Origin of the sequence: Hominimerdicola alba 8 (assembly GCF_000178155.2) — a bacterium.
Taxonomy (GTDB): Bacteria; Bacillota; Clostridia; order Oscillospirales; family Ruminococcaceae; genus Hominimerdicola; species Hominimerdicola alba_C.
Window position 1 is genome coordinate 173,015 of sequence record NZ_ADKM02000130.1, and the last position, 52,147, is coordinate 225,161.

The 52,147-nt window shown below is 49.4% G+C and carries 39 protein-coding genes (1 of these 39 only partly in view); 25 read left to right on the top strand and 14 right to left on the bottom strand.

Annotation, left to right across the window (positions count from 1 at the left end; translation table 11 throughout):
* The 7 genes from CUS_RS16960 to manA form a co-directional block, all read right to left on the bottom strand.
* Window positions 1-594: the beginning of a dihydroorotase gene (locus CUS_RS16960; RefSeq protein WP_002852894.1), read on the bottom strand. The gene continues 681 nt to the left of window position 1, outside the view; 594 of the gene's 1,275 nt are visible here — the first part of the coding sequence; it begins with the start codon at window positions 592-594; its stop codon lies beyond the left edge, outside the window.
* Window positions 594-1,157 carry a hypothetical protein gene (locus tag CUS_RS16965; RefSeq protein ID WP_002853037.1) on the bottom strand — a complete coding sequence of 188 codons (564 nt, stop codon included), beginning with the start codon at window positions 1,155-1,157 and terminating at the stop codon, window positions 594-596. Before CUS_RS16965 ends, CUS_RS16960 begins: the two co-directional genes overlap by 1 nt.
* Window positions 1,158-1,193: 36 nt before the next feature.
* Window positions 1,194-2,858: a dihydroxy-acid dehydratase gene (ilvD, locus tag CUS_RS16970; protein ID WP_002852718.1), complete on the bottom strand. Its 1,665-nt coding sequence runs from the start codon at window positions 2,856-2,858 to the stop codon at window positions 1,194-1,196.
* A gap of 49 nt (window positions 2,859-2,907) precedes the next feature.
* On the bottom strand, window positions 2,908-3,600 hold the full coding sequence (locus tag CUS_RS16975) for a hypothetical protein (RefSeq protein WP_002852940.1): 693 nt from the start codon (window positions 3,598-3,600) through the stop codon (window positions 2,908-2,910).
* 20 nt (window positions 3,601-3,620) lie between these two features.
* Window positions 3,621-4,097: a hypothetical protein gene (locus CUS_RS16980; RefSeq protein WP_002853114.1), complete on the bottom strand. Its 477-nt coding sequence runs from the start codon at window positions 4,095-4,097 to the stop codon at window positions 3,621-3,623.
* Between the two features lie 219 nt (window positions 4,098-4,316).
* Window positions 4,317-5,270 carry an ROK family protein gene (locus CUS_RS16985; RefSeq protein WP_002853054.1) on the bottom strand — a complete coding sequence of 318 codons (954 nt, stop codon included), beginning with the start codon at window positions 5,268-5,270 and terminating at the stop codon, window positions 4,317-4,319.
* Between the two features lie 135 nt (window positions 5,271-5,405).
* Window positions 5,406-6,368 (bottom strand): mannose-6-phosphate isomerase, class I, encoded by a 963-nt coding sequence (gene manA, locus CUS_RS16990; protein WP_037277826.1) that lies wholly within the window; start codon window positions 6,366-6,368, stop codon window positions 5,406-5,408.
* A gap of 478 nt (window positions 6,369-6,846) precedes the next feature.
* Between manA and CUS_RS16995 the strand changes: the two genes are divergently transcribed.
* The 12 genes from CUS_RS16995 (at window position 6,847) to CUS_RS17050 (ending at window position 16,412) form a co-directional block, all read left to right on the top strand.
* On the top strand, window positions 6,847-7,167 hold the full coding sequence (locus tag CUS_RS16995; RefSeq protein WP_002852724.1) for a hypothetical protein: 321 nt from the start codon (window positions 6,847-6,849) through the stop codon (window positions 7,165-7,167).
* A 24-nt stretch (window positions 7,168-7,191) separates the two neighbouring features.
* Window positions 7,192-7,794 carry a hypothetical protein gene (locus tag CUS_RS17000; RefSeq protein WP_002853097.1) on the top strand — a complete coding sequence of 201 codons (603 nt, stop codon included), beginning with the start codon at window positions 7,192-7,194 and terminating at the stop codon, window positions 7,792-7,794.
* Between the two features lie 188 nt (window positions 7,795-7,982).
* Complete coding sequence (locus CUS_RS17005) at window positions 7,983-8,162, top strand: hypothetical protein (protein ID WP_037277828.1); 180 nt, start codon at window positions 7,983-7,985, stop codon at window positions 8,160-8,162.
* Between the two features lie 110 nt (window positions 8,163-8,272).
* Window positions 8,273-9,076, top strand: a complete 804-nt coding sequence (locus tag CUS_RS17010) for a flavin reductase (RefSeq protein ID WP_002853024.1) — start codon at window positions 8,273-8,275, stop codon at window positions 9,074-9,076.
* Window positions 9,077-9,243: 167 nt separating this feature from the next.
* Window positions 9,244-9,507, top strand: coding sequence for a PF20097 family protein (locus tag CUS_RS17015; protein ID WP_002852879.1), 264 nt, complete (start codon window positions 9,244-9,246; stop codon window positions 9,505-9,507).
* Complete coding sequence (locus CUS_RS17020) at window positions 9,500-9,922, top strand: hypothetical protein (RefSeq protein WP_002853109.1); 423 nt, start codon at window positions 9,500-9,502, stop codon at window positions 9,920-9,922. Before CUS_RS17015 ends, CUS_RS17020 begins: the two co-directional genes overlap by 8 nt.
* A 2-nt stretch (window positions 9,923-9,924) precedes the next feature.
* Window positions 9,925-10,293: a DUF4177 domain-containing protein gene (locus CUS_RS17025; RefSeq protein ID WP_002852753.1), complete on the top strand. Its 369-nt coding sequence runs from the start codon at window positions 9,925-9,927 to the stop codon at window positions 10,291-10,293.
* Window positions 10,290-10,853, top strand: coding sequence for a transposase (locus CUS_RS17030; RefSeq protein WP_002853025.1), 564 nt, complete (start codon window positions 10,290-10,292; stop codon window positions 10,851-10,853). The genes CUS_RS17025 and CUS_RS17030 overlap by 4 nt, the downstream gene beginning before the upstream one ends.
* Window positions 10,854-10,858: 5 nt before the next feature.
* Window positions 10,859-12,382, top strand: coding sequence for a xylulokinase (gene xylB, locus CUS_RS17035; protein ID WP_002852918.1), 1,524 nt, complete (start codon window positions 10,859-10,861; stop codon window positions 12,380-12,382).
* A 358-nt stretch (window positions 12,383-12,740) separates the two neighbouring features.
* The gene (locus CUS_RS17040; protein ID WP_037277829.1) at window positions 12,741-13,328 is read left to right on the top strand and encodes an HAD family hydrolase; all 588 of its coding nucleotides are present in this window, start codon (window positions 12,741-12,743) and stop codon (window positions 13,326-13,328) included.
* 152 nt (window positions 13,329-13,480) lie between these two features.
* Window positions 13,481-14,989 (top strand): carboxylesterase/lipase family protein, encoded by a 1,509-nt coding sequence (locus CUS_RS17045; protein ID WP_002852739.1) that lies wholly within the window; start codon window positions 13,481-13,483, stop codon window positions 14,987-14,989.
* 22 nt (window positions 14,990-15,011) lie between these two features.
* On the top strand, window positions 15,012-16,412 hold the full coding sequence (locus CUS_RS17050) for a family 43 glycosylhydrolase (protein WP_002853110.1): 1,401 nt from the start codon (window positions 15,012-15,014) through the stop codon (window positions 16,410-16,412).
* An 82-nt stretch (window positions 16,413-16,494) separates the two neighbouring features.
* Here the strand turns inward: CUS_RS17050 and CUS_RS17055 are convergent, their stop codons facing one another.
* Window positions 16,495-18,216 (bottom strand): phospho-sugar mutase, encoded by a 1,722-nt coding sequence (locus CUS_RS17055; RefSeq protein WP_002853059.1) that lies wholly within the window; start codon window positions 18,214-18,216, stop codon window positions 16,495-16,497.
* Between the two features lie 311 nt (window positions 18,217-18,527).
* Here CUS_RS17055 and CUS_RS17060 point away from each other — a divergent pair, with 311 nt between their 5' ends.
* The 9 genes from CUS_RS17060 (at window position 18,528) to CUS_RS17100 (ending at window position 36,517) form a co-directional block, all read left to right on the top strand.
* Window positions 18,528-19,544, top strand: coding sequence for an alpha/beta fold hydrolase (locus CUS_RS17060; RefSeq protein ID WP_002852937.1), 1,017 nt, complete (start codon window positions 18,528-18,530; stop codon window positions 19,542-19,544).
* Window positions 19,529-21,058 carry a YifB family Mg chelatase-like AAA ATPase gene (locus CUS_RS17065; RefSeq protein WP_002852799.1) on the top strand — a complete coding sequence of 510 codons (1,530 nt, stop codon included), beginning with the start codon at window positions 19,529-19,531 and terminating at the stop codon, window positions 21,056-21,058. Before CUS_RS17060 ends, CUS_RS17065 begins: the two co-directional genes overlap by 16 nt.
* 334 nt (window positions 21,059-21,392) lie before the next feature.
* Complete coding sequence (gene rpoB / locus CUS_RS17070; RefSeq protein ID WP_002852722.1) at window positions 21,393-25,304, top strand: DNA-directed RNA polymerase subunit beta; 3,912 nt, start codon at window positions 21,393-21,395, stop codon at window positions 25,302-25,304.
* Between the two features lie 139 nt (window positions 25,305-25,443).
* On the top strand, window positions 25,444-29,028 hold the full coding sequence (gene rpoC, locus CUS_RS17075; protein ID WP_002852700.1) for a DNA-directed RNA polymerase subunit beta': 3,585 nt from the start codon (window positions 25,444-25,446) through the stop codon (window positions 29,026-29,028).
* Window positions 29,029-29,264: 236 nt separating this feature from the next.
* Window positions 29,265-29,690 (top strand): 30S ribosomal protein S12, encoded by a 426-nt coding sequence (rpsL, locus tag CUS_RS17080; protein ID WP_002852924.1) that lies wholly within the window; start codon window positions 29,265-29,267, stop codon window positions 29,688-29,690.
* Between the two features lie 206 nt (window positions 29,691-29,896).
* On the top strand, window positions 29,897-30,367 hold the full coding sequence (gene rpsG / locus CUS_RS17085) for a 30S ribosomal protein S7 (RefSeq protein WP_002853108.1): 471 nt from the start codon (window positions 29,897-29,899) through the stop codon (window positions 30,365-30,367).
* 21 nt (window positions 30,368-30,388) lie between these two features.
* Window positions 30,389-32,467, top strand: coding sequence for an elongation factor G (gene fusA / locus CUS_RS17090; protein ID WP_002853082.1), 2,079 nt, complete (start codon window positions 30,389-30,391; stop codon window positions 32,465-32,467).
* A 146-nt stretch (window positions 32,468-32,613) separates the two neighbouring features.
* Window positions 32,614-33,813, top strand: a complete 1,200-nt coding sequence (gene tuf / locus CUS_RS17095; protein ID WP_002852774.1) for an elongation factor Tu — start codon at window positions 32,614-32,616, stop codon at window positions 33,811-33,813.
* A gap of 193 nt (window positions 33,814-34,006) precedes the next feature.
* Window positions 34,007-36,517, top strand: coding sequence for a translation factor GTPase family protein (locus CUS_RS17100; protein ID WP_002852973.1), 2,511 nt, complete (start codon window positions 34,007-34,009; stop codon window positions 36,515-36,517).
* Window positions 36,518-36,855: 338 nt separating this feature from the next.
* On the opposite strand, the gene CUS_RS17105 is transcribed toward CUS_RS17100, so the two are convergent.
* The 4 genes from CUS_RS17105 to CUS_RS17120 all read right to left on the bottom strand — a co-directional run bounded on the left by CUS_RS17105 (window position 36,856) and on the right by CUS_RS17120 (window position 43,027).
* Complete coding sequence (locus CUS_RS17105) at window positions 36,856-39,462, bottom strand: glycosyl hydrolase family 28-related protein (RefSeq protein WP_002853068.1); 2,607 nt, start codon at window positions 39,460-39,462, stop codon at window positions 36,856-36,858.
* Between the two features lie 204 nt (window positions 39,463-39,666).
* Window positions 39,667-40,386: an NAD-dependent protein deacylase gene (locus CUS_RS17110; RefSeq protein WP_002852837.1), complete on the bottom strand. Its 720-nt coding sequence runs from the start codon at window positions 40,384-40,386 to the stop codon at window positions 39,667-39,669.
* 29 nt (window positions 40,387-40,415) lie between these two features.
* Window positions 40,416-41,672, bottom strand: a complete 1,257-nt coding sequence (locus CUS_RS17115; RefSeq protein WP_002852857.1) for a glycosyltransferase 87 family protein — start codon at window positions 41,670-41,672, stop codon at window positions 40,416-40,418.
* A 524-nt stretch (window positions 41,673-42,196) separates the two neighbouring features.
* Window positions 42,197-43,027, bottom strand: coding sequence for a helix-turn-helix domain-containing protein (locus tag CUS_RS17120; RefSeq protein ID WP_002852920.1), 831 nt, complete (start codon window positions 43,025-43,027; stop codon window positions 42,197-42,199).
* 771 nt (window positions 43,028-43,798) lie between these two features.
* On the opposite strand from CUS_RS17120, the gene CUS_RS17125 reads away from it, so the two are divergent.
* Window positions 43,799-44,773: an aldolase catalytic domain-containing protein gene (locus CUS_RS17125; protein WP_037277833.1), complete on the top strand. Its 975-nt coding sequence runs from the start codon at window positions 43,799-43,801 to the stop codon at window positions 44,771-44,773.
* 799 nt (window positions 44,774-45,572) lie between these two features.
* Here the strand turns inward: CUS_RS17125 and CUS_RS17130 are convergent.
* Complete coding sequence (locus tag CUS_RS17130) at window positions 45,573-46,196, bottom strand: ECF transporter S component (RefSeq protein WP_002853078.1); 624 nt, start codon at window positions 46,194-46,196, stop codon at window positions 45,573-45,575.
* A gap of 941 nt (window positions 46,197-47,137) precedes the next feature.
* On the opposite strand from CUS_RS17130, the gene CUS_RS17135 reads away from it, so the two are divergent.
* The 3 genes from CUS_RS17135 to CUS_RS17150 all read left to right on the top strand — a co-directional run bounded on the left by CUS_RS17135 (window position 47,138) and on the right by CUS_RS17150 (window position 51,841).
* Window positions 47,138-48,466 carry a family 43 glycosylhydrolase gene (locus tag CUS_RS17135; RefSeq protein ID WP_037277836.1) on the top strand — a complete coding sequence of 443 codons (1,329 nt, stop codon included), beginning with the start codon at window positions 47,138-47,140 and terminating at the stop codon, window positions 48,464-48,466.
* Between the two features lie 538 nt (window positions 48,467-49,004).
* Window positions 49,005-50,423, top strand: a complete 1,419-nt coding sequence (locus tag CUS_RS17145; protein WP_002852908.1) for an ABC transporter substrate-binding protein — start codon at window positions 49,005-49,007, stop codon at window positions 50,421-50,423.
* Between the two features lie 149 nt (window positions 50,424-50,572).
* Entirely contained in the window at window positions 50,573-51,841 is a 1,269-nt protein-coding gene (locus CUS_RS17150; protein ID WP_002853042.1) for a glycoside hydrolase family 5 protein, read from the top strand.
* On the opposite strand, the gene CUS_RS20245 is transcribed toward CUS_RS17150, so the two are convergent.
* A partial coding sequence (locus CUS_RS20245) for a hypothetical protein (RefSeq protein WP_207635701.1) occupies window positions 51,827-52,147 on the bottom strand: 321 nt, incomplete at its 5' end. The genes CUS_RS17150 and CUS_RS20245 overlap by 15 nt on opposite strands.

The window sequence follows — 52,147 nt, forward strand, 5'->3', positions numbered from 1 at the left end:
GGAAACTTCGCCCTTGTTGATTATACCGCCGTTGATTATCTTAAGGTCTTCACAGTGCGATGTGATGATAAGCCCGTTGACGTTTGAAAGTTCCAGCGCCCGACGCATCAGCTCTGCATTCTCGACAGGTCTGCCGTCATCTGAAATAGCGGTGATGCCTGCCTTTTTCAGCGCTTCATAGTCGCACAGTTCTTCGCCCTTCATGCCCTTTGTGACAGTTGCGTAGGGTATAACATCTATGCCTGTCTTTTTCGCCTTGTCAAAGACATACTCCACCAGTTCGGGCGAGTCGATGGGCGGTTTGGTATTGGGCATGCAGGCAACCCCTGTGAAACCGCCTGCCTTAGCCGCATTCGCGCCCGTGATGATGTCCTCTTTGTAGGTCAGTCCCGGGTCACGGAAATGTACGTGCATATCGAACAGACCGGGCACTGCACAAAGCCTGCCCTTGCCGTCGATGACTCTTGTTTTTTCCTCAGGTTCAATATCTGCGCTGATGGCGGTTATCACACCGCCATCGACTGCTATATCCGTAATGCTGTCCAGCCCGCACTGAGGGTCGCAGGCGCGGACATTTTTTATAAGTATCTCCATTATCTCCTGTTGTTCATTCTCTGTTCTGCCTTTTCGTCACCGTTGAATTCCTTAACGGTTCTGGTCCATTTACAGTAGTAAACATCTTCGTCATCATTTGACATGATGAACTTGCAGGAACCCTCTGCGTTCATGATCTCCTCACGTTCAGTGCTGGACAGGAAAGTCCAGCCCTTGTCACTGTAAGGCTCATCTACCTCCAGATCCCTGTAGGTTATCTCTGCGAACAGCTTGAGTTTTTCGCCCATGTCGTAGGACTCATCTCTCTCCTTGTTGGGCATGATAAGCAGTTTGATCTTGCCTGCGTCCTCATTTACCTTGAAATAGCCCTCTGCATAGACATGGTCTTCATCACTCAGCTGTACCATCTTGAACTGACCGCTCTGGTCAAAGTAGAACTTCATGTCCTCATCTTCATCTGTCCAGTAGCCTAGTATCAGCTTTCTTGAATCACTGCCTTTTTCCTGACTGGGCTTGCTGAACACATATGTGCATACGAATATTCCGCACACCACGAAGATGACGAACAATACGCCCAGAAAACCTGAGATAAACTTCTTCATGTCAAATTCCTCCGTTTCATTTTATAAGATATGTTTTTACTTTATTTCCAGCACCGCACCTCTGTTGGCAGAAGTTACCAGTGAAGCGTAGCGTGCAAGATAGCCTGTCTTGATCTTAGGCTCTCTGGGAGTCCACTTGCTTCTTCTCTCAGCAAGGACTTCGTCTGAAACCTTAAGTTCGATGCTGTGAGCATTGATGTCGATGGCGATGATGTCGCCCTCTTCTACCAGTGCGATATTGCCGCCCAGCGCAGCTTCGGGGGATACGTGACCGATAGCCGCACCTCTTGTGGCGCCGCTGAAACGTCCGTCGGTTATCAGTGCAACTGTCGAGCCAAGACCCATGCCCTGTATAGCAGAAGTCGGGTTGAGCATCTCTCTCATGCCGGGACCGCCCTTAGGACCTTCATACCTGATGACAACGACATCACCGGGAACTATCTTGCCGCCGCGAATAGCAGTGATAGCCTCTTCCTCGCTGTCGAACACCCTTGCAGGACCTTCGTGCTTGAGCATTTCGGGAGCAACTGCCGATCTCTTTACAACGCAGGTATCAGGTGCCAGATTGCCCTTAAGTACAGCGATACCGCCGTTAGGCATGAACGGGTCATCGATAGGTCTGATTATTGAAGTATCCTTATTTACGATGCCTGCGATATTCTCAGCAACAGTCTTGCCTGTGCAGGTCATGCAGTCGGTGTAGATCAGATCCTTCTTAGCAAGTTCGTTCAGCACTGCATAAACGCCGCCTGCCTCGTTGAGATCTTCCATGTAGGTGTGACCCGCAGGTGCCAGATGGCAGAGGTTCGGTGTCTTCTCGGAGATCTCATTTACCAGTTCGAGGTTCAGGTCGATGCCGCACTCGTGAGCGATAGCGGGCAGGTGGAGCATCGAGTTAGTCGAGCAGCCCAGTGCCATATCAGCCGCGATAGCGTTTTTGAAAGCCTTTTCGGTCATGATATCGCGTGGACGGATATTCTTTTTCAGCAGTTCCATTACCTGCATACCCGCCTGCTTAGCCAGCTTAAGTCTTGCAGAGTAAACAGCAGGTATGGTGCCGTTGCCCCTCAGACCCATGCCCAGCACTTCGGTCAGGCAGTTCATGGAGTTTGCAGTGTACATGCCCGAACAGGAGCCGCATGACGGACATGCCTTGTCCTCAAATTCCTGTACATCGTCCAGTGTGAAAGTGCCTGCGTTGTAAGAGCCTACAGCCTCGAACATGCTTGAAAGGGAAGTCTTCTTTCCCTTTACGTGACCTGCCAGCATCGGACCGCCCGAAACGAAAACGGTAGGTACATTTACTCTTGCCGCAGCCATCAGCAGACCGGGTACGTTCTTGTCGCAGTTGGGCACCATTACCAGCGCATCGAAGTGGTGCGCCAGCGCCATGCACTCGGTAGAGTCAGCTATCAGATCCCTTGTCACCAGCGAATACTTCATGCCCTGATGACCCATAGCGATACCGTCGCATACAGCGATAGCGGGGAATACCACAGGTGTGCCGCCTGCCATCGCAACGCCCATCTTTACAGCATCAACGATCTTGTCGATGTTCATGTGTCCGGGTACTATCTCGTTATAAGATGAAACGATACCTACCAGTGGTCTTTCCATCTCTTCCTTAGTCATGCCCAGTGCATTGAACAATGACCTCTGAGGGGCTTTATCAACACCCTCGCAAAAATAGTTGTTTGACATAATGATTACCTTCTTTATAAATATTTTATCACCAATGGTGAAATCTTTTTTACTTTATCTTTTTTATAGGACTGCCCGCCTGCCACAGCAGCACACCGCCCATGAAGAAAAGCGGCAGGCTGTACAGCCAGTAGTATTTCCTTTTGGTCATATCCTTGCATTTTATCACGTAAGGCGGTATGGTGTCGCTGTTTATCTCACCTGTCACATAGTACTGATAACAGAGGTATGAATAATCCTTCTGCCAGTTGTCAAGACATTTTTCCATGAGCTTTTTCTCTGTCTTGCTGCATTTTGTGACTATGCCCTCGAACTCTGCGTTCACGCTCTCGCCGCTGTTGGTGGGTGAATTGCCTGTCATCACCTGATAGTAAAAATCAGGATATAGGAACTGATCCAGCAGCAGGCAGACAAATTCTTCCTTTTCGGTACCCAGCGGTATCAGCACGTAAGATGCGTATGCCTCATCGGAAGTTTCCTCCGATACAGTGGTGCAGATATCCAGCGGTTCGTTTATGGTGGTGTTGTCTGTAGCGTCGGGGTTCGGCATGAAGCCGCGTACAACGTCCGATATAGTGCCTTTGACATACATGCCGCTCTTGATATCCTCCGCTTTCAGCTTTGATATATCGTGCGGATGTGTGCTTTTATACATCATCACCAGTCCTGCCGCCAGCACAGCTATGCCTGCGGCGAGTGCAGCTGCACCTACCTTGTGCAGCAAATTCAGCTTCAGCTTCAATTCAATATCATCCCATTCTGTCAGACTTGCCCGCCGTTGTCATCATCTTCGTGAACGGCGTCTTCGGGTTCGACCTCGACTATCTCTTCGGTGGGTTTGCCCTTCTGTTCGGCTTTGCGCTTTGCGATGATATCTTCGCCGCTGAGAACGCTCTTCACCGTGTCGACAGTGCGCGAGGCATCTTCTTTGAGCCTGCCGCTGCCGACATATTCTTTTGCATTTCTCACAGCCTCGCTCGCCTTTTCCTGTATATTTCCGTTTGCGACAAAGTCCTTGGTCTTCTGCACTGCCTTGCCCGCGCCCTCAGTCAGCTTTCCGCTGCCAACGAATTCTCTCGCAGACCTCACAGTCCTGTCAGCATCGTCTTTCAGTCTGCCGCTCTGCACATATTCCCTCACAGGTGCGACCGTTTTGTCGATGCCCTCTTTCAGCTTGCCGCTCTCAACGTATTCTCTGGCGTTTTCTGCGGTAGCTTTTATCTTGTCTTTCAAGCTCATTTTTTCAGCCTCGCTTTCTGTATATCCTTTTGTTTTTGGTGACCTTCCCCCGCGCACCCGTCAGCATGCGTGCGTTAAAGTCAGCTTTATCTTTATTACGGTCATCACGCCGATACATCGTACCGAAAAGCCTTCAGTTTGCAGTCATCTTTTTCCCGCCGCAGGCAGGGTAAAGAAAACATCTCTGTGACCGTTCCTTATCATGCCTTTATATTATGCTTATTTGTTGAGACCCAGGAATGCCGCACCGATTATGCCGGCATCGTTGCCCAGCTTTGCTATGACTATCTCGGTGTTCTTCTCGGAATTTCTTGTGTAGACTTCCTTAGCTACCTGCTCTTTGAGCGGCAGCAGCAGAGGGTCGCCCTCGTTGCATACACCGCCGCCGATGCACAGTATATCGGGCTGGAAGATGTTTATGGTGTTCGCGATACCGCAAGCCAGATACTTTATGTAGTCATCAACGACCTGCTTAGCAGTGGCATCGCCCTTTCTCATGGCGTTGAAAGCAGTCCTTGCGGAAACCTTGCCATGTTCGTCAGCCTCAGCGTGCAGTGCGCTGGCGGGGTCTTTCTCCATAGCTTCCTTAGTCATTCTGATAAGACCCGTTGCGGAAGAATAGACCTCAAAGCAGCCTCTTCTGCCGCAGGTACACTGAGGACCGTCAACATTTATAACTGTGTGACCTATCTCAGCACCCGCAAAGTTGAAGCCCGAATATATCTTCTTGTTGATGATTATGCCGCCGCCGACACCTGTACCCAGTGTGATGCACACAGCATCGTTGGCACCCTTAGCCGCACCTGCAACGAACTCACCGTAAGCCGCAGCGTTAGCATCGTTCTCAACATAGCATGGCTTGTCGATGTGTGTCTTCATCAGTTCAACAACAGGGAAGTTCAGAAATCCCAGATTGTTTGAATACTCGATAACTCCTGTTTCAGAGTTTGCAGTACCGGGTGTGCCGATGCCCACAGCTTCGATGTCATCAAGTGTCAGTCCTGCCTCCTTGACAGCTTCCAGCGCTACTTTTGCCATATCAGCGCATATCTCCTCGCCTGGACGTGGCAGGTCGGTCTTGCAGGTAGCCTTTGCTACTATCTCAAAATCCTCGCTGACAACACCCGCCTTGATGTTAGTGCCGCCGAGATCGATACCAATGTAATACTTCATTTTCCTTTTCTCCTTATACCTTATAAATAGATTTTACCCGCGCCCGATGTACAGCCCTGCCGCATCAGCAGGCGCAGGAAATTATACAGTAAATGACATGTGACCCTGACTATAGCGCCCCATGCTTTTTATATATCAGACTTCGTCTATCCTTGTCAGCACGAAACGGCACTTGCCCTCAACGGTAAATCTGCCTGTTCCTGCCGAAATGAATATGCTGTCGCCCTTTTTAGCCGTAACTTCGCCGTCAGCCTTTACCACAGGCTCACCCTCCAGCACCAGCAGGCTCACGAACGAACTTTCATCTGCCGTGAATTCAGCCTTTTCAGCCACATCAACGCGGTAGGTGGTGAAGTATTCGCACTTCGCCATCAGCTTCTTTTCAGCGCCGTCCTCGCTGACAACAGGTGTATCGGGATACTGCTCGGCAGGTGCCAGCTTTGTGACATCTTTCGCCTTGTCAACGTGCAGTTCTCTAGGCTTGCCGTCCTTGCCGACTCTGCCGTAGTCGTAAATGCGGTAGGTGGTGTTGGAATTCTGCTGTATCTCAGCGATAAGTATGCCCTTGCCGATTGCGTGCAGTGTTCCCGACTTTATAAAGAACACATCGCCCTTGTGTACAGGCACATTGTTTGTGACCTCCAGCAGAGTGTTGTCAGCGATCCTCTGCGCGAACTCTTCCTTGCTTATCTCGTGCTTGAAACCGTAGAGCAGTTCAGCACCCTCGTCACAGTCCACCACATACCACATCTCGGTCTTGCCGTACTCGCCCTCGACCCGCATCGCGTAGTCGTTGTCGGGGTGTACCTGCACCGAAAGGTTGTCCTTTGCATCTATCAGCTTTATCAGTATCGGGAAATTCTCAAACCTCTCACAGTTTTTGCCCAGTACTTTTCTGCCTGCCTTTTCGATATACTGTTCAAGGGTCAGCCCCGCGAACTCGCCATCAGCCACAACGCTTGCGCCGTCCTTGTGGCAGGAAAGCTCCCAGCTTTCCGCGACCTTGTCATAGTCGCAGTCCTTGCCGTATTCATCTCTCAGTCGTGTGCCGCCCCAAAGGTAATCCTTGAAAGCGGGCTTAAGTTTAAAAATAGCCATTCTATTTACCCCTTTTCCATTCCTTGCGAAACTATAGCAATCCGCCTTAAAATCCAGACAAAATCCAGTCACAAAACCCATAAATCCCAGCTTTTGCGACTGGATTTTGTGAATTTAAAAAGTTGGATTGCTATAATCGCACTCTTTATAATAATAGCATAATTTCGGTATTTAGTCAATATTTTTTCGCTATTTTCTGCGGCTGAAATTTAATGAACGTTCTGCACAAAAAGTCAGCCGCGATGTTGTGTACAGTATCTATACTGTTTGAAATGGCAGAAACATCAGCGCCGGAAACACTTCCCGCGCCATTTTTTGTTAAAGTGCTGTACTGTCTGCTGTGAATTTTGTGTATATTGATGGTTGCTATCATTTGTGAAAAAGTGTATAATTAGAATGACTAAATGTGAAATTTTTGTGCAGTCTTTCGGGCGGAAGAATTTTAGTAATATATTTTACACAAACTCGGGGGAATAATATGAAGCTGACATATAAAAAAATGATATGCACTTTTCTGGCGATGCAGGCATCTGCCTGTATGACGGCGGCACCCGTCGGGGCAGAAGTCTGTCCTGCGGCGCAGGAAAGCGTCTGTGTGCTGACAGCTGACAAGCCCGTCATTCAGGGCGAACTTGTAATGCTTGCGGCAGAAGAGTCTGAAAAAGACAAAAAGAGCGAACATAAGTCAACGCTGAAAGAGCAGACAAAAAGCAAGTGGCAGATATTCGCATGTCTGGGCGGGGGCGTGCTGGTGGTCATCGCGGTGATAAGTCTGCTGGCGGACAAGAAAAAGAAATAGCTGATAATGCAGGAGGTGAACACCATGAAAAAAGCAGTATTTATGGCGGCTCTGGCAGTTTTTCTCGCGGGCTGTGCCGCTGAGGGTGACAATAACGTTTCAAAATATGAAAGCAGTTCGGCATCGGCAGAAACAAAAGCCGAAGACCGCATAGATAACAGGTTCTATGTTGAAGACAGCGGCGACGGATATGTGACATATGTTTCGGGTGACGGCAGGCTGAAAGAGCGGCTCGATTACCGCTGGGACGGTGAAGATGTGAAGTACCGCTATTCGCTGACCAACTGTACCGACGAAAGACTTGAGATAGATAACGAGCACTGCACTATGTCGCTCAGTTTCAACAACAGCGAAAAGTGTTTCCCGATATACATCAACCCCGACCTTGCGCATGATGGGTTCGATGCGGGCGAAACGCGGGAACAGCGTTCTGAAAAAGAAATGGGCTGCCCTCTGCATATCGCTGATGCGGACGAAGTCAATGTCTGGAACGAAAGCGGAGGGAATACGCTTTGGCTTTCGGCGCAGGGCAATGTTATCATCGTTGACGGCGATGAGCAGACAAAATATTCCTTCCCCGAATTTGGTTCGGATGACTGCTTCAAGTTCAGCATCGATGTACAGTAGACCCAAGTAAATGCTTTCGGGAAAAGTTCAGAATTATGTACCAAATTGTTACAGAAAAGTTAAAGTTGCGGCGGGCTACTTGCAATTGTGACGAAATTGTAGTATAATACATTTGTAAGGTTTTAACAGATTACCAAGCCATCGGCAACTCATTTTTGGAGAACATTCTCGGAAAGAAGCGTATAACTATGGAAAAGACTTTTTTCATCAGGCGGTCAGCTTCAGGTGACGGTGTTCCTGCGCCTGTGTATGACAGGTTTCAGCGCATTGAAAAACTCAACCTGCTGGTCGAAAGCGGCTGGGCGATAAAGGATTTCAAATGCGATGCTGACGAGGAATACTTCATTCTTGAGAAGGCAGATAACTGAGATCAAGGGGGAAAGCCCGAAAAGGCTCTTCCCCCTTTTTGTATAGGCGTATCTTGCGGCGGAACAGTCGGCAGGTGCGCGAAAAAAATTACGAGCAGGAGGCATAAAATATGGATATGACGGTCATGAACAAGATAAGCTACGGATTATATGTGCTGACGGCGAGGTGCGGAAACCAGTACAACGGCTGTATCATCAACACGCTGTCACAGGTGACAAGTTCACCGAACCGCGTTTCGGTGACGGTCAACAAGGGCAATTTCACCGAGTATATGATAAGGTCAAGCGGAAGATTCAATGTTTCGATGCTTGATGAAACTGCGGACTTCTCAGTGTTTACACACTTCGGTTTCGTCAGCGGCAGGTGGGAGAACAAGTTTTATGACTATCCCCTGACTTTTGCCGATAACGGTCTGCCGATAGCCGAAAAAGGCGCGTGCGCTTACATCTGCTGTGAAGTGGTGCAGACTATCGACCTCGGAACACACACCATGTTCATAGCTGATGTTATGGACGGTGCGGTCATGTCCGACAACGCCCCGATGACTTATGCGTACTACCACGCAAATGTCAAACCGAAGCCTGCGGCTAAGGCTGAGAGCAAGACTGTCGGTGAAAGATGGGTATGCAATATATGCGGCTATATCTACGAGGGCGCACTGCCCGCAGATTTCGTCTGTCCGCTGTGCAAACACGGCGCGGCTGATTTCTCGCCCATAGACGAGAACGGAAATGTCATAGCGCAAAAGCCCTCAGCCGAAGAAAAAGCTGAAAATTCGGGCGATGCAAAGTGGGTGTGCAAGGTTTGCGGCTATGAATACGAGGGCGACCTCCCCGAAGATTTTGTATGTCCCGTCTGCGGGGTGGGCACTGATGAGTTTGAAAAACTCAGCTATAGCGATCCAACTATTTAAATTCACAAAATCCGGTCGCAAAAGCTCGGATTTATGGATTTTGTGACCGGATTTTGTCTGAATTTTAAGGCGGATCGCTATGGTGCGGCGCAATAATCGGTCAGCTAAAAGCAAATCGGCGCTTGACTTTTGCCGCGCCGATGGGTAAAATAGAAAGGAAGAGTGAAATGGATTGTCCAAAATGCGGTGACGGTATGACCGCAGGTGTTCTGATGGGCGGGCGTGACGGCATTTATTGGTTTTCAAAGGAATACCGAAAAAAACACGCCTTCGCGCCTGTGACGAAAAAGGCGAAAGAAGAGGCGGGCATGTTCGCCATAAGGTCGGGTGACGGCATCTTCACCCCGAATGAAGATTTTTATGTCTGCAAAAAGTGCGGCTTGATGACGGCTGAACTTCCCAATATAAAGGAGGCGGCTGAAAGTGAGTAAATGTACGGAATGCGGCGGCGAAGTCTTTGTTAAGGCTCTCCTCAGCGGTGAGGAGGGGGCGCTCATATACAAATACTACCCCGAAAATGATACGGTCGAGCATTATGCGCGGTACGACCTCAGCTGCCGCGAATGTGCGGGCTGTTCTCAGAAAGACCGACCTGTGCTCATCGCAAGAGAGGGCGGCGGCGACCCGAAAACGCTGGCAGACACGCTGGCGGGCGAGGGCATAGCTTTCGGCAGATGCCCCGAATGCGGCGGCAGGCTGATAAAGGATATGGCAGGCATGGGCAGTGCGGGAAATCTTCTGAAAAAGTTTGCCGCACAGGGTTTTCCCTACAGCTTTGCGCTGTTTGACCTGTGTGCCGACTGCGGGCGCATATACGATGTGCGCGAGAAACTTATGGGGGTGTGAAGATGAACGCTGAACTGAAAAAAGAGATAATGGCGGTGCTGGCTGACAAGCAGACAGGCATCGACCCGACCACGTTGAGTGATGAAGACCTGCGTACCTACATAACGCTGATGTCGCTGAAAAACGAACATAAAAACCACAAAATGGAGTACGCGGTGGAAACCGTCCGTGACCGTGACAACGGCGGCGCAGACGAGTCCGCACTGGCAGATGTGCTGGCGATGTACGGCGAAAAAGGCTGGCGGCTGAAATTCTGCTTTACCGATGAGGTGGGCGTAGAAAGCCACAGCGCAACAGTCGCAGGCTACACCACAGGCACGAACGCCACGATAAACGAGATCGTGCTGATCTTTGAACGCCGCGTGGAATGAATTATTATAACAGGAAATATCCGCGTCTAAAAAAATTTGATTACGGTAAATCGGGTTATTATCATGTGACGATATGTACAATAAAAAGATTGCCGATATTATCAAAAATCAAGTTAGAAAAACGTTCTGATGGTGTAGGGTGGGGGCTTGCCCCCACCTCTGCTGACCACGCAAGTGTTGTTTTGTCACCTCTTGGTGCAATTGCTGAGGAACAATTGATGGCTTTGGCGGAACGTTTTAAAGGCATAACGATCGTCAGATATGTGATAATGCCCGATCATATCCATATATTGATAGGCATTGACAATAAGGTGGGGGCAAGCCCCCACCCTACCCTGATAGATGTCGTTCGCACATATAAATCGTTTGTAACACGAATCTGTAACGAACGCTCAAACAAAAAGGGACGCGTAATATTTCAGCGGTCTTTTTATGACACCGTGATATGGAACGAAGAACAGCTTCAACAGGTGAGTGAGTATATTTCCCGAAATCCTGACAGATGGGCAGCAAATACCGAACGTTTCGGCAAAAATAAATATCTATATATAAAGGAGTAATAACTATGGCATATGTAATAGGCGTTGACTGCGGTACCAGCGGTACCAAGACGGTGCTGTTCGATGAAAAGGGAACAGTGGTGGCTTCAAAGACCATCGAGTACCCAATGTATCAGCCGAAAAACGGCTACGCTGAACAGGACCCCGCTGACTGGGCAGGCGCGATGGTCAACACCATCAAGGCTGTAATGGCGCAGAGCGGCGTGAACAAGAATGATGTCAAGGGCATCGGCATTTCTGGACAGATGCACGGTCTGGTAATGCTGGATAAGGATAACAACGTGCTGAGAAAGTCCATCATCTGGTGCGACCAGAGAACCGCAAACGAAGTCGCATGGATGAACGAACATGTGGGCGAGAAGAAACTCATCGAGATAACCGCCAACCCCGCCCTGACAGGCTGGACTGCGGCAAAGATACTCTGGGTGAAGAACAACGAGCCTGAGATATATTCAAAGGTCGCACATATTCTTCTGCCTAAGGACTACCTGCGCTTCGTGCTGACGCATGAGTATGCCACCGAAGTTTCCGATGCTTCGGGCATGCAGCTGCTCGATGTTCCCAACAGAAAGTGGTCTGACGAACTGCTGAGCGCTTTCGAGATAGACAAGAACTGGCTGGGCAAGGTACACGAATCCTGCGAGATAACAGGCACTCTCACAAAAGCTATGGCTGACGAACTGGGACTCAACGAGGGCACTATCGTTGTGGGCGGCGCAGGCGATAATGCTGCTGCTGCCATCGGTACAGGCGTTTGCGAAGACGGCAAGGCGTTCACCACCATAGGCACTTCGGGCGTTGTTTTTGCCCACACATCGGGCATCGCCATCGACCCTAAGGGCAGAGTACACACCTGCTGTGCGGCAGTACCCAACAGCTGGCATGTTATGGGCGTTACTCAGGGCGCAGGTCTGTCACTGAAATGGTTCAGAGATAACTTCTGCAATCCCGAAAAGGAAACTGCAAAGTATATGGGCGTTGACGAGTATTATTTGATGGACAAACAGGCTGAAACTGTCCCTGTTGGCGCAAACAGACTGCTCTACCTGCCTTACCTGATGGGCGAGCGCACACCTCACCTTGACCCGAATGCAAGAGGTGTGTTCTTCGGTCTTTCCGCTATGCACACCAAAAAAGAAATGCTCCGCGCTGTTATGGAGGGTGTAAGCTACTCTCTGCGTGACTGCGTTGAGGTGTTCCGCGAGATGGATATAAACGTTTCCGACATGATGGCTTGCGGCGGCGGCGGAAGTTCACCGCTGTGGCGCTCTATGCTGGCAGACCTCTACAATTGCCCCGTAAAGACCGCATCTTCAAAGGAAGGTCCCGCACTGGGCGTGGCTCTGCTTTCGATGGTCGGCGCAGGCATTTACTCAAGTGTCCCCGAGGCTTGCAAGGCTGTCGTTGCGACCGACAAGATACAGCAGCCCAACGCCGAAGCAGTCCCCGAATACGAGAAATTCTATCAGCTTTACCGCGAGATATACCCCGCACTCAAAGCACAGTTCGCAAAACTGGCACAGCTATGATAATATCTGCCCCCGCTATGTCGGGGGCATTTTTATTATATCACGATATGGTAGTCCGGCTTTCGGTGCAAAAATAAATATCCCAATTTGGTTGTGTATTGTTCCACCGCCGAAGGCGGGGGAAAAATACGAAAGAACAGCCATTTTGTATCATCAGCAATACACATCAAAATTGGAAGAAATAAATTTGAAATATGACTATCCCTTTAGCACACCACCGCAAAATACCTTTATCAATGAGGAAAAACTGAGTTGATGTTATCTTTCCGCCCCTCGCCCTTGACATCATCTTTGCTATGTGTTATATTATATCGGGCAGGCGGCAAAGTGCCTGCAAATGCAGTTTTCGGAGGTAATTATGGATATTGTTTTCGACATCGGCAAAGTGCTGATAGATTTTGATTTTGAAGATTTTGTGCGCGGGATAGTCAGTGAGGACTGCGCCGACATCGTAACAAAAGCGATGTGGGGAAACCCGAACTGGATAGAACTTGACAGGGGAGTGTGGTCGGTTGAAGAAGTCCTGCAAAAGTTCATCGCAGAAGCCCCCGACCACGAATGGGAGATACGCCATGTTTTCTCGCAGATAGGTAAGATACCTCACCCGAAAGATACCACCATACCCATGATAGAAGAACTGAAAAGGCGCGGTCACCGCGTTTTCTTCCTGTCAAACTACTTTGAGTTCCTTATACACGCCGCACCCGATGCGCTCAGATTCACGCGGTATATGGACGGCGGCATCTTCTCCTGTAACGAGAAAGTCGTCAAGCTCGATGCCGAGATCTATTCCCGCCTTTGCGAAAGATACGGCATATCAAAGGATAACTGCGTGTTCATCGATGACAGCCCGAAGAATATCAAAGGCGCGAATGACTTCGGAATACGCGGCATACTCTACACAGGGCAGACACCTCAGCAGTTGTTTGAAGAGATAGGTGTGTGAAAATATCACGGTACATATCAACTTGTAATATGGTGGAAATTTGTATTGAAATACAGCAATAATCGGTCAGAAGAACTGCCCGATATGTCTTGCAATCTGTCATGCTCGGTGGTAAAATATATATAAAATATACCGTCTGAGGAGTTGACAATATGTTAAGGATAGCTAATACCGAAAACGGAAAGGTACGCGGTCTGCCTGCCGCTGACCCAAGAATAACATCTTTCAAGGGCGTGCCTTTTGCCGCACCGCCTGTCGGTGAGAACCGCTGGCGCGCACCTCAGCCCTGTGCTGACTGGCAGGGCGTGCGTGAATGTTTTGAGTTCGCCCCCATCTCCATGCAGGACAGACCGGGCGTGGGTACAGATATCTACTGCCGTGAATGGCATGTTGACCCCGATATACCCATCAGCGAGGACTGCCTCTACCTGAATATCTGGACGAACGCCAAGTCAGCCGATGAGCGCAAACCTGTGCTGGTGTGGTTCTTCGGCGGGGGATTTCAGTGGGGCTATACCTCCGAGATGGAGTTTGACGGCGAACGCCTTGCAAGGCGCGATATCGTGGTGGTGTCGGTCAATTACAGGCTGGGCGCGTTCGGCTTTATGGCGCACCCTCAGCTTACTGAGGAACAGCCCGATGCCCCGTGTAATTTCGGCAGTCTTGACCAGCAGGCGGGACTCAGATGGGTGCGCCGCAACATCGCGAATTTCGGCGGCGACCCCGATAATATCACCATAGCAGGTCAGTCGGCGGGCGGCGGAAGCGTCATGGCGCAGATGGCTTGCAAAGAAAATGCAGGCGATTTCAAAAAAGCAGTCGTTATGAGCGGCATGTTCGGCAGTCCCTACGATGTCAACAGCTTTTTCATTCCCCAAAGCCTTGAAGAAGCAGGAAAAAAGGGCGAGCGCCTGTTTGAATACATGGGTGTCAGCACCCTCGAAGAAGCCCGCAGACTTGATGCCGACTTTATCCGCCAAAAGTATTCCGAACTGAGGAATAAAGGCGAGATGTTCTTCACCATCGTGCAGGATAACAAGTTCAGCACAGGCGACCCGATGGCGGCTTTCAAAAACGGCACAAGGAACCGCGTCCCCGTCATGGCGGGCAATACAGGTGACGAGTTTATTGAGTTTCTCCATGCCGATAACGAAGAACAGCTTGAAGCACTGGCGGCAGACTGCTTCGGTGATGTGTCTGACGATTTTCTCGCTTTCCCCGAAGCACATAAGACCTGCGGCGGCGGCTTCGCACCCGTTTCAGCCCCCGAACTCGGCGTAAAATCGGCATATCTTGCAGAGGATAAACTCCCCGACAGCCGCCCCTGCTACTATTACAGGTTCGTTCCCGATATACCGGGCGACGATCACCCGGGTACTTTCCATTCGGTCGATCTGTGGTTCTTCTTTGAAACTCTCGCCAAGTGCAGCCGCCCCTACGAGGGCAGGCACTACGACATCGCCCGACAGATGTGCGATTACTGGGCGAATTTCATCAAAACGGGCGACCCCAACGGCTTTGACATCAACGGCAATAAACTACCCGAATGGCGATGCTACACCGACAGCGACCGCGCCGAGATGGAATTCACCCCCGACGGCGCAAAGCCCGCGACCGAGAACAGCGCTTTCACGAGATTTCTGCTTGATAATATGAAATAAAAGGCAAAAAGGAGGATATTCAATGTCAAAAAAACAAGCATTCAACCCCTATCTGCCAAGCTGGGAATATATCCCCGACGGCGAACCCTACGTTTTTGGCGACAGAGTGTATGTTTACGGTTCACACGACAAGTGGAACGGATATGTGTTCTGCATGGGCGACTATGTATGCTGGTCTGCACCGCTGAACGATCTGGGCAACTGGCGCTATGAGGGCGTTATTTACCCCAGAAACGCCGACCCCATGAACAAGGACGGTCACATGTGCCTCTACGCGCCCGATGTAACAGTCGGTCCCGACGGCAGATACTACCTCTATTACGTGCTTGACAAAGTCGGCGTGATGTCGGTGGCTGTCTGTGATGAACCTGCGGGCAGGTACGAATTTTACGGCTACGTACACTATAAGGACGGCACTCGTCTCGGCGAAAGAGAGGGCGATGAACCCCAGTTCGATCCCGGTGTGCTGACTGAGGGCGGCATTACTTATATGTACAGCGGCTTCTGCGGCATCGGTGACAAGTCCCGCACAGGCGCAAAGGTGGTCACTCTCGATAAGGACATGCTGACCGTCATTCACGAACCGACCGTTGTCGTGCCGGGCAGCTGCTACAGCGAGGGTACAGACTTTGAAAAGCACGCATTCTTCGAGGCTTCGTCAATACGCAAGGTCGGGGATAAATATTACTTCATCTACTCCTCAGAGGTCATGCACGAACTCTGCTACGCTGTCAGCGACAGCCCCCTTGACGGCTTTAAATACGGCGGAGTTCTGGTAAGCAATACCGACCTGCACATAGACAGCTACAAGCCCGCCGATATGCCTACCTGTCGCGGTGCCAACAATCACGGCAGTATCATTCAGCTGAATGATGACTGGTACATCTTCTACCACCGCCACACCAACGGCACATGGTTCTCACGTCAGGGGTGTGCCGAAAAGCTGACCCTTAATGCTGACGGAAGTTTCGATCAGGCAGAGATAACTTCCTGCGGACTCAACGGCGCACCGCTGGTCGGCAAGGGTGAGTATCCCTCTTATATCGCCTGCTGTCTGTTCACCGAAAAGCCCGAACTTTACATCGGTGACCTCAACGCCCCACGCATCGTGCAGGACGGCAGTGACGGTGACGAAGAAGAAGGCTACATCACAAACGTCCACAACGGCACGAATATCGGCTTCAAGTATTTCGACTGCAAGGGCATCACCAAATTCAGCGTGACCACCCGCGCCTACGGTCACGGCGTATTTCAGATCAAGACCGCATGGGACGGCGAAGTGCTGGGCGAGATAAAAGTCGAAGGCACCAACGTCTGGGTGACCAACAGCACCGATGTCGCTCTCCCCGACGGCGTGAACGCTGTCTGGCTGACATTCAAGGGCGACGGCAGTCCTCAGTTAAAGTCTTTCACTCTGGGATAATATCGGCACTATATTTCCGCGCTATAAAGGCAAAAAAATACCGCAGCCCCCACGGACTGCGGTATTATCATTTCAAATAAGATCAGAAACCGAGTATCTTCTTGAAGTCTGCCTTAAGTGCAGCTTCGGTCTTCTCGGCGTCAGCCTTTGTTTCACCGATGGCGGTGTAGTAAGCCTTGATCTTAGGCTCAGTACCCGAAGGTCTGATGATGACGCTCGCACCCTGCTCAAGGTTGAACGCAAGAACATCTGACTTAGGCAGGGTCAGAACAGTCTTTGCACCTGTTGCGCAGTCGGTCTGCTCGCTTGCTGCGTAGTCAGCAACAGAAACAGTCTTAAGACCGCCGATCTCCTTAGGCGCATTTGCTCTCAGACCCGCCATGATCTCCTTCATCTTCTCCATGCCGCTGGCACCCTCGCACTGGAAGGATTCCTGACTGTGCATGTAGTTGCCGTACTGCTTGTAAAGTTCTTCCCTCGCCTGTAACAGAGTGATGCCCTTAGTGCGGTAGAATGCTGCCATCTCGCAGATCAGCATAGATGCCACAACAGCGTCCTTGTCGCGCACGTAAGAACCTGCCAGATAGCCGTAGCTCTCTTCAAAACCGAAGATGTATCTGTCAGCTTCATTGTCCTTTTCAAGGAAACCTATCTGCTCACCGATGAACTTGAAGCCTGTCAGCACGTTCCTCAGCTCAACACCGTATTCCTCAGCTATCTTGCAGCAGATGTCTGTGGTAACGATGGTCTTTACAGCAACAGGGTGCTTAGGCATAGTGCCCAGCGCAGTCCTCTCCTGACAAATGTATTTCAGCAGCATAGCGCCCACTTCGTTGCCCGAGAACAGCACATAGCTGCCATCGGGTGCGGGAACAGCGATGCCCACACGGTCGCAGTCAGGGTCGGTAGCCAGCAGCAGATCGGGCTTTACCTTGTCGCAGAGTTCCAGACCCTTAGCCAGAGCCTCTCTGATCTCAGGGTTCGGGAAAGGACAGGTGGGGAAGTTGCCGTCAGGCTTCTCCTGTTCGGGGACCACAGTCACTTCCTTGATGCCGATCTTGTCGAGTATAGCGCGGACGGGCTTGTTGCCTGTGCCGTTGAGAGGTGTGTAAACTACCTTAAGACCGCTGTCAGCCACCAGATCGGTGTGTATGCCCTGTTCAGCCACCTTGTCGAGGTACTTGTCGATAACAGACTGATCTATGTACTCGATCATGCCGCTTTTAAGACCCTCTTCAAAGTCTATGACCTTAGCGCCGCCGAACATGGGAACATCGTTTATCTTGCCGATAACGGTATTAGCCGCATCAAGTGTTATCTGACAGCCGTCATCGCCGTATACCTTGTAGCCGTTGTACTTAGCAGGGTTGTGTGAAGCAGTTACCATAACGCCTGCCTGACAGCCCAGTTCCCTTACAGCCCATGACAGGCATGGTGTAGGCATAAGTTCGGTGTAGATGTAAGCCTTGATGCCGTTTGCCGCCATAACAGCCGCAGTAGCCTTTGCAAATACATCAGACTTGATACGCGAGTCGTAGGAGATTGCAACGCTGGGGTTCTTGTAAGTTTCGTTTACATAGTCAGCCAGACCCTGAGTAGCGCGTCTGATGGTGTAGATGTTCAGCCTGTAAGCACCTGCGCCTATAACGCCGCGCAGACCGCCTGTGCCGAATTCCAGATCTCTGTAGAAACGGTCGAGTATAGCCTCGTCATCGCCCGCGATGGACTTCAGTTCCTCCTGAAGATCGGGATCATCGACTGCTTTCTCGCACCAAAGCTGATAGAGTTCATTTTCTTTGCTCATATAGATTCACCTCATCAAAAAATTTGCCCGCCGCGCGAGCGAATAATGTTTCCGTAAAAACGAAGTGCGGTTTGTGCGCACTTACACCTATATATTATACCATATTTAGAAAATTTGGCAAGGGGAATAATAGTTTTTTAACAATTATAAACGATTACCCGCGTGATTTTTAAAATTTCCACAAAAATTAATTCAGAACGCACTTGAAAATTAGAAGTATTTGTGGTATAATACTAACAACAAAGGCGATGCCTTGCGTTAAAAATGACTTGAAAAACGATAAACATACCTGCCCCGAAGGAGGAATAACTATGTCAAACAGCGAATACATCACCGAAAAAAGATACTTCCCGTCAAGCGACAAGGGTAAACAGATATATTACGAGATATACACCAAGCCCGACTTTCAGCCGAAAGCGATAGTCCAGCTGGCACACGGCATGTGTGAATATGTGCGCCGCTACAGACCTTTTGCCCGCTGGCTGAACGATCACGGCTATCTTGTGGTGGGTAACGACCATCTCGGTCATGGCATGACTGCCGCAAAGCTGGCAGAAGAAAAAGACGGCATCATCGATCCCGCCGAGAATGACGAATTGGGCTATTTCTCCGAAAATAACGGCTGGCAGCACTGCGTAGCCGATATGCACAGACTGACCCGCATCATGAAGAAGGAATATCCCGATCTGCCATATCTCATGTTCGCACACAGCATGGGCAGTCTGCTGGGCAGGGCTTATGTCACCCAATACCCCGATGAACTTGACGGCGTGATATTCAGCGGCACCAGCGGCCTGCTGGGCACCGAACCCGAACTGCTCCTCTATCTGGAAGGTCTTAAAAAAGCCAAGGGCGACAGATTCAGACCTCCCCTGACCGATAAGGCGATGTTCGGCAGATACGGCATCTACAACACCAAATCGGGCCGTGACGGCGGCGGCTGGCTCAACCGCGATCTCGAAGCGGTCATGAAGTACGCACGGGATCCCTACTGTACTTTCAAGTTCACGGTCAACGGCTTTATAAATCTGGTCAGCGTTGAGCATTTTTCAAACCGCGACCAGTGGTTCGAGGAATACCCGAAAGAACTGCCCACCTACCTTATATCGGGCAGTAAAGACCCCGTGGGCGACTGCGGCAAGGGCGTGCTCAAAGTCTATAACAAGATGAAGCTGTACGACTGCGATGTTGAGATGAAGATCTACAACGGCGCAAAACATGAGATCATCAACGAACTTAACAAGGACGAGGTCTATAACGATGTGCTCGCCTTTTACGAGGGCGTGCTGTCCTGCGGAAAGGGTGAGGGCGAATGTACGCCAGAATAAACAGTCTGGGTCTGCTGGGGCTGAACGCATTCCCCGTGACCTGTGAGATAGAATGCTCGGAGGGCATGGATTCTTTCGATATCGTCGGTCTGGCAGATATCTCGGTAAAGGAGAGCCGCGAGAGGATACGCTCGGCTTTCCGCAGCTGCGGCATGAATTTCCCCGAAGCGAGGGTGCTTGTAAATCTCGCGCCCGCCGATGTCAAAAAGACAGGCGCAGTGCATGACCTTGCCATAGCGGTGGCAGTGCTGAGGGTCATGGGCATATCCGATAACGAGTATATGCAGCGTTCGGCTTTTATAGGCGAGGTGGCGCTCAGCGGCGAGATAAGACCGATACAGGGCGTTCTGCCCATGACCATACTTGCAAAGGAACAGGGCATGCAGCGCATATTCGTGCCGCTGGATAACCTGCGCGAAGCATCGGTGGTCGAGGGTATAGACTGTCTGGGTGTCGGTTCGCTGGGTGAACTGGTCTACCACCTGACAGGCAGGGCAGAGATAGTCCCCGCACTGCCCTACAGACCCGAACAGGTGTCATATTTCGGTGAACTTGATTTCGCTGATGTGCGCGGACAGACTTTGGCTAAACGTGCCCTTGAAGTCGCGGCGGCAGGCGGTCATAATGTGCTGATGGTCGGTTCACCCGGTTCGGGCAAAAGTATGCTGGCAAAGCGCATGCCGTCTATCCTGCCCGCCATGACCTTTGAAGAGTCGATAGAAACGACCAAGATACATTCGGTCGCCGGTCATATCGACAAGAATGCTCCGCTGATAACGGTAAGACCTTTCCGCTCGCCGCACCACACGGTCAGCACAGCAGGTCTTGCAGGCGGCGGCAGTATACCCAAGCCGGGCGAGATATCGCTGGCACATAACGGTCTGCTGTTTTTAGATGAAATGGCGGAATTTTCAAGGGCATCGCTGGAGATACTGCGTCAGCCCCTCGAAGACCAGCAGGTCACCATATCGAGGGTGTTCGGCAGTATCACTTACCCCAGTTCTTTCATGCTGATAGGTGCTATGAACCCCTGTCCCTGCGGATATTACGGCCACCCGACGCGCAAGTGCATCTGTTCGCATAAGCAGGTGGTAAATTATCTCAACAAGATAAGCGGACCTCTGCTGGACAGGTTCGATATACACATCGAAGCTGCGCCCGTCGAGTTTGCTGACCTGTCTGCCGCACAGAAAGAAGAACCGTCAGCGGATATCAGGGCGCGTGTGCAGAAAGCCCGCGATATCCAGACGAAGCGATATGAGGGCACAGGCATAACCTGCAACGCGCGTATAACGCCCGATAAACTCCACGAATTCTGCCCGATGACCGAAAGCGCACGCAATAAGCTGGGTGAGGTCTTCGATAAGCTGGGACTTTCGGGGCGCGCCTACGATAAGCTGATGAAAGTATCCCGCACTGTGGCAGATATGGATAACAGCGACATAATAGCCGAAGACCATATCCTTCAATCGGTACAGTACAGAAGTCTGGACAGAAAATACTGGAGCGGATAAGTACACCTTAACAGAAAATTTACACAAAATCTCATGAATGGTAATTGTAAAACTTTCGGGCTGTTTCATGAAAGGTTTTTGTGAAAAGCGGCGAAAATCGAAAATCGAATAATTTATAGGGCGTAAAAGTCTTGACAAGGGTTGCAGTATGTGATATAATCTTATACTGTATCATAATGGATTTTTACGCCTGTTTTGTTGCCGAAATGTGACAAAAAGAGGGTAAAAGACCCTTTCGTGAGGTGCTTTTTGACCACTTGTCAAGTGCTGGAAAAAGCATGAGTCACAGAAAGTTAACAAAGATTTTGAAATAAATTAAGGAGTGATCGAGCCTATGGTTAATGTCAAGGACGTAAGACTTGGTAAAAACACCAGAAAAAGCTTCGCCAAGATCAACGAAGTCCTGGAAATGCCTAACCTCATCGAGGTGCAGAAGAACTCTTACCAGTGGTTTCTGGATGAGGGTCTTAAGGAGGTCTTCAGGGACGTTTCGTCGATCACAGACTACAACGGCAATCTGGAGCTGACTTTTGTCGGCTACCGCTTTGATGAAAACTCAAAGTATACGATAGCCGAGTGTAAGGCGAGAGATGCAACGTATGCAGTTCCGCTGAGAGTTACCGCAAGACTCAACAATCTCGAAACGGGAGAGATCAAGGAGTCAGAGGTATTTATGGGCGAGTTCCCGAAGATGACCGACAGCGGTACATTCGTCATCAACGGCGCTGAGCGTGTCATAGTATCTCAGCTGGTGCGTTCACCGGGCGTTTACTATGCTTTTGACAAGGACAAGACAGGTAAGGACCTGTTCAAGACCACCGTTATACCTAACAGAGGTGCGTGGCTCGAATACGAGATGGACTCCAACGATGTCGTTTATGTCCGTATAGATAAGAACAGAAAGATACCGATAACTACTTTTATAAGAGCACTGGGCTTCGGCACAAATGAGGAGATCGAGGCTACTTTCGGCGTTGACGAGCGTCTGACTCAGACCATCATGCAGAAAGACCAGACCGCTAACCGCGAGGAAGCTCTGTTACAGGTATACCAGAAGCTCCGTCCGGGCGAGCCTCCTACGGTCGAGTCCTCCGAAACTCACCTGAACAATCTGTTCTTCGATGCCAAGAGATACGACCTGTCAAGATTCGGACGCTATAAGTATAACAAGAAGCTGGGCGTAGGTTCCAGACTGGTAGGTCATAAGCTGACAAGAGCCGTCGTTGCTCCCATGACAGGCGAAGTCCTCGCGGAAGAGGGCGACCTTATCAATTATGAGAAGGCTATGGAGATCGAAACTGCGGGCGTTAAGGAAGCGTTCGTTTCAGTCGAGGTCAAGGAGTATGAAACTGCTCCCACAGGCGAAACTGTTACCAGAATGGTAGATAAGGAAGTCAAGATCATAGGCAGCGGCATGGTAGATATGCAGGCTTATGTTGACTTTGATCCCGCTGAGTGCGGCATCAATGAAAAGGTCAGCTTTGCAGTCCTCAAAGAGATACTGGAAAGCACCGATGATGAGGAAGAACTGAAGGAAACCATCAGGACAAGGGCTGATGAACTTGTGCCGAAGCACATCGTTATAGATGATATCGTGGCTACAGTTTCCTATTTCCTCAATCTCTGCGACGGCGTTGGCACAGTGGACGATATCGACCATCTGGGCAACAGACGTATCCGTTCGGTAGGTGAACTGCTCCAGAACCAGTTCCGTATCGGCTTCACCAGAATGGAAAGAGTTATCCGTGAAAGAATGAATATACAGTCGCAGGACAGCGAAGTCGTTACACCTGCGGCACTGATAAATATAAGACCCATCACTGCGGCTATCAGAGAGTTCTTCGGTTCATCTCCTCTGTCACAGTTCATGGATCAGAACAACCCTCTTGCTGAGCTGACTCACAAGAGAAGACTCTCGGCACTGGGTCCCGGCGGTCTGTCAAGAGACAGAGCGGGATTTGAAGTCCGCGATGTTCACTACACACATTATGGCAGAATGTGCCCAATAGAAACACCCGAAGGTCCTAACATCGGTCTGATCTCCTATCTGGCATCATTCGCAAGAATAAATAAGTACGGCTTCATCGAAGCACCTTACAGAAGAGTCGATAAGGAAACAGGCGTAGTTACCGACGAGGTAGTTTACATGACTGCTGATGTCGAGGATAACTTCATGGTAGCACAGGCAAACGAACCGCTGACCGAAGACCACAAGTTCGCAAGGGCTAAGGTAAACGGCAGATACAGAGATCAGATCCTTGAGATCGAGAACGAGAAGATCGATTTCATGGACGTTTCGCCTAAGATGGTCGTTTCTGTTGCGACTGCCTGCATACCTTTCCTCGAAAACGATGACGCGAACCGCGCACTGATGGGCTCGAACATGCAGAGGCAGGCTGTGCCGCTTCTCAAGACCGAGTCGCCTATCGTTGGTACAGGTATGGAGTACAAGGCTTGTATCGATTCAGGCGTTGCTGTAGTTTCAACTAAGGCGGGCGTTGTTGAGAGCGTTGACGCTGATAAGATAGTTGTCCGTGAGGACGACGGCAATATGCACACCTACGAACTGACCAAGTTCAAAAGGTCGAACGCAGGTACCTGCACTAACCAGCGTCCTATAGTTGATAAGGGCGAACGCATCGAGGCTCACCAGATCATCGGTGACGGTCCCGCTACTTCAAACGGCGAACTTTCACTGGGTAAGAATGCACTGATAGGCTTCATGACCTGGGAAGGCTATAACTACGAGGACGCAGTTCTGCTGAACGAGAACCTTGTAAAGCAGGATAAGTATACCTCTATACACATCGAGGATCTGGAAACCGAAGCAAGAGATACCAAGCTGGGACCTGAGGAGATCACAAGAGATATCCCCAACGTCGGTGAGGACGCGCTGAAGGATCTGGACGAGAACGGTATCATCAGGATAGGTGCTGAGGTAAGATCGGGCGATATCCTGGTAGGTAAGGTAACGCCTAAGGGCGAGACCGAACTGACTGCCGAAGAAAGACTGCTGAGAGCGATCTTCGGTGAGAAGGCTAGAGAAGTAAGAGATAATTCACTTAAGGTACCTCACGGTGAGGCAGGTACTATTATAGAAGTCAGAGTGTTCACCCGCGAGAACTGTGACGAACTTTCTCCCGGAGTAAACATGCTGGTAAGATGCTACATCGCACAGAAGAGAAAGATCTCTGTGGGCGATAAGATGGCGGGTCGTCACGGTAATAAGGGTGTCGTTTCAAGAATACTCCCGCAGGAAGATATGCCTTTCCTCGAGGACGGTACTCCTCTGGATATCTGCCTGAACCCTCTGGGCGTGCCTTCACGTATGAATATCGGTCAGGTGCTTGAAGTTCATCTTGGTATGGCTGCAAAGGCGCTTGGCTGGAAGATAATGACCCCTGTATTCGACGGCGCACACGAGGCTGATATCCGTGAGTGCTTCAAGATGGCACAGCAGAACTACCTCGAGCATAAGGACGATGAATTTGAGATCCACCCGATGGACGAAGTCATCAACCCCAATGCACTGAGCATGAGCGAAGACGGTAAGTTCACCGTTTACGACGGCAGAACAGGTGAGAAGTTCGATAACCGCGTTACCGTAGGTTACATGTACTACCTGAAACTCCACCATCTGGTCGATGATAAGATCCACGCACGTTCCGTTGGTCCTTACTCACTGGTAACACAGCAGCCTCTCGGCGGTAAGGCACAGTTCGGCGGTCAGCGTTTCGGTGAGATGGAAGTTTGGGCGCTGGAAGCATACGGCGCTGCTTATACACTTCAGGAGATCCTGACTGTCAAGTCGGATGACCTGAACGGACGTGTCAAGACCTACGAGGCTATCGTCAAGGGTCAGAACGTTCCTAACCCGGGCGTTCCTGAGGCGTTCAAGGTGCTTATCAAGGAACTTCAGTCGCTCTGCCTTGATATCAAGGTGCTGAACATCAATAACGAAGAGATCGACCTCAAGCAGAAGTTCGATGATGATGACGATCTGATCCCCACACACTACGCTGATGACAATACCAAGATGTCGGCTGAGAGTGAGGATTTCGGTGAAGGCTTCTCCGCTGAGGACGAGGACGGTACTTCCGAACTGGATCGCGGTGATCTGGACGATTACGGCAGCAGCGGTGATGACGATTACAGCTACGGCGACGGCAGCGGTGACGATGATGACGATTATCTGCACGACAGCTACACAGGCGACGTTGAAGATGAAGATGACCTGTTTGAATAAGCAGGCAGACAAATAGTGCCGGCACTCATTCGGCAAAACAAAAGATCAGGGAAGAAGAGGCAGTCAGCGCCCACTGACGGCGCTGCGCTTCTTACCTCTTACTTCTAAACTTCTTAATATCAAGGAAGGGGTATCGCTGTTGGATTTTAATGTATTTGAATCAATAAAGATAGGTCTTGCTTCGCCCGAAAAGATCAGAGAGTGGTCTTACGGTGAGGTAACAAGACCCGAAACAATAAATTACCGTACACAGAAGCCCGAAAAGGACGGTCTGTTCTGCGAAAGGATATTCGGACCACATAAGGACTGGGAGTGCCACTGCGGTAAGTATAAGAAGATACGCTTCAAGGGTAAGATCTGCGAGCGCTGCGGCGTTGAAGTAACAAGGGCTAAGGTAAGACGTGAAAGAATGGGTCACATCGAACTGGCAGCACCCGTTTCGCATATCTGGTATTTCAAAGGCACACCCTCCCGTATCGGTCAGATGTTGGAGATCTCCCAGAAAAGACTGGAAGAAGTGCTGTACTTCACAAAGTATATCGTTATCGATCCGGGTAATACCGAGCTGGTAAAGGGCAAGCTGCTGACCGAGCAGGAGTATAACGATCTGCTGATAAAGTATGACGAGAATGACTTCAAGGCAGGCATGGGCGCTGAGGCGATCAAGCAGCTGCTTGAAGAGATAGATCTGGAGAAACTCTCCGCTGAACTTAAGGCTGAACTGAAAGAACTGCCCGCAGGTCAGAAGAAGATCAAGCTCCTGAAAAGACTGGAGATCGTTGAAGCATTCAGATCATCGGGCAACAGACCCGAATGGATGATACTGGACGTTGTACCCGTAATACCGCCCGATATCAGACCTATGGTAATGCTGGACGGCGGCAGATATGCTACCTCCGACCTGAACGACCTCTACAGAAGAGTTATCAACAGAAATAACCGTCTGAGAAGAATGCTCGAGATGGAAGCACCCGATATCATCGTAAGAAATGAGAAGAGAATGCTTCAGGAAGCTGTTGACGCACTGATCGACAACGGCAGACACGGCAGACCTGTGACAGGTCCCAACAACAGGGCGTTCAAATCTCTTTCGGATATGCTTAAAGGTAAGCAGGGTCGTTTCCGTCAGAACCTGCTGGGTAAGCGTGTTGACTATTCGGGACGTTCCGTTATCGTCGTTGGCCCTGAACTGAAAATGTATCAGTGCGGTCTGCCTAAGGAGATGGCGCTGGAACTGTTCAAGCCGTTCGTTATGAAGCGACTGGTAGACACCAATCCTACTATTAATATAAAGAGCGCAAGAAAGTACGTTGAAAGAGCAAAGCCCGAAGTTTGGGACGCTCTGGAGAACGTTATACAGGGTCACCCTGTAATGCTCAACCGCGCACCTACACTGCACAGACTGGGTATCCAGGCGTTCGAGCCTATCCCGGTCGAAGGCAGAGCGATCAAGCTGCACCCGCTGGTTTGTACCGCGTTCAACGCCGACTTCGACGGCGACCAGATGGCGGTACACCTGCCTATATCCGTTGAAGCACAGGCTGAGGCGAGATTCCTCATGCTGGCAGCTAACAACCTGCTTAAGCCTTCGGACGGTCGTCCTGTGGCTGTTCCTTCGCAGGATATGCTGCTGGGTTCCTATTACCTGACTCTCCAGAAGAAGGGTGAACCAGGTGAGGGCAAGGTGTTCAGAGATGTCAACGAAGCTATCATGGCGTATGATAACCACGATGTTTCGCTGCATGCTGCCATCAAGGTACGTATCACCAAGCAGATCGGTGAGAGAACTATCTCAAAGATCATCGATGCAACAGTCGGCAGACTTATCTTCAACTCCATCATTCCTCAGAATCTGGGCTATGTTGACAGAAATGAGTCGGATAAGATGTTCGACCTCGAAGTCAGCTTCCTCGTAAAGAAGAAGCAGCTGGGTGATATCATCGACAGTTGTATACAGAAACACGGCACCACCGCTACTTCCGAAGTGCTCGACAACATCAAGGCACTGGGCTATAAGTATTCCACCAAGTCTGCCATAACCGTTGCAGTCTGCGATGCGGATATCCCCGCTTCCAAGAAGGATATACTCGCTGAGGCTGATGCACTGGTAGAAAAGGTGGATAAGCAGTATAAGAGAGGCTATATCTCCCGTGAGGAGAAGTCCAAGAAGTTCATCGAGATCTGGAACGCTGCTACCGATAAGGTAACAGAGGCACTGAAAGCAAGCTACGACACCGAGCACAATCCTATCCATATGATGGCTGACTCAGGTGCCCGTGGTTCGATAAACCAGATAAGACAGCTCGCAGGCATGCGTGGTCTGATAGCAAATACATCGGGTTCTACCATCGAGATGCCTATCAGAGCCAACTACCGTGAGGGTCTGAACATACTGGAATACTTCATTTCCTCACGAGGCGCAAGAAAGGGTCTGGCAGATACCGCGCTGCGTACTGCTGACTCCGGTTACCTGACAAGACGTCTGGTCGATGTTTCGCAGGACGTTATCATAAGACAGAAAGACTGCGGTACACACGTAGGTATCGAGATCTTCGATATAAAGAACGGCAACGAAATGATCGAGCCGCTGAGCGAAAGACTTGTGGGCAGATACCTTGTTGAAGACTACAAGGACGCTAAGACAGGCGAGATGATCTGCACCAAGAACAAGCTGATAAGCGAGCATGACGCGGCTAAGATCGTGGCAGCCCTTGAAGCTGAGGGCAAGACCTCTATCCAGATAAGATCCGTGCTCCAGTGCAAGGCGAGAAACGGCGTTTGCGCTAAGTGCTACGGCGCTAACCTTGCCAACGGCAGCGTCGTCATGGTCGGTGAAGCAGTCGGCGTAATCTCCGCACAGTCCATCGGTGAGCCTGGTACTCAGCTGACAATGAGAACCTTCCATACAGGCGGTATCGCATCGGCAGAAGATATCACACAGGGTCTTCCCCGTGTCGAGGAACTGTTCGAGTCGAGAAAGCCTAAGGGCGCTGCTATCATCTCTAAGATCGGCGGCGTAGTAAGGATCGAAGAGGTCAAGAAGACCAAGCAGATCACCGTTACCGAAGAGATAATGGCTGACGGCAGGATAACTCCCGTTGAGGAAAGCTATCCTATCCCTTACGGCTATAAGATCAGAGTAAAAGAAGGTCAGGTCGTCGTTCCCGGTGAACCTCTGACAGAAGGTTCCATCAACCCTGCCGATATCCTTGCTGTCAACGGCGAAAAGGCTGTCCAGAATTACATCATCACCGAAGTTCAGAAGGTTTACCGTCTGCAAGGTGTTGATATCAACGACAAGCACATCGAAGTTATCGTCCGCCAGATGATGAGAAAGGTCAAGATCGATGACGCAGGCTCCAGCTTCAAGCTGCCCGGTGAACTGGTAGACAGAAACGAAGTTGACAGACTGAACGAAGAGATACAGGCTCAGATCGATGCAGGCGACGAGAACGCAAGACTCATCACCACACTGCCTGTTCTTCAGGGTATCACTAAGGCTTCCAGCTACTCTGACAGCTTCCTGTCAGCAGCTTCCTTCCAGGAAACCACTAAGGCTCTTACAGATGCAGCTATCAGAGGCAAGACCGATAAGCTGCAGGGTCTTAAGGAGAACGTTATCATCGGTAAGCTGATACCTGCGGGTACAGGTATGGATGTTTATAACAAGGTCGAGATCGTCAAGAACGAAAGCACTCACCCTGTTACCGATCCGTTATTTTAAAATATCGCTCCCTCGCTTATGCGGGGGAGTTTTTTTGTGGCTGTGATATCTGACATCACCGAAAAATAAAGCGAAACAGTAGATAATGTACACCCCGCCCGCAACTTTGGCAAAACGTTTTGTGTGAAGTGTCAAAATTATGTTAAGATGCTTGACAGATCGGATAAAGGAGTGTATAATAGACAAGTACGCTGACAATAGGGTCAGTGTAACTATTTGATGAAAGGAGAGAAATCATGCCAACCTTTAACCAGTTAGTAAGAAAGGGCAGAAATGTACTTGCAGACAAGTCTACAGCTCCTGCACTTCAGAAGGGCTTCAATGCCAAGAAGAAGAGAGTTATCGATCAGAGCTGTCCTCAGAAGAGAGGCGTTTGCACCGTTGTAAGAACCGCTACTCCTAAGAAGCCTAACTCCGCAATGAGAAAGGTAGCCAGAGTAAAGCTGACCAACGGCTACGAGGTAACTGCATACATTCCCGGCATCGGTCACAACCTTCAGGAGCACTCTGTTGTACTTATCAGAGGCGGAAGAGTTAAGGACCTCCCTGGTGTAAGATACCACATCATCCGCGGTACTCTCGATGCACAGGGCGTTGCCAAAAGAATGCAGGCAAGATCCAAGTACGGCGCTAAGAAGCCTAAGGCAGGCGCTGCCAAGTAAGCTGAATGCTTGCTGAACATGGGACGATGTCCCGAAGATAATCAAAGGAATAACTCATTGCCGCTAAAAGCGGAGACCACAGTTTTAGTGGAGTGATTAATATATATTAAGTAACTCTGCATGGAACTGACGGGGCTGTGACGCGATAAAACGTGGTCACAGAGCGAGTACCTATGAATTCATTATTTGTGAAGGAGGGAATTAAAGTGCCAAGAAGAGGTAGAGTTACTAAGAGAGATGTGCTCCAGGATCCTGTATACAACAGCAAGCTGGTAACACGTCTGGTAAACAATATCATGCTCGACGGTAAGAAGGGTGTTGCCCAGAAGATCGTTTACGGAGCATTCGAGATCGTAGAGGAGAAGACAGGTCGTCCTGCACTCGAGGTCTTTGAAGAGGCTATGAACAACATCATGCCTGAGCTGGAGGTAAAGGCTCGCCGTGTCGGCGGTGCTACCTATCAGGTACCTATGGAGGTTAGACCTGACAGAAGACAGACTCTGGGTCTGAGATGGATAACCAAGTATTCTCGTGAAAGACACGAAGATACCATGAAGGAAAAGCTGGCAGCTGAGATCCTCGACGCTCTTAACGGTGTTGGCGGTTCATGCAAGAAGCGTGACGACACACATAAGATGGCTGAAGCTAACAAGGCTTTCGCTCACTACAGATGGTAAGAGTATAGAGGAGGATAAATCATGGCAAGAGAATGCAAACTGCAGGATTACCGTAATATCGGTATCATGGCACATATCGACGCCGGTAAGACAACTACTACCGAGCGTATCCTGTTCTATACCGGTGTTAACTATAAGCTCGGCGAAACCCATGACGGTGCTTCCACAATGGACTGGATGGCACAGGAGAAGGAGAGAGGTATAACCATCACTTCTGCTGCGACCACCTGCTACTGGAAGGGTCACAGACTTAACATTATAGATACTCCTGGTCACGTTGACTTCACTGTTGAAGTTGAGAGATCACTGAGAGTACTCGACGGCTCCGTTACCGTTCTTTGCGCAAAGGGCGGCGTTGAGCCTCAGACTGAGACCGTTTGGCGTCAGGCTGATAACTATAAGGTACCAAGAATGGTATACGTCAATAAGATGGATATCATGGGTGCTGATTTCTATAACGTACTGAACATGCTTCACGAAAGACTTCAGTGCAACGCCGTTCCTGTACAGCTGCCTATCGGCGCTGAGGACGATTTCAAGGGCATCATCGACCTGCTCGAAATGAAGGCGTATATCTACTACGATGATCTGGGCAAGGACATCAGATGCGAGGATATCCCCGCTGATATGATGGACAAGGCAGAACAGTACAGAGCTGATCTGATCGAACACCTTGCAGAAGTTGATGATGATCTCGCTGAGAAGTTCTTTGCTGATGAAGAGATCACTATCGACGAGATGAAGAAGGTAATAAGAAAGTCCACCATTGCTAATACAATGGTTCCTGTTTGCTGTGGTACTTCCTACAGAAACAAGGGCGTACAGAAGCTGCTGGACGCTATCGTTGACTATATGCCTTCTCCTATCGACGTTCCTCACATCAAGGGCGTTAACCCCGACACAGGTGAGGAGTGCGAAAGAATTTCAGGCGATGACCAGCCTTTCGCTGCTCTCGCATTTAAGATCGCTACTGACCCGTTCGTTGGTAAGCTGGCATACTTCAGAGTTTACTCAGGTGTGCTGACCGCTGGTTCTACCGTTTATAACTCCACAAAGGATAAGGACGAGAGAATAGGCCGTATCGTTCAGATGCACTCCAACGACAGAAAGGACATCGACACCATCTATGCAGGTGATATCGGTGCTGCTATCGGTCTTAAGAATACTACAACAGGTGATACTCTCTGCGATGAGAAGAACCCTGTTATACTGGAATCCATGGAATTCCCTGAGCCTGTTATCCAGCTGGCTATCGAGCCTAAGACTAAGGCAGGTCAGGAGAAGATGGGTATCGCGCTGGCTAAGCTGGCTGAAGAAGACCCGACCTTCAGAACCTATACTTCTGAAGAAACAGGTCAGACCATTATCGCAGGTATGGGTGAGCTCCATCTGGAGATCATCGTTGACAGACTGCTGAGAGAGTTCAAGGTAGAAGCAAATGTTGGTGCTCCTCAGGTTTCTTATAAGGAAACTATCACTAAGGAAGCTAACGTTGACTACAAGTATGCTAAGCAGTCGGGTGGTAAGGGTCAGTATGGTCACGTTAAGATCAATGTTTACCCCAACGAGAGCGGTGCAGGCTACGAGTTTGTAAACAAGGTAGTCGGCGGCTCTATCCCCAAGGAGTATATCCCTGCTGTTGACGCAGGTATCAGGGGCGCTATGGAAAGCGGCGTACTCGCAGGCTTCCAGGTAGTTGACTGCAAGGTTGAACTGTATGACGGTTCTTACCACGAAGTTGACTCCTCTGAAATGGCGTTCAAGATCGCAGGCTCTATGGCATTCAAGGAGGCTATGAAGAAGGCTGCTCCTATAATCCTTGAGCCTATCATGAAGGTTTCTGTAATAGCACCTGATGATTATCTGGGTACTGTTATCGGTGACCTGAACTCCAGACGTGGTCAGATCCTCGGCCAGGAGCAGAGAACAGGTGCAGTTCAGGTTGATGCACTGGTTCCTCTGTCTGAGATGTTCGGCTACTCCAACGATCTGCGTTCCAAGACTCAGGGTCGTGGTCAGTACGCTATGGAGCCTCACAGCTATACTCAGGTTCCTAAGAGCATTTCCGAGAAGATCATGACTTCCAGAGCAAAGGATTGATTTTTGCAATTTTTTTCGTAAAAACTCTTGCAAAATCATAAATAATTTGGTATAATAATACTACGGTATGTCAGACGATGCGTTCAGATACGCTGAACGCATATGTCTGAGTAAACGAAAATTTATTTTTAAGGAGGAAAATTCCTATGGCAAAGGCACATTTTGAAAGAACCAAGCCCCACGTAAACATCGGTACCATCGGTCACGTTGACCACGGTAAGACTACTCTGACCGCTGCTATCACCAAGACACTGGCAATGAAGGGTCAGGCTAAGTTTGAGGCTTATGACATGATCGATAAGGCTCCTGAGGAGAGAGAGAGAGGTATCACAATCAATACCGCTCACGTTGAGTATGAGACTGATAAGAGACACTATGCTCACGTTGACTGCCCAGGCCACGCTGACTACGTTAAGAACATGATCACAGGTGCTGCTCAGATGGACGGCGCTATTCTGGTTTGTGCTGCTTCCGATGGCCCTATGGCTCAGACAAGAGAGCACATCCTGCTGGCTCGTCAGGTTGGCGTTCCTGCAATCGTTGTATTCATGAACAAGGCTGACCAGGTTGACGATCCTGAGCTTCTCGAGCTGGTTGAGATGGATATCAGAGATCTGCTGAGCTCTTATGATTTCCCTGGCGATGAAACTCCTATCATCACCGGTTCTGCACTGGCTGCACTGAACGCTCCTGATGATCTGTCTGATCCAGCTTACAAGCCGATCCTTGATCTGATGGACGCTGTTGACGAGTACATTCCTACTCCTGAGAGAGATGACGCTAAGCCTTTCCTGATGCCTATCGAGGATACTATGACTATTTCCGGTCGTGGTACCGTTGTTACCGGTAGAGTTGAGAGAGGTGTCCTGAACACTGGTGAGACCGTTGAGATCGTTGGTCTGTCTGATGAGAAGCAGTCCACCGTTGTTACCGGTATCGAGATGTTCAGAAAGACTCTGGATTCCGCTATGGCTGGTGATAACATCGGCGCTCTGCTGAGAGGTATCACCAGAGATCAGGTTGAAAGAGGTCAGGTTCTCTGCAAGCCCGGCTCCATTCATCCTCACATCAAGTTCAGCGGTCAGGTTTACGTTCTGAAGAAGGAAGAGGGCGGCCGTCATACTCCTTTCTTCAACAACTACAGACCTCAGTTCTATTTCAGAACAACTGACGTTACCGGTACTATCTCTCTGCCTGCTGACAAGGAGATGTGCATGCCTGGTGATAACGTAACTATGGACGTTGAGCTGATCACTCCTATCGCTATCGAGGAAGGTCTGCGTTTCGCTATCCGTGAGGGTGGCAGAACCGTAGGTTCCGGCGTTGTTACTGCTATCAACGAGTAATCAACTGCTGATATAGCTATATGAATTTCAAGACCGAGTCGCAAGGCTCGGTCTTTTTTATGCTTGTAATGTGGGGAAAAATATGGTATAATAGACTTAGTTCTTTCAATCAAAACAGATGGTGATTTTTCATAGCTGAAAGGTCGCTTCTTGTATCGGATAGAATGTCGAAAATTAAGGCGGGTTATATAATATGAACAAAAAGGCAGTAATCGGTATCCTAGCTCACGTTGACTCTGGCAAGACCACTCTTTCGGAGGCGCTTCTTTATAAAAGCGGAGCCATACGTAAGCTGGGAAGGGTCGATCATAAGGACGCTTTCCTTGATAATAATGCCATTGAACGTGATCGCGGTATAACAATATTCTCCAAGCAGGCAGTCTTTGAGTACGGCGGTGTAGGCTTCACTTTGTTAGACACTCCGGGACATGTTGACTTTTCGGGCGAAACAGAGCGTACTTTGCAGGTCATAGATGCGGCGATACTTGTTGTCAGCGGCACCGACGGCGTGCAGTCCCATACCAAGACCCTCGCGCGTCTGCTTGACCGCTATGATATTCCCACTTTCATTTTCGTCAATAAAATGGATATGCCCGGCGCTCGTAAGGATTTTGTCATGAATTCCATCACTGCGTCGCTGGGCGACAGGTGCGTATCAATGGCACAGCCCGCCGATGAAAAAGCGGAAGCCCTCTCCCTCTGCACCGAAGAAATGATGGACGAATATCTCGAAAAGGGCGAGATCTCGGACACTAACATGATAAATGCCATCGCAGAACGCAGACTTATCCCCGTATGTTTCGGCTCTGCTCTCAAACTGGAGGGCATCGAGAATCTTCTCGACTGTGTTGCAAGATACATTCCTCTGCCCGAAGAACAGTCTGATTTTGGCGCTAAAGTCTATAAAATATCCGATGACGGCGGCGCGCGCCTCACCCACATGAAGATAACGGGCGGCAGTCTTTCGGTTCGCGATGCTGTCACATATCTTTCCCGTGATGGCGAAGAGGTCACCGAAAAAATCGGCAGAATTAGAGTTTACAGCGGTGAAAAGGCGAAAAATGCCGAGAAAGTCTGTCAGGGCGAAGTCTGCGCTGTGCCTGGTCTGACATCTATATTCGCAGGACAAGGTCTGGGTTTTGAGTCAACCGACACCGAGCAGATACTCGAACCTGTGCTGACATACCGCGTCATCGCGCCCGATGGAGTTGATGACCATACGATGCTTGGCAGACTGAAAATACTCGAAGACGAAGACCCCACCATGACGGTCGCCTACAACGAGCAGCTGCACGAGATTACTGTTGCACTGATGGGCGAGGTGCAGGCTGAGGTGCTGCGCCGCATCGTCACCGAGCGCTTCGGAATGGATATAGAACTGGGTGAGGGTCGCATCGCCTACCGCGAAACTATCGCTGAACCTGTGGAGGGCGCGGGTCATTTCGAGCCGCTGCGCCACTATGCTGAAGTCCATCTGCGGCTTGAACCCCTCCCGCGCGGCAGCGGACTTGAGTTTGACAGCGATTGCAGCGAGGATATTCTGGGCAGAAATTGGCAGAGATTGATACTGACTCATCTGAAAGAGCGCATTCATCGCGGTGCGCTGACCTGTTCGCCCATAACTGATATGCGCATCACCCTGACAGCAGGCCGCGCACACGTTAAGCATACTGAGGGCGGTGATTTCCGTCAGGCGACCTACCGCGCTGTCAGACAGGGTCTTCGCAAAGCGCGGAAAGTCCTGCTTGAACCTTACTATGCGTTCCGATTGGAGATACCTGCGGCGAATGTCGGTCGTGCGCTCACCGACCTCGACCGCATGGGCGCTAATACCGAGCCGCCCGAAACTGATGGCGAAAATGCCGTCATCACAGGCACCGCGCCTGTGTCAAAGCTGAGGTTCTACCACACCGATGTCGCGGGCTACACAAAGGGTCTGGGGCGGCTGAACTGTCGTGCGGCTGGCTATGACCTCTGCAACGAGCAGGAAAAGGTAGTGGCTGAAATAGCCTACGACCCTGACTCCGACCTGCGAAACACCGCAGATTCGGTTTTCTGCTCGCATGGGTCGGGACATATCATAGCATGGGACGAAGCTGACGAGTACATGCACGTCAGCCCCGAAACGGGCAGAAGGCAGTATCAGCAGGCTGAGGAAGTCCGTTCCCGCGCCGTTGATTTTGTCCGCAGGGCGGTCGAGGACGAGGAACTTATGGCGATATTCGAGCGAACCTATGGCTCGATAAACCGCAAAAAACGGTATGCCATGCGCACCCCGAAAGAAGCCGCCAAAAGCAGGTCAAAGCCGCGCCCTGTCCCCACAGGACCCGAATATCTTCTGGTGGACGGCTATAATATAATTTTCGCGTGGGACGAACTTAAAAAGTCCGCCGCGAAGAGCCTTGACCTCGCCAGAAGCCAGCTTATCAACCGCCTCAGCAGTTTTCAGGGCTGTCGCGGGTGCGAACTTATCATTGTTTTTGATGCCTACAGGGTCAAAGAGCCTGAGCATATCGACAAAGCAGGCAGTGTCAGCGTGGTCTACACCAAAGAGGCTGAAACTGCCGACACCTACATCGAACGCACTGCACACCAATTGGCGAAAGAGCATCGCGTCACAGTGGCGACCTCTGACGGACTTGAACAGGTCATAATCATGGGCGGCGGCGCACGCCGAATGTCTGCCTCCGACCTAAAACACTAAGTCGAAGCCTCCGAAAGGGCTGTGCGTGAGTATATCGACAAGCTGAACTCCAAGCGAATGAAGTGACCGAAAATTGCGGCGAATTTTGTTAGAAAATTCATTTCTTAACAAAACGTTTACAAACATCTAGTCACTTCGGGTGATGTGCGGCGGGTGAATATGGTGTATAATACATACATAAGATACAGAGAACAATGTATCACTTAATTATGAAATTACCATCTTTTAACCCGACTTTATAAAATCAAGATCGAACTCAAGAGTCTTGTCGAGGACTTTTGAGTTCGATTTTGTTTTGCACGAAAAAAGGACTGTCCTCTATGAACAGTCCTTTTCTCTTACAGCGGTCTTATGCCCTTTATGGCAGCGGCGATAAGCATAGTGTCTTTTATATCGACTATTCCGTCGCGGTTGACATCTGCACGCTTTTCCGCATCTGCTGAGGATATGGCTTTAACGCCCTTGACATGGCTCGCGACCATTATCAGGTCGCCTATCTCCAGCGAACCGTTTCCGTTTACATCTCCGCGAACGGTATATTCGGGTTCCGGGGAATTATCATCAACAATGGTCGGGTCGATGGAAGTGCGGCTGAGCCTGAAATCCTCAAAGCTGTATATCTCACCCGCCGAGTGCAGATCGGGTCGTTCACTGTATTCGTCAAGCACAGTGACAGTATAATGGCTTTTGCCGTCACGCAGTATATTGCCGTATCTGTCAGTGATGACTGCGTGCCTTCCGTTGATATCCTTGACTTCGCCTGCGGTGTGCAGTTTGCTGACCGAACAGCTGCCTGTTATTATCCAAGCCGAACCTGGGTCTATATTCATGGTGATGTGCCCGCGTTCACCCAGATTTTCGCCCGCCGAGTACTCGGCAGTTATACCCGTGTAGTCTGAAAAATCAGTCAGGTATACCGATAGTTCGCTCAGGCTGTCACAGCCGATATCTCCCTCAGCGTTTTCGCGTATCATGGTAAGGCTGCATTTTGCACCGCCGCAGCCCTTGCGTCCCCAGCCCCAGCGGGTGGGGTTTGAACTGGCGTTCAACAGATACCCGTTCTCAGATGTCACCTCTGTGCTGTGCAGTATAACTTCGCTCTGACAGTTGGTGGTGAATATGGCATCGTTTTTTGCACTGATACTGCCGCCCTCCACATATAGCCTTGACAGCTTGCTGTCAGCGCCGAATGGGTCAGTGCCGCAGATGACTGCCGCAGCATCGCTGCTGTCAGTTGACAGCTTGCATCCGTATAGGTACATCATGGCGGGGTCTTCCACACGGACGGCTTCCGATTTTCCGCCTTTGAGTTCAGCACCGTTTATAGCCATGACAGACTTTGACAGCGCAGCAGGGGAGTCCTCGCCCGCCGATGAATAGCTGCCGCCGCTGATGACCATGCTGCCGCTTTCTCTTTCGGCGTATATGGGGCTTGATGCTGCACCTGTGGTGGTTACATCCATATCCCATCCAAATACCGAACCCTTGCTGCCCGACCTCACACCGCAGCAGCCGTCAGCCGAATTGTTCAGCGACATATCCTGTAAGTATACTCTTCCGCTGCTTACTGTAAAACTGTCATCGGGCGGACTGACAGCAGTGTTGCCCGAAAACAGCGTTTCAGATGAATTTTTCACGCTTACAAGGTCGTACTCGGCAGACTTGTCGCCTGTGTAGTGCAGTTTGTTTGAGTCTATCTTGATGCCGTTCACATCGTCCAGCTGAATGCAGGTGCCTGCCACATTGAATTCATTGCCCGTGACCCGCACCCCCTCGACCTGATGGTCGAAATCTGTGTTTGCACCGCCCTCTATCAGTTTTCCGAAAAGCTGTATGCCCACCGATGACGGAGTATCTGCATTCGGTGCGGCGTTTATCACATTGTTTTTGATGACAGTGTTCAGGTCATTGTCCAGCCTGCTTTCAAGGTCTGCATTGCTGACAGGGTCGTTGTAGCCCTTGTTGTCCTCAAAAGGTGACATGTTGCGCAGTATGATGCCGCTGCCCACGTTGTTCATTTTATTGCCGCTGACAGTGGTGTTTTTGTAACTCTGCATAAGTATCGTGCAGTTGCCTATATTTGTGAAAGTGTTGTTCTCTATAAGAAAATCGGTGAAATAACTGCCCAGTGTCGATGAGTGCGAACCGATTCCGCGCATCACATCATGGAAATTGTTCTTGCGTATGATGACATTTTTACAGGTCGTGTCGTCATACGGCTCAAATCCAGGAAAAAGCGAACTGTTGTTCATCATATCGAACTGTATGGCTTCTTTGAGGTATTCGCCGTGATAATCCGAAAAATCGCACCCCTGTACAGTCACGTTGCGCACGCCGCCGAATTCAAGGTGGTGTGCGTTGAGATTTCCCTTGAAAGTCACATTCTTTACCAGCAGATTTGTCATGTGGGCAAAGCGCACATTTGTGAAATTCCACATGTCATAGTTGACATTACCGTCAAAACAGCCGCCCTCTACTATAATGTTTTTAGCCGCACCATATCCGCCTATCCCTGTGGTGGCTATGTTCTGGAGCATACAGCCGGGTTTGGTGTAGTCCTTGCGTATCACCGCACCCTTTTCCATATACAGGTGTGTGTTTGAGCCTATTATCAGCGATTTCGTCATCGAATAAGTACCCTTTGGTATCACTATCTTGACCTGTATCTTGTCACTGGCATTATCTCTTGCGTATCTCAGCGCGTTCTGTATGGCGGCTGTTGCACTGACCGAACCTGTATTGTCAGCCCCGAAGTCTGTCACAACGTTGACTGTTATGACTTTTTGGTATTTCACCGCCTTGAAGCCCGTTACATTTACAGCGCCCGTGATGCTGTCATAGCTGTAAGCACTGACTTTCATGGCATCAGGCAAAGCGCACCCACCGCCGACCAGCGCAATGGCGGTCAGCGCGGCAAGGGTGCGGCTGAGTATCTTTGTTGACATTTTTGATTATCTCCGTTTTCTATAGCGATCCGCCTTAAAATTCAGACAAAATCCAGTCACAAAATCCATAGATCCGAGCTTTTGCGACTGGATTTTGTGAATTTAAATAGTTGGATTGCTATAATTGATTATTGTGGTCATTGCACCGATGCGCTCCTCTTAACGCTTTTTTGCGTTAAGAGAAGCGCGTGCAGACATCTGTCATCATAGCTTTATCTGTGAAAGTACTTCGCCCACCTTGTCGTGCAGTACCAACTCGCACATATCGTCCATCGGGGTAGGGTCGCGGTTTATCAGCACCAGATGTTTCCCCCTGAAATACCGCACCATTCCCGCCGCAGGGTAGACAGTCAGCGAAGTGCCCGCGATGATAAGGCAGTCGGCTTCCGATATCCTTGTTATGGACTCTTCCATTATGCCGCTGTCAAGCCCCTCTTCGTAGAGTACCACATCAGGCTTTACAGTGCCGCCGCAATCGCATTTCGGAACGCCTGTGCTGTTCATTATGTATTCCATATCATAGTATTTGCCGCATTCCATGCAGTAATTCCTAAGCACCGAACCGTGAAGTTCCAGCACCTTTTTACTGCCCGCCGCCTGATGCAGACCGTCTATATTCTGTGTGACAACGGCGGTCAGCTTGCCCTTAGCTTCCATCTCAGCCAGTTTAAGGTGAGCCTTGTTTGGCTTTGCACCCTTGCAAAGCATTTTGTCGCGGTAGAACTTATAGAACTCATCTGTCTTCTTCAAGAAAAAAGTGTGGCTGAGAATGGTTTCGGGCGGGTAGTCATACTTCTGATTATAAAGACCGTCCACCGAGCGGAAATCGGGTATGCCGCTTTCGGTCGAAACGCCCGCACCGCCAAAGAAAACCACTTTCTCCGACTCGTCGATTATCTGCTGTAATTTTTTGATGCCGTCCATAATAAGTCCTCCTTTTAAGCTGTATCGTTTTATTTTGCTGTATTTGCAGTGATAAGATCGTCTTCCTCCCACTTCATCAGCACTTCTTCATCATCGCGCGGCTTAGCCATCTCTTCCTTAAGACAGAGGTATACCGTCACGATGTTGAGTATCTCTATCAGCAGAAGATAGCGTCCGTCTATCATCCACTTGCCGAACAGATACCCCGTATACGCCTGTACAGAACAGTACTGCGAGGTCAGTATCAGCCATAGTTTCTTGCGGTAGTAGAAAGCGAAAATAACAAACATGACTTCTGAAAGGTAGAAATATCTCTCGTGCATGTGCGGAAGAACGAATGGAACAATAAATGCCGATATCATCGCCAGACCGACCATAGTGTTCTGTGTTATCTTCAGTGTCTTGCGGGTTATGTAATAGTACATAACAGTCGCAACACCTGCGCCCGCAAAATAAACACCTGCTGTACCCATGTTTATAAGTTCATCTTTAGTTTCTCCGCCTGAGCCTTCCAGCAGTGCCCAGAGGTTTGGCAGTGACATGCACAGATCGCTGTACTGCGAAGACTGATTGAAGTAGAGCAGCAGCAGGCGTAAAGGATCGCCGCCGGCGATCATCGCGGGGATAACGCTTATGATATACACAGCAGGTATCCACAGCAGATTTATCGGCTTTATCTTCTTTTTGAACAGCAGTATGCCTATCAGCGGAACGAAGAACACAGCCTGTAATTTCAGCGCGAAACTCACCCCGAACATTATCATAGCAGTTCTGTCGTTGCCTTTCATCAGGTAGTAAAGACACATCACCAAAAAGCATGAGTAGATGACATCGCACTGACCCCAGTAAGCAGAGTTCAGCACCACAGTCGGCAGACAGAACACTGCGGCAAAAGCTATCAGCGGCAGGTGAGAGTCTTTTTCTTTAAATTCAACTATCCGCATGACATAAAAAGCAGTCAGAAAGTCAAAAATGATAGAAAGTATCTTCAGCCCCAACTGCGGCGAAGAACTTTTGAAGTAGGTGAGAAAAGCGATGTAGTAGTAGTAAAGCGGCGTGTAGTCGCCCACATCATCACCGACAGCCTTAAAGCCGCCGTGTTCGGCAAAATAGTTGTACCACTTTTCCAGGTAGAGCCACATATCGCGCGACGTGTGGGGCAGCATGCAGTTTCGCATAAGCATGCCGCACATACATATTATCAGTATGTAGAACAGCCGCGCAAGCCTGTCAAAGTCCCACCCTGCGGGCAGACTTTCGATTAATGTTTTTTTGTTTTTCTTCATTCCGATTCCTCCGTAAAAATAACATATATAATAATTATACTCTATTTACAGTATCATGTCAAGCAATTCGGAACGCTGTTTTACAACCCCCAAAAACACCATACCATCAACGCCTGTCAACAATTATAAATGTGGTTATCCCGCTGACACACCATACTAAACAGCCTTTCAGCCGGTATCAGCGACAGACGGCAGTCATCATTCCTCTGCCGCGGGAGAATGCGCACTTGCAGAGTGATGCTTTGCACGCATCTTATTTTCATTGTGTGCTTGCGATTTGGGGCTGGTATTTCTCTTCGGGCTGGTGCCGCCCCTCCCACCCGCCCACAAAACATAGAGCCTTGGACATGGACAATACCCCCAAGCATCTGACGGCGGCATAACTCTCTTCCACAGACAAATGAGAAAAAACGCACCCCAAAAATGAAAAAAACAAAACCCGAATGAATGCCAACAATTATGAATTATGAATTATGAATTATGAATTAAAAAGACCGCCTTGTTCAAGACGGTCTAAAAATACGCTATTTGCCTGCTTTTTTGTGAAGTGAACGGAACTCCGCAGGGGAGAGCATCTCGTGCTTTTTGAAAACTGCGCAGAAATAACTGCAATCGTTGTAGCCGACTTTCGTGGCTATCTCGTTGATGTTCAGCTTGTCCTCCAGCAGAAGTATCTTCGCCTGCTGTATACGCTTTCTCGCCAGATACTCAAAAGGACGCAGATTAAGGCATTCCTTGAAAAGCCTGCATAGATACTGCGGCGAAAGGTCGATAAGGTCAGCCAGTTCCACCAGCGTCAGTTCTTTCGAGAAATTGGTGTCGATGTAATTGATGACAGGCTTCAGCTGGTTGAGTTTTGCGCTGTCCTGTCCGCCGTTTTGCAGGTTCGTGACCCTGTGCAGTTCGATAAGGAACTGATAGAGGTGCATCGAACACTCGTGACCCGCATAGTAGTAATTGGTCTTAAGCAGATACATTATCTTCTTGAAGATAGCCTCCAGCCCGCTGAGGTCGCTTATATGCACGACTTTTGCCTTGTCCAGCTTGATGTGTTCAAGGGTGTACTGGGTGTCTCTGCCCGAAAAAGCTATCCAGTGAGTTTCCCAGATGTCCTCAGTGGGATAGTACTCGTGTGGAACATTCGGCGGCAGATACATCGCATCGCCCGCCTTTACAGGGAACTCGCCGTCAGCTATCTTCAGCATGCCCGCACCCCTTGTGCAGTAGATTATCTGATAACCCGGATATCCGTCCTCACGGATAAAATGCCATTCTCTGTCCCTTGCGCCCGCACCCAGTATGAACATCGGCAGTGCAACCTCATCGCCCAGCACAGGATAGTAAAAATCTGTCATAATAAATTCGCCCGCCTTTACAAAAATATAGACTTTATAAAACTTCCATTCTCACTTTCAGGTCTTCATCAGCACAAAGCGCAAGCCCGATTTTCAGCCGACTTCAAGACCGCTTACATTAATATATTCCATATTTTCAAATTCTCTTATTATATAATATCACAACAGAGTTAAAATGTCAATAGGTGCAGGCAAATTTTTTGCAGATATTTTATTGCATAAAACGGCGTTGTTGTGGGACTGTGTAAAATGAATATATATTTATTAAACTTAACTCAGCATTCCCAAGAGTTTAATATAATCGCAGAAGTCTGTAAAAAAGTTATGACTATCCCTTTAGCACACCAACTAAAAATGCGATAAACAAAAGGATAATTGAGCACCATACGCCAACCACCTTAAGTTCTGTAAAACCGCCGTTTTTGTGGTGTGTCAGCGGGATAACCACGAAAAAAGTTTTTCGGGTCAGATATGCAATGCTTCCCGAATGGGGTATGACAGCTGTGCAGTGCATACCCGTAATTATTTCCTCAGCTTATAAGTAAAAGCCTTACGTTATTGCATTTCAGAAATATTTCACTCAAAAGAATTTTGCATATAGCACAAAGAATGTTGTTGAAAACAAGAAAATATAACCAACTGTAACAAAAATGCTTTTTCGCTGAAAAAAGTTTACCACAGCCCTTGCAATTTGAAGTGAATTGTGCTATACTTGCTTTAGTGATTTAAAGCTAACATGTTTTAAAGTGAAACGAAATGGAGATGTTTGATATGAAAGAAATATCCAACCTGATGAATTACAGGGACAGCATAAAAGTCGTAGATGCAACACTGCGCGATGGCGGTCTGGTGAACGACTTTTTCTTTGATGACAGATTTGTACACGACCTGTACCTTGCAAATATCAAGGCAGGCGTTGATTATATGGAGTTCGGCTATAAGGGCGATAAGGAGATGTTCGACCGCGAGAAGTTCGGCAAGTGGAAGTTCTGCGATGAAGAGGATATCAGGGCTGTTGTCGGCAATAACGATACCGACCTCAAGATAGCTGTAATGGCAGATGTCGGCAGATGCAACTACAAGCAGGATATCCAGAACCGTGAAGAAAGCGTCATCGACCTGATAAGAGTTGCCACATACCTCAACCAGATACCCACTGCGGTAGATATGATAGAGGACGCTAAGCGCAAGGGCTACGAGGTAAGCTGTAATATCATGGCTATCTCCACCGCGCAGGAAGGTGACCTGAGGGCTGCCCTCGACATTCTGGGTCAGTCGCCTGTTGATGTCATCTACATCGTTGACAGCTTCGGCGCTATGTACCCCGAACAGTTACAGCGCCTTGCCGCACTGTATGTTGAGTATGCCGACAAATACGGCAAGAAGCTGGGCATACATGCACATAACAATCAGCAGCTTGCATTCGCAAACACTATCGAAGCTGTCGGTGACGGCGTTGACTGGCTGGACGCTACCTATTCCTCAATGGGCAGAGGCGCAGGCAACTGTTCTATGGAACTGCTGCTGGGCTTCCTGAAAAACCCGAAGTACAATGTATACCCTGTTATCAAGTTCATTGACCAGCACATGACCAAGCTGCGCGAACAGGGCATCGTATGGGGCTATGACCTCCAGTATCTCATGACAGGTCTGTTGAACCAGCACCCAAGAACTGCCATAGCTTTCACCAAAGACGGCAGAAACGACTATGCTGAGTTCTACAAAGAGATCGTTACAATGGATTGATGACAACACTGTTTCCCCTGACAGAGTTTGATAAAAAAGCAGGACTTCACACGCGAAGCCCTGCTTTTTTTGTCAGCCAAAAATGACGTCATATCGCCCAAAAGGAACATTCGCCGTTTGTACATTAAAATGATTTTTGATTTAATTTAGATATATTTTATTAAAAGTTGTACAAAAACGTACAACTTTTGACCATTTTTCGCTGTTAGTAGGAGAGTATGCACGCTGTTCGCCGCCTTTATCGGAACTACGGTACGACTATCGGCGGGAACACTCCTGTACTCCCCGCAGCAGCTTGACAACGCACCCGACACGCATCACAAAGAACATTCGCACCCCACCGCCTCTGCCAACGCCGCAGTGCATAAGAGTGGCAGACGCCGAAACGCGGTGTAATGACGAAGTTTAAAATCGCAAGACCCACACGGGCACTTCCCGAATGTTCGCAGTTTTGTGTGAACGGTGCTTAATAATGATCCGACACGCCGAACAGACATGCAATTTGCGGCACCGGCATAATGACCGCATTTTAATATATGACTATCCCTTTAGCACACCACCTAAAAATACCTTTATAACAACGAAATACTGAGTTGATGTTATCTTTTTCCCGCCGCAGGCGGGGGAAAGATAAACGCCAACTATATTCAGTTCCCAATATAACATCTTTTATTTTGGTGTGTCAGCTAACACACCGGCTGAAAATGCGGTAAATATAAGGATAATTGAGCGTTGTATATCAGCCTGATGATCGCATATACAAAAAAACGGACAGCACCATGCTGTCCGTCTTATATGTTTATGCTTCGGCTCTCTTAGCGGGAGTGCTTATCAGCCTTGCCTTTGTCAGCGCACCTGCCACAGCAGATGTGATGACTGTCGAGCTTACCCACTCGATCACAACATTGACTGTTACTACCGCGATGATGAAGAGAATAAGGTTCTTTTCGCCCTTCATGTCCTTGACATAATCTGAATTTCCGAAAAGTCCCACCAGACTGCTCATAAAGAAAACAGTGTTCAGGAATGCAACAGAGAAGCCTGTCAGCGCACCGCCCACAGGTGAAGGTACTCTCAGTGTTTTCACCAGTTTAGCTACCATGCCTGCGCAGAAGCCCACCAGAATTCTCGGCACTAAGCAAAGAGCCGCAACTTTGAACGCGCTGATAGATGTGAGCGCTACCATCGTGAGATCGGGCTGAGTGAAAGCCATTATCGCGCTTGTGATACCGAATGAAAGACCTGCCAGTGTGCCGCCCACAGGTCCCAGAGCGTAGGCTGCTATCGCCACAGGGATAGTGATAAGTGCTACCGAAAGGGTACCTGTCTTGACATAACCTATCGGGGTGAGCCCCATTATGAAGATGATGGCTGTCATAACGCCCATGAGCACCAGGTCTTTGGTCTTGCTGTTTCTTGTCATATTCGTTTCCTCCTTGTTAATATCCCGCTATGGTGGGCGGGTACATTACAAACGGGCGGGGGCTTTTTCCCCTCTGCCGAAGATATTATAGCACATTCTTCTGAAAATTGCTATATTTTTTTGCACATTATTATTCACGAACTTTGCGTTTCCCCGTGACTTTCGCTTGTGCAGAGTGCATATTTCGCTTTTGTGTGAAAAACTCTGTGAAAATGGTTTCAAATTCTACCAATAGTTTATGATGTTTATGCAATAAATTTGGTGAAAGTGCTTGAAATTTTGCGAAAAGTATGGTATGATTAATGTGCAGAGATAATGTGTGTTATTGGTTAGAAAAAATAATATTTTTATATCTGACTGTATTTTCAGCAGACCCTTAAATGGCGCTGTCAATTTTTCAGCGCGTCCGTGAGATAGCCGACGGTCATATAGCGCTTTTTTGTGGTTTGCTAAAGAGATGACCATGTTATCATACTCGGTCATCCTGCTGATACACTGTGCCAAACAGCATTTTAGCAGGCATTAACAATAGTTGTCGGTTTTCTTTCCCCGCCGCAGATGGTGGAAAGAAAACATCTCAATAATTGTTCCTTATCATACCTCTATTCTTAGTGGTGTCATAAAGGAGTGACCATATTTTTATATGACTATCCCTTTAGCACAACAACTATAGCAATCCAACTATTTAAATTCACAAAATCCGGTCGCAAAAGCTGGGATTTATGGGTTTTGTGACTGGATTTTGTCTGAATTTTAAGGCGGATCGCTATAAAAATGCGGTGAACAAAAGGATATACGCCAAGAACCTTAAGTTCTGTATAGCCGCTGTTTTTGTGGTGTGTCAGCGGGATAACCACATATTTTTATATGATGTTCCTGCCGCACCGACTGCGGGCAAGGTGCATCAGCGAGATGAACTTATTTATAGGAGGAATTGTTCTATGCCAAATCCGATATTACCGCTGTGGGAATACATACCCGATGCCGAGCCGAGAGTTTTCGGGGACAGAGTCTATCTGTACGGTTCGCATGACAGGGCGGGCTGTGACATGTTCTGTGACTACAAGCTGAAAGTGTGGAGCGCACCGCTCGATGACCTCAATAACTGGGTTTGTCACGGCGACAGTTTCCGCACAAAAGACGGTGGTGAACGCCCCGCAGATACTCCCTGGACGAGGAGCGAGTGCTATGCCCCCGATGTCATAGAAAAGGACGGCAAGTATTACCTTTATGCCTATATTGTAGGCTCTAAGGGCGCGGTGGGTGTTTCTGACAAGCCTGAGGGTCCTTTTGAACTGCTGGGTCAGTATATTTACGGTGAGGGTGAAAAAGTTGGTGATGACGGCATTTTCAACGATGCCGGCGTGCTGGTTGACGATGACGGAAAGGTCTATGTGTACTACGGTTTCACTGAGTCTAATATGAACGAGATAGACCCCGCTGATATGCACACCGTTGTTCCGAACAGCTACATGCGCCCCGTTATACCCGATGATGAGAGCGTCCCCGAAGAACAGCGTTTCTTTGAAGCAAGTTCTCCCAGAAAGATAAATGGCAGATATTACCTGATATACTCGCCCTGCAAGGGAAGCAGGCTTGCTTATGCTACAGCCGATTCGCCGCGAGGTCCTTTCACCTACAGGGGCTACATAATCGACAACAGCGTTGATTATCCCGGCGGCAACGACCACGGTTCGGTGGCGAATATAAACGGGCAGTGGTACATCTTCTATCACCGCATGACCAACAACACGATAATGTCGCGGCGGGCATGTGTCGAGAAGATAGAGATACTCGAAGACGGAACTATACCCACAGTCGAGATGACCTCGCTGGGCTTTGAGGACTCGCTGGACCCATACAAGCCCACACCTGCGGAGATAGCCTGCGTCCTGAAAGGCGGCTGTTATATCACCGAAAAGGATGTTTTCACAAGGGTGATAACCAATATAAAGGATGGTGCGGTGTTTGGGTACAAGTACTTTGATTTCGGGGAGGATTTTACGGGCGACAGCCTGACGCTTGCGATGAAAGTTCGTGGAATGGGTGCTGACTGCAAGGTGAAGGTGATGCTTGATGCCGAAGACGGCGAAGAGATAGGCGAACTGACAGTCGGCAGGGCAGACGGGGTCTATACCTGCAAGGTCAAGAACGTGACAGGAAGACATGCGCTGTATTTCAAGCCCTATCACGGCGTTGAGGGCTGGATAAAGCCGAGTTTTGACGAGAAGTGCCTGTTTGAAGCGGAGAGTTTTGTTATAATGAAATAGCACCGATGCGGTGTGAAAAATACCGCGCGGGCATTAAGCTGAACGCCGAGAACTGCGGGGGACAGGGTGTTTCCCGAAGATCAAGAACTGATAGAATGGCGAGTTCACAATGGGTGTGTTACATCTCGGAAGCAGGAGATGTAAGCGTATCGCGAAGCCTGCCTGTTAGGGTGAAGACGGCGTGCGATATGGAGACGAATGTGGTGAAGCCGTTTCTGAAGATTGGAGATCGGACGGCATTTAAAATAGCGTACCGCGTAGTGGTTTGAATGTGTGAAGCGGCTTTTTGTGCGGGTAAGAATTGTGTGCGACAGGCGGCAGAATGGGGGCTGTTCCCCCGTAAGGAATAATCAGATCAAAGCTATAAAAGCATGCCGAAGAGCGAGAATTTTTTGTGCTTTTTGGTTTGGTGCGAACGGCGCGGTCTTATGGTGCAGATCGAGTGCGAAGCCAAAGTCGGAATAGGCGCAAAAAGGTTCGCACATGCCGATAAAGCCGCGCGGAGTATGTCTTTTTTCATTTAGAATAGGAGGATATTATGGACATAAGGAAAATAATGGCGCTTTGTGCGGGTTTGATAATGACAGCGGCGGCTGCGGGCTGCGGCGGGAGCGGTGACGGTGAGGGAGCGGCTTCTAAGGCGGCTGACGACAGCTTTGAGGCTACCGAGAATGTGGAGGTGGCAGTGACCGATAAGGTAGATGCCATTCCCGAAGGTGCGGAGAATACGCTGGTGTATCTGGGCGTTTCCGACCTTAATCCAACAAGGGCGAACCCCGAAAAGTCCACCGAACTGACCTTGTTCGAGGAAAAGGGCGGTGCGATCGAGTGGCAGCAGACGACTTATTTTGAGAGGTTCGACAAGCTGGCTACGGCTCTGCTTTCAAAGCAGGATATACCCGATATGACCAACTATGAGTGGCTGAGTTTCCCCGCGCATGTCTGCAACGAGATGCACCAGCCCATCGACCCGATAGTTGATTTCACCGACCCTCTCTGGGCTGATGTGGCTGACGATGCGGAACAGTATTCGCTGGCAGGCAAGCATTATGTAGCACCGCTGAGGTATGAGGCCTCGTCTATGATGTGCTATAACCACGAATATATCGAGAATGAGGGTCTTGATGACCCGTATGAGATGTATCTCGAAGGGGAATGGAACTGGGACAGCTGGCAGAAGATAATGAAGGAGTATGTTGACGGCGGCGATGAGAGATACGGCATCAACGGATTTTTCAGACAGCACATAACTCAGCAGACGGGCAAGACGCTGGTAAATTACAATATGGAAACCAACGAGTTCTCATCAAATCTCAACGACCCCGACATTGAAGCGGCGCAGAAGATGCTCTACGAACTGCAAAAGAGCAATATGATACTGAACGGCTGGATAGGCGGTGCGAGAGATGCTTTCAATCAGGGGTGTCTGTTCTATGCGATGGGTGACTGGGCGTACTCTGGCAACAATTCGCCCACCGATGAGGACGACTGGCGGATAGTTCCTATGCCTGAATATCCCAAAAACCCGCAGAAGATAACCACATCTGACATGAAAGCATTCATGTGGGTCATGGGCAGTGAGAAAAACGATGCAATGAAATGCTGGCTCGACTGCTGTCGTGTCACATATACCGACCCTGAATATCAGGAAACGAACAAGCTGAAATTCATGGAGAACAACCCAAACTGGACTGACGAGATGTATCAGGTAAAGATGGACGCTGTGAGCGATGACAGGTACATGATATATGATTACTGCTTCGGTCTTTCGGCGGCTACGGGCGATCCCAACAGCTTTGACGGCAACAGCTGTCTGACCGATGTGCTGTACAATCACGCTTCAGAAGAGGACGAAGAGGGCGGTCAAAGCACATGGGCGCAGGTGAGAGAGAAGTATTCCGCGACCATAGACTCTGAGATAAAGGAAGTAAACGAGAGAGTCAAGGCGGTAAAGTGACAGTCTGACGGTCGGGACAGGTGAAGTCTGCGGGCGGGTGGGCGGGCAAGCTGTCCGTCTGAGGGCGCAGCGGCGCAGTATAACAGTACCCGCAGGTATGACCGACCGCAGGCAGTCAGTCGGCGCTTTGGCGCAGTAAGGAGTTAGCTATGAAAATCAAAAGGATATTGGCGGCGGTCTTTGCGGGTGTGATGTGCGTGGGTCTGCTGGGCGGCTGTGCAGGTCAGGGGAAGACTGCTGAAAGCAAGGCGGCTGAGGAAAGTTCGGCTGAGGAACGGTCTGCCAAAAAGCACCCGACAGGTGAGATGCGCGGACTTTCGGCGCGGGCTTATGCCGATGAGATGGGTATAGGTGAAAATCTCGGCAACACCTTTGAGGCGTACTGGTCAAGCACTTCAAACAAGACCACAGGGGCTTCGACTATAGGGGCAGATACTCCCCTTGATTATGAGAAGTGCTGGGGCGCGGTCGAAACCACCAAAGAGTGTATAGACGGCATGAGAGCAGCAGGTTTTTCGACTGTCAGGATACCCGTTTACTGGGGAAATATGATGGCTGATGACGGTAAGTATGAGATAAATGCCGACTACATCGACAGGGTGGCAGAAGTCGCTGACCGGGTGCTGGAGGACGGCATGTATGCGGTAATAAACATACACCACTTTGACGAATACATCATCAAGCACAAGACTAAGGAGGAAGCACTGGAGATAACAGGTATCCTCTGGAAACAGATAGCAGAATATTTCAAGGACTATCCCGACTATCTGGTGTTTGAGGGTTTCAATGAAAATCTGGGCAGCCATCAGATGGAGTTTGACGGTCAGGGCAAGGAAAAAGGCGATGCCGTCACACTGACCGAAGAGGAAACTTATGCTTATGTCAATGAGATGAACCAGAAGTTTGTGGACACTGTAAGGGCGACGGGCGGCAACAATGCCGAACGTGTTCTGATAGCTTCGGGGTACTGGACGAACATCGACAACACCACTAAGGACAGCTTTGTGATGCCCGCAGATACGGCAGAGGACAAGCTGATGGTATCGGTGCATTACATCGACAATGCCATGTACTGGTCAAGAAACGTGGGCGGCAAAAAGTGGAAGGACTACACCGAGTCGCAGTGCGAACTGCTGAAAGCGGCGTTCATCGACAAGGGCATACCTGTATTTCTGGGCGAGCAGACTTCGATATATGAAGATGACAAGATAGTGCGCGGTGCGGAGATAACCGAGAGTTCGGAGCTGATGAAGTATGAGATGCAGAAAGCGCTTGATTACGGTTTTGTGCCTGTGCTGTGGGACGTGAACGACAACTTCTATTCGCGGACTGAGTGCAGGATAAAGTCTGACAGTGATGCGGCTGTCATAAAAGAACTGGCTGAGAATGACAAGTCTGAGATATCAAAGGCGGCTTGAAAAGTATCGCTGACGGACGGTAAAAAATGAGCGGTCATCTCTTTGGGACAGGATATCTTTTGAGCGCGGCAGGCGCGGGAAGATATGCGCATATGTTAAAGTGCTGTTTGCCGCGGCGGTGCGATAAAAAAATATGACTATCCATTTAGCACACCACTGCAAAATACCTTTATCAATGAGGAAATACTGAGTTGATGTTATCTTTCCCCCGCCGCAGGCGGGGGAAAGATAACATCCAACTGTATTCAATTCCCGATATAACATCGTATATTTTGGTGTGTCAGCGGGATAATCACATAAAAAAAT

Excerpts from the sequence above, each read along its gene's own strand:
- CUS_RS17055 (WP_002853059.1), bottom strand. The coding sequence starts at position 18,216 with ATGAGCAAAGAAAATGAACTCTATCAGCTTTGGTGCGAGAAAGCAGTC.
- CUS_RS17040 (WP_037277829.1), top strand. The coding sequence starts at position 12,741 with ATGGATATTGTTTTCGACATCGGCAAAGTGCTGATAGATTTTGATTTT.
- CUS_RS17025 (WP_002852753.1), top strand. The coding sequence starts at position 9,925 with ATGAACGCTGAACTGAAAAAAGAGATAATGGCGGTGCTGGCTGACAAG.
- CUS_RS17060 (WP_002852937.1), top strand. The coding sequence starts at position 18,528 with ATGTCAAACAGCGAATACATCACCGAAAAAAGATACTTCCCGTCAAGC.
- CUS_RS17110 (WP_002852837.1), bottom strand. The coding sequence starts at position 40,386 with ATGGACGGCATCAAAAAATTACAGCAGATAATCGACGAGTCGGAGAAA.
- xylB (WP_002852918.1), top strand. The coding sequence starts at position 10,859 with ATGGCATATGTAATAGGCGTTGACTGCGGTACCAGCGGTACCAAGACG.
- CUS_RS17050 (WP_002853110.1), top strand. The coding sequence starts at position 15,012 with ATGTCAAAAAAACAAGCATTCAACCCCTATCTGCCAAGCTGGGAATAT.
- tuf (WP_002852774.1), top strand. The coding sequence starts at position 32,614 with ATGGCAAAGGCACATTTTGAAAGAACCAAGCCCCACGTAAACATCGGT.
- fusA (WP_002853082.1), top strand. The coding sequence starts at position 30,389 with ATGGCAAGAGAATGCAAACTGCAGGATTACCGTAATATCGGTATCATG.
- CUS_RS17010 (WP_002853024.1), top strand. The coding sequence starts at position 8,273 with ATGGATATGACGGTCATGAACAAGATAAGCTACGGATTATATGTGCTG.
- CUS_RS16995 (WP_002852724.1), top strand. The coding sequence starts at position 6,847 with ATGAAGCTGACATATAAAAAAATGATATGCACTTTTCTGGCGATGCAG.
- CUS_RS17065 (WP_002852799.1), top strand. The coding sequence starts at position 19,529 with ATGTACGCCAGAATAAACAGTCTGGGTCTGCTGGGGCTGAACGCATTC.
- CUS_RS17105 (WP_002853068.1), bottom strand. The coding sequence starts at position 39,462 with ATGTCAACAAAGATACTCAGCCGCACCCTTGCCGCGCTGACCGCCATT.
- CUS_RS17030 (WP_002853025.1), top strand. The coding sequence starts at position 10,290 with ATGAATTATTATAACAGGAAATATCCGCGTCTAAAAAAATTTGATTAC.
- CUS_RS17000 (WP_002853097.1), top strand. The coding sequence starts at position 7,192 with ATGAAAAAAGCAGTATTTATGGCGGCTCTGGCAGTTTTTCTCGCGGGC.
- rpoB (WP_002852722.1), top strand. The coding sequence starts at position 21,393 with ATGGTTAATGTCAAGGACGTAAGACTTGGTAAAAACACCAGAAAAAGC.
- CUS_RS17150 (WP_002853042.1), top strand. The coding sequence starts at position 50,573 with ATGAAAATCAAAAGGATATTGGCGGCGGTCTTTGCGGGTGTGATGTGC.
- CUS_RS17015 (WP_002852879.1), top strand. The coding sequence starts at position 9,244 with ATGGATTGTCCAAAATGCGGTGACGGTATGACCGCAGGTGTTCTGATG.
- CUS_RS17125 (WP_037277833.1), top strand. The coding sequence starts at position 43,799 with ATGAAAGAAATATCCAACCTGATGAATTACAGGGACAGCATAAAAGTC.
- CUS_RS17115 (WP_002852857.1), bottom strand. The coding sequence starts at position 41,672 with ATGAAGAAAAACAAAAAAACATTAATCGAAAGTCTGCCCGCAGGGTGG.
- ilvD (WP_002852718.1), bottom strand. The coding sequence starts at position 2,858 with ATGTCAAACAACTATTTTTGCGAGGGTGTTGATAAAGCCCCTCAGAGG.
- CUS_RS17005 (WP_037277828.1), top strand. The coding sequence starts at position 7,983 with ATGGAAAAGACTTTTTTCATCAGGCGGTCAGCTTCAGGTGACGGTGTT.
- CUS_RS16980 (WP_002853114.1), bottom strand. The coding sequence starts at position 4,097 with ATGAGCTTGAAAGACAAGATAAAAGCTACCGCAGAAAACGCCAGAGAA.
- manA (WP_037277826.1), bottom strand. The coding sequence starts at position 6,368 with ATGGCTATTTTTAAACTTAAGCCCGCTTTCAAGGATTACCTTTGGGGC.
- CUS_RS16965 (WP_002853037.1), bottom strand. The coding sequence starts at position 1,157 with ATGAAGAAGTTTATCTCAGGTTTTCTGGGCGTATTGTTCGTCATCTTC.
- CUS_RS16985 (WP_002853054.1), bottom strand. The coding sequence starts at position 5,270 with ATGAAGTATTACATTGGTATCGATCTCGGCGGCACTAACATCAAGGCG.
- CUS_RS17100 (WP_002852973.1), top strand. The coding sequence starts at position 34,007 with ATGAACAAAAAGGCAGTAATCGGTATCCTAGCTCACGTTGACTCTGGC.
- CUS_RS17130 (WP_002853078.1), bottom strand. The coding sequence starts at position 46,196 with ATGACAAGAAACAGCAAGACCAAAGACCTGGTGCTCATGGGCGTTATG.
- CUS_RS17135 (WP_037277836.1), top strand. The coding sequence starts at position 47,138 with ATGCCAAATCCGATATTACCGCTGTGGGAATACATACCCGATGCCGAG.
- CUS_RS17145 (WP_002852908.1), top strand. The coding sequence starts at position 49,005 with ATGGACATAAGGAAAATAATGGCGCTTTGTGCGGGTTTGATAATGACA.
- CUS_RS17045 (WP_002852739.1), top strand. The coding sequence starts at position 13,481 with ATGTTAAGGATAGCTAATACCGAAAACGGAAAGGTACGCGGTCTGCCT.
- CUS_RS17120 (WP_002852920.1), bottom strand. The coding sequence starts at position 43,027 with ATGACAGATTTTTACTATCCTGTGCTGGGCGATGAGGTTGCACTGCCG.
- rpsL (WP_002852924.1), top strand. The coding sequence starts at position 29,265 with ATGCCAACCTTTAACCAGTTAGTAAGAAAGGGCAGAAATGTACTTGCA.